The organism is Pantoea sp. LS15 (assembly GCF_012241585.1).
Lineage (GTDB): Bacteria > Pseudomonadota > Gammaproteobacteria > Enterobacterales > Enterobacteriaceae > Enterobacter.
Map to the genome: position 1 here is coordinate 495 of NZ_JAAVXA010000002.1, position 57,671 is coordinate 58,165.

The following is a 57,671-nucleotide window of genomic DNA, read 5'->3' on the forward strand; positions in this document are numbered from 1 at the left end:
GAAGAACCCCGTACCGTAAGGTACGGGGTTTTTTGCTTTGTCTTTTCTTCATCTGGCCTTTCTCTTAATCCCTTATCCTGCTAATGGAATGTGTGATCGCTGTCTCAATGTTATTTATAACAAAATTATAACATTTCATTTACGAGGTAATTGAGTTTGCTGACTCAATACGCCGCAGTTTATGGCAGGAGCATAATCACAATGACAGAAAGCATTGCATCAAACGGGACGCTGGCTGCCAGTGATACCCGAAGAAGGGTATGGGCAATTATCAGCGCCTCTTCAGGGAATCTGGTTGAATGGTTTGACTTTTATGTCTACTCATTCTGTTCACTCTACTTCGCACATATTTTCTTTCCCTCCGGCAACACCACGACGCAGCTTCTACAAACGGCAGGGGTTTTTGCTGCAGGATTCCTGATGCGACCGATCGGGGGCTGGTTGTTCGGCCGCATTGCGGATCGTCGCGGGCGTAAGGCCTCAATGCTTATCTCGGTTTGTATGATGTGCTTTGGCTCTCTGGTGATCGCCTGCCTGCCAGGATATGAATCCATTGGAACCTGGGCTCCCGCGCTACTTTTGCTGGCCCGTTTATTCCAGGGGTTATCGGTGGGGGGCGAATACGGCACCAGTGCGACCTACATGAGTGAGATTGCTCTGGAAGGTCGTAAAGGATTTTACGCCTCCTTCCAGTATGTCACGCTTATTGGTGGTCAACTTCTGGCCATTCTTGTGGTGGTTATTCTGCAGCAGATTCTGACGGACGAACAACTTCACGCCTGGGGATGGCGAATTCCTTTCGCAATGGGCGCAGTACTGGCAGTTGTCGCACTTTGGTTACGCCGGCAGTTGGATGAAACCTCTCAGAAAGAGGTCAGGACGCTGAAGGAAGCCGGGACCTTCAAAGGGTTATGGCGTAACCGCAAAGCTTTCCTGATGGTGCTGGGCTTTACTGCGGGTGGCTCTCTCAGTTTCTATACTTTCACCACCTATATGCAAAAGTACCTGGTGAATACCACCGGAATGCACGCCAACGTCGCCAGCGTCGTCATGACTGTAGCGCTCTTTGTCTTTATGCTCATACAGCCGATTGTCGGTGCGCTCTCGGACAAAATTGGCCGACGTACCTCGATGCTCATTTTTGGCGGATTGTCTGCGCTCTGTACCGTTCCGGTTTTGACTGCGCTTCAGCATGTTTCCTCGCCGTATGCAGCATTTGCGCTGGTTATGCTGGCGATGGTGATTGTTAGTTTCTATACCTCAATCAGTGGGATACTGAAAGCCGAAATGTTCCCGGCGCAGGTACGTGCTTTAGGAGTAGGGCTCTCTTATGCGGTAGCCAATGCGTTGTTTGGCGGATCTGCGGAGTATGTTGCGTTGTCTCTTAAATCATGGGGAAGTGAAACAACATTCTTCTGGTACGTCACTGCAATGGGGGCGCTGGCCTTTATTGTTTCCCTGATGCTTCATCGCAAAGGGAAAGGCATCCGGCTTTAATAGTGCGCTATCTGCCACACGGCATAGCCGGTCGTTGCGCCGGCAACATCCCAGGCGAAATCTTTCCAGCTCCAGCCGCTCCCTGCGGGGCGGCTATCCCACAATTCTTTAGATGCCCCCAGACCTACTGAGAACATTAACCCTATCGCCGCGCTACGATCCTGGCTATACCCTTGATGTTGAGCATATTCATTACCGGCTGCGGACAACATCGCGGAAGCGAGGAAATGTTGGGCTTTATCCTGACCGGACCAGCTATCGTTTGCCATATGGCTACAGCCACTCAGAAAGAGGACGCTCAGAAACAGAGGAATACGCATCAACGGGCCCCATAAAAAAGCCCTGCGAGTGGCAGGGCCTGGACATTACAGAATACGGCTGATAAGTCGGTCGATACGGATACGACGTAAACGGCGGATAAGCTTGCGGACTTTCACCGGATAATCGGCAATGCTCTGCAATTCGCGATAATGATTAACCACAGTGGTATGTGTGCGGATCAGCTCCAGCTCACGCTCACGTTTTGCGGCTAACTCATGTTGCGGGTCATGGATCAGGATAGCATTTTCCAGATCCAGTCGCCACGCGCGCGGGTTCAGGTTGTTACCGGTCAGCAGCATCCACTCATCGTCGACCCACATTCCTTTGAGATGGTAGGTGTTGTCTTCATCTTTCCACAGACGCACAACCAGCTGGTCAGTGTTTACGTAATACTGTAAACGACTCAGGAAACGACGCAGGTTAATCTCATAGAGGTAAGGTAGCGCACCGATAATTTTGAACGGCTGATCTTCAGGAATAAAGAAGTCGTTAGCCGTTTTATCCCCAACGATGATTTCCACTTTTTTACCATCGCGCAGCAGCTGAATGATATTACGCACCAGCACGGCAGGAAGGTTGAAGTACGGTGTACAGATGGTGAGTTTCTGCTCTGCACACGGCATCAGATGGAAGATCGTTTTATTTAGCAGGCTTGATTTACCGAGCCCTACCAGCGGGGTAACGGATAACTCTTCGTTGTTTGCATCCCCCTGGAAATGATAGACCGCATCGCGCAGCTCCTGGCGGAATGCACGAACATCATTTTTGATTTCCGGGCTTTTAGGGCGCTCTGGATCGTCAAGGCGATTTACACCACGGCCATGAACCAGATTTTTATCAACCCAGTTAAACATGATATCGGCCATCTGAGGATTACGAATCAGATGGTAGCGGTCGTAGCGATACTTATCGAGCTGATGGAGGTAAACATCATTCAGACTAGCACCACTGTAAAGTACGCTGTCATCAATGATGAAACCCTTGAAATGAAGGACGCCGAGCGCTTCGCGGGTATTAACAGGCACACCATAAACAGGAACATCGACGCCAGGATTCTCCTGCGCCATGCGGCAATACCAGTCAGCATTGGTGTTTGAAGCGGCAGCGCCAATACGACCACGCTGAGCGCGATGCCAGTCAACCAGCACGCGAACATCAAGTTCAGGACGTTGACGTTTGGCTTCATAGAGCGCGTTCAGGATCCCGCGCCCGCCTTCGTCTTGTTCCAGATACAGTGCCACAATGCAAATGCGTCGCGTGGCACTGGCAATCTTTTCCAGAAGCGTCTCCCGAAAATGAGCGGGAGCGTAAAAGAACTCTACATCATCAACTGACTGAGAAATCTTCGGTAGTTGAGCAAGGTGTTGTTGATGTTTATTACGCTTAAATTTTGACAACATCACAGTGCGTTTCTTCTCTGTTCATTGAAGGGTTGTCTGTACCATGCAAACAACATAAGCGGACAATGATACCACCAGTCCCGTCCAAAGTGGGTAACATTTCCAGTAGCTTACTCGTGTTTATCTGCTGATGTCAGGTTGAGGGACAAGGCAACAATACCTTCGTCCAGTTGAATATCAACATCAAATCCAAGTTTTCGCGCCAGGGTCACCATACCGCGATTGTTAGGCATAGTAATGCCATTCAGGCGTAACAATCCGTGATCTCGCGTATAACTGATGAGTTTTTCCAGCAGTCGTCTCCCCAGACCCAGGCCTTTTAGATCAGAGCGCACCAACACAGCAAACTCCGCATCAACATTATCCGGATCAGAAATAGCACGCGTTACGCCAAGGATCTCATCACCCTTATCGGAACGACGAATGGCGACAAAAGCCATTTCTCGATCGTAGTCGATCTGGGTCATATTGGCTAAATCATCGTGGGTAAATTCGTTGATTTCACTAAAATAGCGATAGTAAAGATCCTCTTTCGTGACCTGAGAGATAAAAGCCCGTAGCTGCGGCTCATCCTCTGGCAGAATTGGGCGGAACAATGCCTGTTCCCCATTTTTCATCTCTACCCACTCTTCCAGTTGCAGCGGGTAAGGACGGATCGCCAGACGGCTCTCTCTGTCACCTTCGAATGGCGCGATATCCAGCGTCACGTCCAGTGCCGTAAACTCATTACCGGAGGCGAGAAGGGGGTGGATATCCAGCCGCTGGATCTCAGCACAATCAACTATCAGGTTAGACACCTGCACCAGGAATTGACTTAATCCGGCAATATCAAGCGGACGTAACGCACTGCGGCCACGGATCTTTCTGCTTTTTATAGCCTGAATGATCAGATAACGCGCCAGGTTCATGTTCAGCGGAGGCAACGCAACCACTGCCTGTTCTGCCGGACGCCACTCAACGCCGCCTTCTCCCAGCATGATGAGCGGACCAAACACGGGATCGTGTTCAACCACCACCCGTAGCTCCTGAGCACCTGCGCGGTTAGCCATACTTTGCACCAGCAACCCGTGGATCCTTGCCTGCGGCCAGGCCATTTTGACCCGGTCGAAAATAGCATCTGCTGCTTGCTGAACCTCCGTTGCCGTACGCAGGTATAACATCACCCCCTGAATATCAGACTTATGCGGGATATCCGGTGAACGCAACTTAAGGGCAACCGGATAGCCAATTTGTTCGGCAATATGCACAGCTTCAGCACTGTCACTGGCAATCCAGGTGGGCAGGGTTTGCATTCCGTAACTACCGAGAATGGGCTGAACTTCATGCGTATCAAGCGTCGTCGCACCCTCTTCAATAGCCTGTTGCAAAAGACGGTGAACGTCGACGGTGTTCGCCGTCAAATTACCGGGCAACGCCGGGGTTTCGCGTAACTGTTTCTGGTTACGGCGATACTCGACCATATGCATAAATGCAGTGATGGTGCCTTCCGGAGTACGATAGGTTGGCAGACCAGCTTCACTAAACAAGCGGCGCGCCTCCTGAGAGGAAAACTCACCGCACCAGTTGGTCAGTAAAGTGACATATTTGCCACGTGGATGATTGCGCACGGTATCAATGAGTGCACGCGCACTTTCACTACCCGGAGCGGCCGCGCTGGGGGAGTGGATAATCATCAGTGCGTCGAAATCCTGGCTATCCAGCAAAATCGAGATGGCCTTGATATAGCGATCGCTGTTGGCGTCATCACGTAAGTCAAGCGGGTTGTCAGGCGTCACACTCGTCGGGAGAGCTTCTCTCAGACGATGCAGCGTCTCTTCACCCAGCGTTGCCAGCTTACCGAAGCGCCGCCACAGTTCATCCAGCGCGAGTGCAGCAGGGGCGGCACCGTTACTGACAATCATTAACTTCTCACCACGCAATGGGCGCATATGGCTTAGCGTCTCTACGGCGGAAAAAAGCTCGTGTGTATCCTGTACGCGCAGTAAACCCGCACGTTGAATTGCGGCGTCCCACGCAGGATCCATACCGGAATGCGACTGCAGAAGTCGCTGGGCTGCAGGGCTACGCCCACTTTTGATCACCAGGATCGGTTTATTGCGCGAGGCGCTTCGTGAAGCCGATACAAAACGACGGGCATCGCTGAGGTGCTCAAGGTAAAGCAGGATTGCGCTGGTTTTACTGTCGCGAGCCAGAAAATCAAGGAGCTCATCAACGTCAATATCCAGGCTGTCACCCAGGGCAATGAAGTAGGAAAACCCCATTTCACGTTGCTGAGCCCAGTCGAGGATGGTGTTCGATACCGCCGCAGATTGCGAGATAAACGCGAGTTTACCTTTACGGATTGGTACAGGGGAGAAGCTGGCATTCAGCCCCTGCCAGGGGGCGAGCAGACCAAGACTGTTTGGCCCAAGGATGCGCATTTGATAACGACTGGCGCATGCCAGCAGCTCTGGTTGTTGTTCAGGTGGAGACGAGAGAATTATGCAGGTTTTACACCCTTTTTTACCGAGTGATTCCAGCAGTTCCGGATTTCGTTTCGCATTGGTACACAATACGGCAAGATCGGGTACGAAAGGCAGGCTCTGCACATCCGGCCAGGCAAGTACTCCCTGAACTGCCTTGTAGGCAGGTGTCACGGGCATAACAGGGCCATTAAACCCTCCGGCTAGCAGGTTGCGCATCATCAGATAGCCTGCACGATCCGGTTTCATTGAGGCGCCGATAACGGCAATGGATTTAGGACGTAATAGCGCTTCTAACCCTCTCTGGCTCATGCAGGCCTCCTGTGAATGCAAGCGACCTGATGATTTTAAACGCTTTCTGTCTCTGTTGCTGTGATACTGCCCTTATGAACGGTTTTTCCCGCCAGATAGCGCTCGCGAAAGCGGAAGAAATGGTTGCCCAGGGCGCCTGCCGCTGCGGTATCGCCTGCTAAATCCAGAAGCGCAATGGCCACTTCGGCAGTGCAGTATTGCCCGTCGGCATGCGCTTCACGCAGGCGGTAGGCGGAGACCCGGGAAAGATCGACAGAAATCACCGGCAGTGCGTCAAGATAAGGGCTTTTACGAAACATTTTTCGTGCTTCGGTCCAGGTACCATCCAGCATAATAAACAGGGGCGGTTTACCGGATGGTGGAGCCGAAAGCACTTGACGATCGGCGCCTGCATAAGAGGCCGGGAAAACGACCATGGGCTGATAGTCCGGGTTTGTCACTGCGTCGAGCAGGGCCTGTGGTGGCTCCGTGCGCGACCACTGAAACGCAGTGGTATCAGGCAGAATATCGGCAATCAGGCGGCCCGTATTACTGGGTTTCATCGGCTCGGTATCGAACATAACCAGACAAAAACGGCTCTCCGCTGTACTCGGGGCCAGTGTCTCACACAGGCAAACCTTTAGCGGCAGCAGGCATCGCTGGCAACGACGGATTCGATTGCCACGGGCAAGAAAGGGACGCGTTGAGCGCGCAAGGCGTTCGGCACGTAATTGAAGAACAGCGTTATCAGTCATGGGCGAAATGCAGGGAAAACCCTATTTTCGCAGAGGCGGGAACGGGGCACAAGATGTGCCCCGTGAATGTTACAGCGACTCGTTTAACCAGCTTTCAAAAGGTGCTTTTGGAACCGCACCGTTGAGCATATCGATCACTTCACCCTTTTTGAAAATCATAATGGTCGGGATGCTGCGAATACGAAAACGTGCGCTCAGTTCGGGTTCAGCTTCGGTATTGACCTTAACGAACCGCATTTTCCCGTTACGCTCTTCTGCCACATCTTCGAAGATCGGTGCGAAGCTACGGCATGGGCCGCACCATGGCGCCCAGAAGTCGACTACTACAGGAAGGTCATCCTTGAGGAGTTTGTCCAGCGTAGCACCCGTTGCGTTAATGACATCGCCATCAAACAATTCATGGCCACAACGTCCGCATTTCGCACCATCTTCAATTCGATCATCCGGAATGCGATTGAGAGCCTGACAGTTGGCACATACGGTATTCATAACTAACCTCTGATAGAGCCGTGGGACAGCGGCAAACGCCGATAATGTTTCTAATATGTTACATATTATCAATGAGCCTGTTTGAAACAACAATGCGTTTTATTCAATGAGAACAATAGTCACAGGCTTTTGTACGAAATTATGGCTATGCGCTGGCACATCGGGTAATCTGCGCGCTTCGCGCAGCGCTGGTGGAGAAAAGCATGAACGACGAAATGAAAAACAAAAGCGGCAAGGTCAAAGTGATGTATGTCCGCAGTGATGATGACTCTGATAAACGCACCCAAAATCCGCGTACCGGAAAAGGTGGCGGGCGTCCGGCGTCTTCTCGTGCAGACGGTGGCCGTCGCCCCGCCCGCGATGACAGAAATAACCGCGGTGATGACCGCAAACGTGATGACCGTCCACGTGATGACTTCTCACGTGATAACTCATCCCCGTGGCGTACCGTTTCTCGCGCGCCTGGCGATGAGACGCCAGAAAAAGCCGATCACGGTGGTATCAGCGGTAAAAGCTTTATCGACCCGGAAGTGCTGCGTCGTCAGCGGGCTGAAGAGACTCGCGTGTATGGCGAGAATGCCTGCCAGGCTCTGTTCCAGAGCCGTCCTGAGTGCATCGTCCGCGCCTGGTTTATTCAGAGTGTGACCCCACGCTTTAAAGAAGCGCTGCGCTGGATGGCCGCAAACCGTAAAGCCTATCACGTGGTAGATGATGCCGAGCTGACCAAAGCGTCCGGTACCGAACACCACGGTGGTGTTTGCTTCCTGATCAAAAAACGTAACGGCACTACCGTTCAGCAATGGGTCAGCCAGGCAGAGGCTGATGACTGCGTGCTGGCGCTGGAAGATGTGGGCAACCCGCATAACCTGGGTGCGATGATGCGTAGCTGCGCGCACTTCGGCGTGAAAGGCGTGCTGTTGCAGGATGCTGCACTGCTGGAATCAGGTGCGGCGATCCGTACTGCAGAAGGTGGTGCTGAGCACGTTCAGCCGATCACCGGTGATAGCGTTCTGGATGCTATTGAGCAGTTCCGTAAAGCGGGCTATTCCATCGTGACCACCTCGAGCCATGCCGGTACGCCGCTGTTTAAAGCGACACTGCCGCGTAAAATGGTGCTGGTGCTGGGTCAGGAGCGCGATGGTCTGTCAGACGCGGCGCTCTCCAGTGCGGATCTGAGTGTCTCTATCGACGGGACAGGCAATGTGGAAAGTCTGAACGTATCCGTTGCGACTGGCGTATTGCTGGCCGAGTGGTGGCGCCAGAACAAGGCGTAAGACTGCATGCTTTTTGTATGCCCGGTGAACCGGGCATACAAACTCAAACTACTCGCTCTCTGCCGGTAATACAGGCATCCAGTCAATTGGCGTTTCGCCACGTTTTTCCAGCCATTCATTCGCCAGAACAAAATGATTACTGCCAAAGAAACCCCGATGGGCAGACAGCGGTGACGGGTGCGGCGCCTTCAACACGTGATGACGCTGCCGGTCGATAATCGCTCCTTTCTTCTGCGCGTGAGAACCCCAGAGCAAAAATACCACGCCTTCACGATGCTCGTTGATCAGGCTGATGACTTTGTCTGTAAACGTTTCCCAGCCCAGGCTTGCGTGTGAGTGCGCCTGACCTGCCCGTACTGTAAGCACCGTATTCAATAACAGCACGCCCTGGCGCGCCCAGCTTTCCAGGTAACCGTGAGTAGGGCGGGTAAACCCGGGCAGCGTTCCCTCAAGCTCTTTGTACATATTCAGCAGAGAAGGGGGGATAGCCACGCCCGGGCGTACAGAGAATGCCAGCCCGTGCGCCTGCCCTGGGCCATGGTAAGGATCCTGTCCGAGGATAACGACTTTGACATCGCTTAATTCGGTATAGCGAAATGCGTTGAAAACATCTTTCTGTGGCGGATAAATCGTCTGGCCAGATTGCCGCTCTGTCGCAACGGTGCTGAGAGTATTAATAAAATAGGGCTGCTGTTTTTCTTCGGCCAGCACGTCGTGCCATGTTAAAGGTGTCGTCATCTCGCTCTCCTGCGAATCTCATCTGCGCCTAGCTTACCCGTTAAATTCCTGGGTGCAAAATTACAGGCAGAAATTGACCGTAAGCCCCTCAATTTATTTTGAAATGATGCAGGTAATATTGAATTGGTAAGGTAATGAAATTGATCTAAAACAATAAATGCAGACCACACTCTTTGTGTGGTTGGTGTTTTTGTTGATTTAAATCAATAAATCACCGGGGTGCGAATGATATATATACACACAAGAAACATTGGTTTTACCAATTGGCCTGAAAAGGCCGGCATCAGTTAATGTAGCCTAAGGGAGGCAATACATGATTACAGGTATCCAGATTACTAAAGCTGCAAATGACGATCTGCTCAACTCTTTCTGGCTGCTGGACAGCGAGAAAAACGAAGCACGCTGTGTCGTCGCGAAAGCAGGTTTTGCTGAAGATGAAATCGTTCCGGTGAGCAAGCTGGGCGAAATTGAATACCGTGAAATCCCAATGGAAGTGAAACCGGAAGTGCGTGTGGAAGGTGGTCAGCACCTGAACGTTAACGTGCTGCGTCGTGAAACACTGATGGACGCGGTTGAGCATCCGGAGAAGTATCCTCAGTTGACCATCCGCGTTTCTGGTTATGCGGTACGTTTCAACTCTCTGACTCCAGAACAACAGCGCGACGTTATCGCTCGTACCTTTACTGAAAGCCTGTAATGGTTTCAGCCATGGGGGCAGAATAAAAAAAGCCGGGGATTTTCCCCGGCTTTTTATTACTCTTCAGTCTTCGTTTCCTGCGCGGCAGCGCTTGGCTTACGGCGCTTACCAATGTTTTTGGTATCGCGGTGACGTTGCTTCACGCGTGGCTTCTCTTTTTCTTTCTCTTTTCGCTCAGCACGTTTCGCGAGCGCTTTCTTGGACGGTTTACCCGTCATTTTTTCACTCGGCGCACGTGTTGTCGGGCGCAGGCCATCAATAACGCGCGCTTTCAATGGCTCATCCACATAGCGGCCAATTTTCTGCAGCAACAGGTAGTCATGTGCTTCGACCAGTGAAATAGCAATACCTTTACGGCCCGCGCGGCCGGTACGGCCAATTCGGTGCAGGTAGGTATCTCCGCTGCGCGGCATATCGAAGTTAATGACGTGGCTGACGTCCGGGATGTCGATCCCGCGTGCGGCAACGTCAGTCGCAACCAGCACGTTAACGCGGCCATCGGTCAGGCGCTTAATGCCTTCGGTACGTTTGATCTGTGCCATCTCGCCTTCAAGATAGCAGTTATTGATCCCGGCATTGCGCAGCATTTCAGCCAGCTCATGCACACGTTCGCGCTTACGCACAAAAACGATAGTGCGGGTGGCATCTTCCTGCTTCAGCAGGTGCTTGAGCAACTCAACCTTGTGCTCAAGGTTGTCTGCACGGTAATACCACTGATGGATCTTCTTGCGCTCGCGCGTGGACGGCGTGGCAGAGACTTCTACCGGATCTTCCAGCAGACGCTCTGCGAAATCTTTGATCGCATCCCCTTCGAGGGTAGCGGAGAACAGCATCGTCTGGTTACGCCAGCGCGTCTCACCCGCGATGTGTTCGATATCCTGGGCAAAGCCCATGTCCAGCATGCGATCGGCTTCGTCCAGAATCAGTGTTTCCACGGCGCGGCAGTCAAAGTTCTCTTCTTTAATATACTGCAGCAGACGGCCAGTCGTTGCGACGACGATGTCCTGGTTTTCGCTGAACACTTCGGCGTGGTTCATATACGCAACGCCGCCGGTGATGGTGGCGATATCCAGATGTGTATTCGCTGCGAGTTCGCGTGCGTGATCGGCAACCTGCATTGCCAGCTCGCGCGTAGGCGTCAGGATTAAAATACGCGGCGGGCCTGATTTTTTACGTGGAAAATCGAGCAGATGCTGCAACACAGGCAGCAAATAGGCTGCTGTCTTCCCCGTGCCGGTTGGCGCAGAACCGAGCACATCGCGGCCCTCAAGCGCAGGCGGAATGGCCGCTGCCTGAATGGCGGTCGGGCGTGTAAAGCCTTTGCTCTCAAGAGCATTGAGCAGGCTTTCATCGAGTTCAAGTTCGGAAAAAGTCGTTACAGTCATGTTCTACCTCTGTGTGGGGCGCTGATTATAGACGTTACGGCTGTAATCTTCATCTGTTTGTATGGATATCGCTTTTCGGTCACCTCGCTTTCCCCTATGCTACTCCAGTTTCACTTAGAAGGTTGCCCTGACATGTCTCAACTCAAAGCGCAGTTGCGCCGCGATGGTTTTACATTTAAACAATTTTTTGTCGCTCACGATCGCTGTGCCATGAAAGTCGGTACTGACGGTATCTTACTGGGAGCCTGGGCACCTGTCGCAGGTGTTAAGCGTATTCTTGATATCGGTACCGGCAGCGGGCTGGTGGCGTTGATGCTGGCGCAGCGTACGGAAGAGCATGTCACGATTGATGCGGTTGAACTGGATGCGCAGGCCGCAGAGCAGGCGCGTGAAAATGCGGCCGAATCACCCTGGGCTGAACGGATGAAAGTGGAATGTGCAGATGTGCTGACCTGGGCGCCTGAACAAACCGCGCGTTACGATCTGATCCTCAGCAACCCTCCCTACTACGAGCCCGGCGTTGAGTGCGGTTCACCGGAGCGTGAACAGGCCCGTTATACCGGCTCCCTCAACCATAAAGCGCTACTCACCAGTGCAGCAGAACTCATCTCCGAAGAAGGTTTTTTCTGTGTCGTTCTGCCTGAGAGTACGGGCAATACGTTCATCGGTATCGCCCAGGAGATTGGCTGGACGCTACGTCTGCGTACTGATATTTCGGATACGGAAGGTCGACTGCCGCACCGTGTACTGCTGGCGTTATCACCAAAAGAAGGTGAATGTTTTAATGACAGAATGGTGATCCGTGGGCCAGACCAGCGTTATTCCGAAGATTACACTGCTCTGACCCAGGCGTTTTATCTGTTTATGTAAACCTGCGGGGCGAGTATCGACGGGCCGGATTCAGCAAGCTGATCCGGGTAATCCAGGGTATAGTGCAGCCCGCGGCTCTCTTTACGCATCATCGCGCAGCGTACAATCAGTTCGGCTACCTGAACCAGATTGCGCAACTCCAGCAAATTATTAGATACGCGGAAATTGGCATAATACTCATCAATTTCCTGCTGGAGCATAGTGATCCGGCGCAATGCGCGCTCAAGTCGTTTGGTTGTGCGCACAATCCCTACGTAGTCCCACATAAACAGCCGTAGCTCATGCCAGTTGTGCTGGATCACGACCAATTCGTCCGGGTTATCAACGCGGCTTTCATCCCAGGCAGGCAGGTGCTCTGTCTCGCGGGCGTAAGGCATGCGTTTTGTGATATCTTCCGCCGCTGACCAGCCGTACACCAGACATTCAAGCAGTGAGTTAGAGGCCATACGGTTCGCACCGTGAAGTCCGGTATAGCTGACCTCACCGATAGCATACAGGCCATCTACATCCGTACGTCCATGATCGTCAACCATTACGCCACCACAGGTATAGTGGGCGGCAGGTACAATGGGCACCGGATCACGGGTTAAATCAATGCCCAGATTCAGCAGCTTTTCGTAAATCATCGGGAAGTGCTGGCGAATGAACTCTGCGGGCTTATGGCTGATATCGAGATACATACAGTCCACGCCAAGACGTTTCATTTCATGGTCGATGGCTCGGGCAACGATGTCACGTGGCGCGAGTTCACCTCTGGCATCAAAGTCCGGCATAAAGCGTGAGCCGTCAGGGCGTTTCAGATAAGCACCTTCTCCGCGCAGCGCTTCCGTGAGCAGGAAGTTGCGTGCCTGAGGGTGGAACAATGCGGTCGGGTGAAACTGGTTAAATTCGAGGTTCGCCACGCGACAACCGGCGCGCCAGGCCATGGCAATACCGTCTCCGGAGGCTATGTCCGGGTTGGTGGTGTACTGATACACCTTGGAGGCGCCGCCTGTAGCCAGTACGACAGCCTTCGCCTGACAAGTTTCAACTTTCTCTTTATTACGATTCCAGACCCAGGCACCCACGACACGACGTGTGCCGGGCAAACCAATTTTGTCGGAAATAATCAGGTCAACGGCATTACTCCGCTCAAGGACCCGAATATTAGGATGACTAAGAGCCTTACTGACCAGCGTAGTTTCAACCTCTTTACCTGTGGCATCCGCGGCGTGCAGGATGCGACGGTGGCTATGACCGCCTTCTCGAGTAAGGTGATAGCTCTCTTCGCCATTGGGCTGAACCTGGGTATCAAATAATACCCCCTGGTCGATGAGCCATTGAACGCAATGACGGGCATTACTGGCGACAAACTCTGCGGCATGCTTATCCACGATCCCGGCGCCGGCAATCAACGTATCTTCAACGTGTGATGCAATGCTGTCTGTCTCGTCAAACACAGCGGCAATACCGCCCTGGGCATAAAATGTGGAACCTTCACTTATCGGCCCTTTACTCAGAACAATAACGTTCTGATGCTCGGCCAGACGCAGCGCCAGAGAGAGACCGGCAGCACCGCTGCCGATGATCAGTACATCACAATGAAGTTCAGGTGTTGTGTTCATGATTTTTGTTTAATTTACTAAACAGTGTTTGGTCAGAATAGCACCTGAATGCGAGATATCGCACGTTTTTTTTAAAGACTGTTGCAATGACTAAACTCGTAAGGTGGCGTAAACAGGAGGTAAATGAATGAAATTATTTTGCGAAGCAGATCGTTAGTGTCAGATTTTGTGGTGAAATAAAGCCTGGGTTGCGTTACTCTTCTGGCGGGAAAAAAGATGTTTCTTGTCAGAAAGTGGTGCGTATCGTGAACAGACTTATAATGAGAGAAAATGAACAGTCTGCGGCGCGATGAACAAAAACAAAGGCGTTACGGAACTTATTGAAGATCAGACACTCTAATTCGGTGCTTGCTCAAAGTGCGGTATTTCTAGAGTGGCGTTTCGATAACGCGTGGAATTTAGGTTTGGGGAGACATTACCTCGGATGAGCGAGCAGTTAACGGACCAGGTCCTGGTTGAACGGGTCCAGAAGGGAGATCAGAAAGCCTTTAACTTACTGGTGGTGCGCTACCAGCATAAAGTGGCGAGCCTGGTTTCCCGTTATGTACCGTCAGGTGATGTGCCTGATGTAGTACAAGAGTCTTTTATCAAGGCCTATCGCGCGCTGGATTCTTTCCGGGGGGATAGTGCTTTTTATACCTGGCTGTACCGTATTGCAGTCAATACGGCAAAGAATTATCTGGTCGCTCAGGGACGTCGTCCACCTTCAAGTGATGTGGACGCAATCGACGCCGAAAACTTCGAAAGTGGCGGCGCATTGAAAGAAATTTCGAACCCTGAGAACTTAATGTTGTCAGAAGAACTGAGACAAATCGTTTTTCGCACGATCGAGTCGCTCCCGGAAGATTTACGCATGGCAATTACGTTACGGGAGCTGGATGGTCTGAGCTATGAAGAGATAGCCGCTATCATGGATTGTCCGGTCGGTACGGTACGTTCACGAATTTTCCGTGCGCGAGAAGCTATTGATAATAAAGTTCAACCGCTTATCAGGCGTTGACGATAGCGGGATACTGGAAAAGGTATTAGGCATGCAGAAAGAAAAACTTTCCGCTTTAATGGATGGTGAAACGCTGGATAGTGAGCTGCTCAACGAGCTGTCTCATTCTCCCGAAATGCAAGAGACCTGGGAGAGTTACCATCTCATCCGTGACACTCTTCGTGGTGACACCGGCGAGGTTCTCCATTTCGATATCTCAGCCCGCGTGATGGCGGCCATTGAGAATGAGCCTGTTCATCAGACCACTCCGCTGATTCCTGAAGCTCAACCAGCGCCTCACCAGTGGCAGAAAATGCCGTTCTGGCAGAAGGTGCGTCCATGGGCTAGCCAGCTCACCCAAATGGGGGTGGCTGCATGTGTATCGCTTGCAGTTATCGTTGGCGTCCAGCACTATAATACTCAGTCTGAAACTAATCAGCAGCCAGAAGCGCCAGTGTTTAACACACTGCCGATGATGGGCAAAGCCAGCCCGGTGAGTCTGGGTGTACCGGCTGATGCCTCCGCCAGCGGCGGTCAGCAACAGCAGGTTCAGGAGCAGCGCCGTCGCATTAATGCGATGTTGCAGGATTATGAGTTGCAGCGTCGTCTGCACTCTGAACAGCTTCAGTTTGAGCAGGCACAAACACAGCAAGCTGCTGTGCAGGTGCCCGGAAACCAAACTTTAGGAACGCAATCGCAGTAATGAAGCAACTTTGGTTCGCCATGTCTCTGATGGCGGGTAGCCTGTTCTTCTCTGCCAACGCCTCGGCTGATGTTTCATCCGGGGCGTTGTTGCAGCAAATGAATCAGGCTAGCCAGTCACTCAATTATGAGTTGGCATTTATCAGCATCAATAAGCAGGGCGTCGAGTCGTTACGCTATCGACATGCCCGTCTTGATAACCAGCCGCTCGCCCAGCTTTTACAGATGGATGGCCCGCGTCGGGAAGTTGTTCAGCGTGGTAACGAAATCAGTTATTTCGAACCTGGTCTGGAACCTTTCACGCTGAATGGCGACTATATCGTTGATTCTCTGCCGTCACTTATTTACACCGACTTTAAGCGGCTTGCCCCTTATTACGATTTTATTTCGGTAGGGCGTACGCGCATTGCGGACAGATTGTGCGAGGTGATCCGCGTTGTTGCCCGGGACGGAACACGCTACAGCTATATCGTCTGGATTGACGCAGAAACCAAACTTCCGATGCGTGTAGACCTGCTTGACCGTGACGGTGAAACGCTGGAACAGTTCCGCGTTATCTCCTTCAATGTGAACAATCAGGTTGGAAACAGCATGCAGAATCTGGCTAAAGCCAGTCTGCCGCCACTGCTTTCTGTTCCGGCGGGTGACTCCGTTAATTTCAACTGGGTACCTTCCTGGATCCCACAAGGGTTTAGTGAAGTCTCAAGCAGCCGTCGTCAGTTGCCAACCATTGAGACTCCCGTTGAATCGCGTCTTTATTCCGATGGATTATTCAGCTTCTCGGTGAATATCAACCGCGCAACGGCAAACAGTTCTGAACAAATGCTTCGTACCGGACGTCGTACTGTCAGCACCACGGTACGCGATAACGCAGAGATCACGATTGTGGGTGAGTTACCTCCGCAGACGGCAAAACGCATTTCTGACAGCATAAAATTCAGGGCCGCACAATGATTAAAGAGTGGGCTACGGTTGTATCGTGGCAGAACGGCATTGCGCTGGTGAGCTGTGATGTCAAAGCATCATGTAATAGTTGCGCGTCCAGAGCTGGCTGCGGCAGTCGCGTGCTGAATAAGCTCGGGCCACAAACGTCGCACACGATTTCTGTGCCAAGCGAACAGCCGTTGATGGCGGGACAGAAGGTGGAGTTGGGGATTGCGGAAGGCAGCCTGCTCAGTTCGGCCATGTTGGTTTATCTCTCCCCGCTGGTCGGACTGTTTATCATGGGCGGCATATTTCAGACGTTGTTTAGTACTGATGTGGCCGCCATGTGCGGCGCCGCTTTAGGTGGCGCAGGAGGATTCTGGCTTGCTAAAGGTTTCTCTCCGAAGCTTGCTGCCCGCGAAGAGTGGCAGCCTGTCATTCTCAGCGTTGGGCTGGCGCCAGACCAGCTTCGTGTTGAGACGCTCTCTTCTGAGGCCCGGTGATCCATCGGGCTTTATCATTATTTACGTCCTAAAACAGAAAACGTCCTTTCTTCACGCTATACCTGTCTCTAAGTGCATTTCCAGGTAGCGAGGATGTAGTGTAGAATGCTGCGTTTTCGCACTGAAAAACGTCAGGCTAAGAACAGCGGCCTCCAGGAATTCGTAAGGCATAATTATTTAACTATATGAAGAACATACGTAACTTTTCGATCATTGCTCACATTGACCACGGTAAGTCGACGCTGTCTGACCGTATTATCCAGATTTGCGGTGGCCTGTCTGATCGTGAAATGGAAGCCCAGGTTCTGGACTCCATGGACCTGGAACGCGAACGCGGTATCACCATTAAAGCGCAGAGCGTCACGCTGGATTACAAAGCGGCTGATGGTGAAACCTATCAGTTAAACTTTATCGACACCCCAGGCCACGTTGACTTCTCCTATGAAGTATCACGCTCGCTGGCAGCCTGTGAAGGCGCGCTGCTGGTGGTGGATGCCGGGCAGGGCGTAGAAGCCCAGACCCTGGCAAACTGCTACACCGCGATGGAAATGGATCTCGAAGTTGTGCCGGTTCTGAATAAGATCGACCTGCCAGCCGCTGATCCTGAGCGCGTAGCGGAAGAGATTGAAGATATTGTCGGTATCGACGCGACTGATGCAGTACGCTGCTCCGCTAAAACGGGCGTGGGCGTGACCGATGTTCTGGAACGTCTGGTTCGTGATATCCCGGCCCCTGAAGGTGACCCGGATGGCCCACTGCAGGCGCTGATCATCGACTCCTGGTTTGATAACTACCTTGGCGTTGTCTCCCTGGTGCGTATTAAAAACGGCACCATGCGTAAAGGCGACAAAATCAAGGTAATGAGTACCGGGCAAGTTTACAACGCGGATCGTCTGGGCATCTTCACGCCAAAACAGGTTGACCGTACCGAGCTGAAGTGCGGCGAGGTAGGCTGGTTGGTCTGTGCAATCAAAGATATCCTCGGCGCGCCAGTGGGCGATACCCTGACGGGGGCACGTAACCCGGCAGATAAAGCACTGCCAGGTTTTAAAAAGGTGAAACCGCAGGTTTACGCGGGTCTGTTCCCGGTCAGCTCTGACGACTACGAAAACTTCCGCGATGCACTCGGTAAGCTTAGCCTGAACGACGCCTCACTGTTCTATGAGCCAGAGAGCTCTACGGCGCTGGGCTTCGGCTTCCGCTGCGGCTTCCTCGGCCTGCTGCACATGGAGATCATTCAGGAGCGTCTGGAGCGTGAATACGATCTGGATCTGATCACCACTGCACCGACCGTAGTCTATGAAGTTGAAACCACCTCGAAAGAAGTGATCTACGTCGACAGCCCGTCCAAGCTTCCACCGCTGAACAACATTCACGAACTGCGCGAGCCGATTGCTGAGTGTCACATGCTGCTGCCGCAGGAGTTCCTGGGTAACGTCATTACGCTGTGTATCGAGAAGCGTGGTGTGCAGACCAACATGGTTTACCACGGTAACCAGGTGGCGCTGACCTATGAAATCCCGATGGCGGAAGTGGTACTCGACTTCTTCGATCGTCTGAAGTCTACCTCTCGTGGCTATGCGTCACTGGATTACAACTTCAAACGCTTCCAGGCCTCCAACATGGTACGTGTGGACGTGCTGATCAACGGCGAGCGCGTGGATGCGCTGGCACTGATCACCCACAACGACAATGCACCATATCGTGGTCGTGAACTGGTTGAGAAGATGAAAGACCTGATCCCGCGTCAGCAGTTTGATATCGCGATTCAGGCAGCCATTGGCAACCACATTATTGCCCGTTCTACCGTAAAACAGCTGCGTAAAAACGTACTGGCTAAGTGCTATGGCGGTGACGTCAGCCGTAAGAAAAAGCTGCTGCAGAAGCAGAAAGAAGGTAAGAAGCGTATGAAGCAGGTCGGTAACGTCGAGCTGCCGCAGGAAGCATTCCTTGCCATCCTTCATGTTGGTAAAGACAGCAAATAACCCTAAGGAGTTGGCATGGCGAACATGTTTGCCCTGATCCTGGTCATTGCTACCCTGGTGACAGGTCTGTTGTGGTGTCTGGATAAGTTTATCTTCGCCCCAAAACGCCGTGAACGCCAGGCTGCCGCTCAGGCAGCCACAGGCGATCAGCTGGATGCGAAAACGCTGAAGAAAGTCGGCCCGAAACCGGGCTGGCTGGAAACAGGAGCCTCGGTATTCCCGGTGCTGGCGATTGTGCTGGTGGTACGTTCGTTTATTTACGAACCGTTCCAGATCCCGTCAGGTTCAATGATGCCAACGCTGCTGATTGGTGATTTTATTCTGGTTGAGAAGTTTGCCTACGGCATCAAAGATCCTATCTATCAGAAAACACTGATCGAAACGGGTCATCCAAAACGTGGCGACATCGTGGTGTTTAAATATCCGGAAGATCCGCGCCTGGACTACATCAAGCGTGCGGTAGGTCTGCCGGGTGATAAGGTCACTTATGATCCGGTTGCGAAGGAAGTCACCGTTCAGCCGGGCTGCAGCTCCGGTACGGCGTGTGAGAACGCGCTGCCAATCACCTACTCAAACGTTGAGCCAAGTGATTTTGTCCAGACCTTTGCCCGTCGTAACGGCGGCGAGGCGACCAGCGGGTTCTTCCAGGTACCGAAAGGTGAAACCAAAGAGAACGGTATTCGTCTGGTTGAGCGTAAAGAGACGCTGGGTGATGTGACACACCGTATCCTGACCGTGCCGATTGCGCAGGATCAGCTGGGTATGTATTACAAGCAACCGGGTCAGCAGCTGGCAAGCTGGATTGTGCCTCCGGGACACTACTTCATGATGGGTGATAACCGCGATAATTCTGCGGACAGCCGTTACTGGGGCTTTGTACCTGAAGCGAATCTGGTGGGTAAAGCGACCGCAATCTGGATGAGTTTTGAGAAGCAGGAAGGTGAATGGCCGACCGGCGTACGCCTGAATCGTATTGGCGGAATCCATTAATTCTCATTAAATGAACGCGTAGCCGCTTTAATTAGCGGCTACGTGAATTATTTCAGCGATAAATCTCTTCGAACTAACGACATCCCCTGTCGTTGTGTATAGAATATTCCCCCGAAGTTTAAGGTTGGCCCTGCAAAGGTGCCACGGCACACGAAACCGCGTTGGTTTTCTCAGGTCGGTTTCGTGTGCTGCATTTTTGACGCATTCATTTATTGGTATCGCATGAACCCCATCGTAATTAATCGGCTTCAACGGAAGCTGGGCTACACTTTTCATCATCAGGAGTTGTTGCAACAGGCATTAACCCATCGCAGTGCCAGCAGCAAACATAATGAGCGCCTCGAATTTTTAGGTGACTCTATTTTAAGTTTCGTGATTGCGAATGCGCTTTATCATCGTTTCCCGCGTGTGGATGAAGGTGATATGAGCCGCATGCGTGCCACGCTGGTTCGGGGTAATACCCTTGCGGAAATCGCGCGCGAATTTGAACTGGGCGAATGTCTGCGTCTTGGGCCAGGTGAATTGAAAAGCGGCGGTTTCCGTCGTGAATCGATTCTTGCCGATACGGTCGAAGCATTAATTGGTGGCGTGTTCCTGGACAGCGATATCCAGACCGTAGAAAAGCTGATCCTGAACTGGTATCAGACCCGTCTGGACGAAATCAGTCCGGGCGATAAACAAAAAGATCCGAAAACGCGTTTGCAGGAATATTTGCAGGGGCGTCATTTACCGCTGCCATCCTATCTGGTGGTGCAGGTACGTGGTGAAGCGCACGATCAGGAATTTACCATCCATTGCCAGGTCAGTGGCCTGAGTGAACCGGTGGTGGGCACAGGTTCTAGCCGTCGTAAGGCTGAACAGGCTGCCGCCGAACAGGCGTTGAAAATGCTGGAGCTGGAATGAGCGAAGAAAAAACCTATTGCGGATTTATTGCCATCGTCGGACGTCCGAATGTCGGCAAATCCACCCTGCTGAATAATCTGCTCGGGCAGAAGATTTCTATCACCTCGCGTAAGGCGCAGACCACGCGTCACCGCATCGTCGGCATTCATACTGAAGGCGCGTATCAGGCGATTTACGTCGATACGCCAGGCCTGCACATGGAAGAGAAGCGCGCCATTAACCGCCTGATGAACAAGGCGGCAAGCAGCTCTATTGGCGACGTTGAGCTGGTCATTTTCGTTGTTGAAGGCACCCGCTGGACGCCGGACGACGAAATGGTGCTGAACAAACTGCGTGACGGTAAAACGCCGGTCATCCTCGCGGTCAACAAAGTGGACAACGTACAGGAAAAGGCTGACCTGCTGCCGCATCTGCAGTGGCTCGGTAGCCAGATGAATTTCCTCGACATCGTGCCGTTGTCTGCCGAGACCGGTCTGAACGTGGATACCATCGCGGGCATCGTGCGTAAGCATCTGCCGGAAGCGATCCATCACTTCCCGGAAGAGTACGTTACCGATCGCTCCCAGCGCTTTATGGCTTCTGAGATCATCCGTGAAAAGCTGATGCGTTTCCTCGGTGCTGAGCTGCCATACTCCGTGACGGTAGAAATCGAACGTTTCCAGAGCAACGAGCGCGGCGGTTATGATATCAATGGCCTGATCCTCGTTGAGCGTGAAGGGCAGAAGAAGATGGTCATTGGCAATAAAGGTGCCAAGATCAAAACCATCGGCATTGAAGCCCGCAAAGACATGCAGGAGATGTTCGAAGCCCCGGTTCACCTGGAACTGTGGGTGAAAGTGAAATCTGGCTGGGCCGATGACGAGCGTGCTCTGCGCAGCCTCGGTTACGGCGAAGACCAATAACTCAAGACGACGAGTATGATGGATGGATGGCAGCGTGCCTTTGTCCTGCATAGTCGTCCCTGGAGCGAAACCAGCCTCATGCTGGACGTCTTCACGGAAGAGTCGGGCCGCGTGCGCCTTGTTGCGAAAGGCGCACGTTCCAAACGTTCTAACCTGAAAGGTGCCTTACAGCCTTTCACTCCCTTGCTGGTTCGTTTTGGTGGGCGAGGGGAGGTCAAAACCCTGCGCAGTGCCGAAGCCGTCTCTCTGGCACTTCCCCTTTCAGGTATCACGCTGTACAGCGGTTTGTATATCAACGAACTCATCTCGCGCGTTCTTGAACATGAGACTCGCTTCTCTGAACTTTTCTTCGATTATCTGCACTGTATTCAGGCGCTGGCGGGTACCACCGGTACCCCCGAACCTGCGCTGCGTCGTTTCGAACTGGCGCTGCTGGGACATCTGGGATATGGCGTCGATTTTCTGCATTGTGCGGGGAGCGGAGACGAGGTCGAGGACACGATGACCTACCGTTATCGGGAAGAAAAAGGTTTTATTGCCAGCATCGTAATCGATAACAGCACGTTTACCGGTCGTCATCTCCGGGCGCTGTATGAGCGCGAGTTTCCTGATCAGGACACACTGCGCGCTGCAAAACGCTTTACCCGTATTGCCCTCAAGCCGTATCTTGGCGGCAAGCCCTTAAAGAGCCGCGAATTATTCAGGCAGTTTATGCCGAAACGTTAGAGACAGAACCAAAAGAAAACCGAGGATTGTCATGGCTGAATTACTGTTAGGCGTCAACATTGATCATATCGCCACACTGCGTAATGCGCGCGGCACGGCTTATCCTGACCCGGTTCAGGCGGCATTTATCGCCGAGCAGGCTGGCGCCGACGGCATTACCGTTCATCTGCGTGAGGACCGTCGCCATATCACAGATCGCGACGTACGTATTCTGCGTCAGACGCTGGATACCCGTATGAATCTGGAGATGGCCGTCACGGAAGAGATGCTGGCGATTGCCTGCGAGACTAAACCCCATTTCTGCTGCCTGGTACCGGAAAAGCGTCAGGAAGTGACGACCGAAGGCGGTCTGGATGTTGCAGGGCAGCTCGACAAAATGCGCGATGCCTGCAAACGTCTGGCCGATGCCGACATCCTGGTTTCTCTGTTTATCGACGCCGATTTCACCCAGATCAAAGCGGCAGCCGATGTGGGGGCTCCGTATATCGAAATTCATACCGGTTGTTATGCTGATGCTGAAAGCGACGCAGAGCAGGCCAAAGAGCTGGAGCGTATCGCCAAAGCTGCTAAGTATGCCTCAAACCTGGGCCTGAAGGTTAATGCCGGGCATGGCCTCACCTACCACAACGTAAAAGCCATCGCCGCCCTGCCGGAAATGCATGAGCTGAATATCGGCCATGCGATTATTGGCCGTGCAGTGATGAGTGGTCTGAAAGAGGCGGTATCAGAGATGAAACGCCTGATGCTGGAAGCGCGCAAGTAATGGCCATTCTGGGCTTAGGCACGGATATCGTTGAAATAGCCCGTATTGAAGCGGTGATCGCCCGTAGCGGCGATCGCCTGGCAAGGCGTGTGCTAAGCGATAACGAATGGGCCATCTGGGAAGCGCATCAGCAACCGGTGCGTTTTCTGGCCAAGCGCTTTGCGGTAAAAGAGGCGGCAGCCAAAGCCTTCGGGACTGGTATTCGAAATGGTCTGGCATTTAACCAGTTTGAAGTGTTTAACGACGAACTGGGTAAACCACGTCTGCGTTTATGGGGTGAGGCGCTAAAGCTGGCGGAGAGGCTGGGCGTGAACCATATGCACGTGACGATCGCGGATGAACGCCACTATGCAAGCGCAACGGTGATCATCGAAAGTTAAAGTTTGTCCGCATGATGCATCAGGACAAACTTATCCCATAGCTGCTCTTCGCTCTCGACGTGTGCCGGATCTTTCAGGATGGTATTGGGGATCGGGCACACTTTCTGACAGGTCGGCGTCTCATAGTGGCCGATGCATTCGGTGCAGCGGTCGCTGTTAATCTCATAAATGCTGTCACCCATCGAAATCGCCTGGTTCGGGCATTCGGGTTCGCACATATCGCAATTAATGCATTTTTTGGTAATTAACAGCGCCATCAGGAAATTCTCAGAAACAACACAAACTGGGCGGGCATTATACGCGTCAAACCAGTTTCTTTACCAGTTCTTCGCTGTGACGAATGCGCTCGGGCGCGTGCTCCAGATCCTGCTGCACCAGTGCCATGAACAGTAGATCGGTCAGCATCATTTGCGCACTGGTGGACGAGATAGCCGCACTGCGCGTAGCCTGCTCTTCAGCAATGGTATATAAACAGCGCGTTGCCCGCTGTTGCAGGGCATTCGGGGTAAAACCGGTGATTGCCAGTATTTTACCACCGACACGCAGGGCTTCGTCGGTCGCCATGTTGATTTCACGACGCTCACCGGAATAGGAGATCGCCAGCAGCAGATCGTCAGGATCCATCGCCTGTACGGTCGCCAGCAGGGCATGCATATCCTGCTCTACGATGGCGTTAAGCCCAATTTTTGTCAGCTTCCAGCCAAAGTTACGCGCCACAAGTCCGGACGCACCGATGCCGGTCAAAATGATACGCCGCGCCGCATGCAGCATCGCCACACTTTCCAGCAGCTTTTCTTCGGAATTCACGTCCAGGGTGGCATGCATGGCTGCGACGTTTTCTTTAATCAGCTTTTCCCCCACCAGACGCATCGGGTCATCACCACGGATTTGGTTATGTACGGGCATCGACTGCGGATTGGGGTTACTCACCAGCGCTTCGCTAATCGCCAGTTTGAGGGCGGGAAAGCCCTTAAAGCCAATCTTCTGGGCAAATTTCACCACGCTTGATTGACTCACACCGGCTTCACTCGCCAGTTGCTGCGAGCTGAGATGGCGGGCGTGATCGGGCTGAGAAAGCAGAAAATCCGCCAGCTTTTTGTCGCTTTGAGCAAAGCCTGCATACCGCTGGCGAATACGAATTAAACAGTTCATAGGTTCTCCTGGCGAAAATGTGATTATCTGCGCAAATACGAATTTTGCTCGCCTGAATGAATTTTATATTCCATTATAGTGTGATTATTATGAATTAAAAATTCCTGAGGTACAAAACATGAATCTTGGCTCACTTGTTTCAGAAACGCGTAACCCGCAAACCATGGATCTGGATGCACTTTCCACCCTTGAGCTGGTTAACCGTTTTAATCAACAGGATACGCTGGTCGCGCAGGCAGTGAAAGAGACATTACCTGAGGTGGCGAAAGCTGTCGATGCCGCGGCGGAAGCACTGAAGGCGGGTGGTCGTATTATTTATATGGGGGCCGGAACCAGCGGGCGTCTTGGCGTGCTGGATGCGTCCGAATGCCCACCGACGTTTGGTGTTCCACACGGTCTGGTGGTCGGGTTGATTGCCGGTGGTCCAGGTGCGCTGCTGAAAGCCGTTGAAGGGGCGGAAGATAACAAACAGCTGGGTGAGGAGGACCTGAAGGCTCTGAATCTGACAGCGAAGGATCTGGTGGTCGGGCTGGCGGCATCCGGACGCACGCCGTACGTCATTGGTGGGCTGGAATACGCCAACGAGACCGGCTGCACAACGGTAGCCATCTCCTGTAATCCAGGCTCTCCGATTGCACAGGTCGCTGCCATTGCTATTTCCCCGGTTGTAGGGCCGGAAGCGCTGACCGGCTCCACGCGCCTGAAATCCGGGACCGCACAAAAGCTGGTGCTCAATATGATCTCCACCGGTGCAATGGTGAAGTTCGGCAAGGTTTACCAGAACCTGATGGTGGATATGCAGGCGACCAACATCAAGTTAGTGGACAGAGCCTGTCGCATGGTGATGGAAGCGACGGGTGCAAGCCGTGAAGAGGCGGAAGCTGTACTCAAACAAACCGATCACGATGTTAAACCGGCCATTCTGATGATCTTAAGTGGGCTGGACGCTGCGGCCGCGAGAGCCAAACTCACTGCGCATAATGGGTTCTTACGGGCGGCATTAGAAAACTAACAGAGGCGTGTATGGATAAAACAGCAGCGCTCGCCAGCAATATCCTGCAGGGAATTGGTGGGGAAGAAAATATTCAGCGTCTGGAAAACTGCATGACGCGTGTGCGGGTTGAAGTGCATAACGATGACCAGCTTGATGTGCCGCGTCTGAAGCAACTTTCCGGCGTCAGCGGCTACGTGAAACAGGGGCAACAGCACCAGTTGATCGTCGGGCCGGGGAAAGCGGCACAGGTGGTCGATGCCATGCGCGCACTTATGGGCAGCGGAGCAAGCGTGTCGATTGACGATGCTGAACGTACCAAAGCGCAGGCGAAGGCCAAATACAAAGCCCCGATGAGCGATGTGCTGCGCCAGCTGGCAAACGTCTTTATTCCGTTGATCCCAGCGTTCATTGCTTCTGGTTTGATCACCGGGATCATTAACATCCTCAAGCGCCCGGATATTGTTGGGGATTTTGCCACTCAGTATCCGAACCTGCTGGGTATTCTCGGGATATTCGGCAGTGCAGTGTTTGCCATCATGAACATTCTGGTCGGGGTGAACACGGCTAAGGTGTTTGGTGGCTCGCTGGCCATGGGCGGGGTGATGGCGGGGATTTTATCCAGCCCACAACTGGCACAGATAACCCTGTTTGGCGAGGCGCTTCAGCCGGGGCGTGGCGGGGTGATTGCTGTACTGCTGGTGGTGATCCTGATGTGCTGGGTCGAGAAAAAATTGCGTGCTCTTTTGCCCGGATCAATTGAGCTTATCCTTAATCCACTGCTGACTACACTTATCGCCGGCAGTGTGGCGATTGTTGCACTGCAACCACTGGGCGGCTGGATCTCAGAAGCGATTGCCCATGGCGCGTCTTTGGCGATCGATCGCGGCGGCCTGTTAGTGGGGGCGGTGTTGTCTGGCACTTTCCTGCCATTAGTGCTGACGGGCCTGCATCAGGGGCTGGTGCCGATCCATGTCGAGCTGGTACAGACGCACGGTTACAACGCGCTTCTGCCTATCCTCTCTATGGCTGGTGTGGGTCAGGTTGGTGCGGCCATCGCCGTGCTGATGAAAACCCGTAATATGCGCCTGAAAAAAGTGATTAAAGGCGCACTTCCGGTCGGTTTGCTTGGCATTGGGGAACCGCTGATTTTTGGCGTCACACTGCCGCTGGGTAAACCGTTCCTCGCTGCCTGTCTGGGTGGTGCGGTAGGTGGAGCACTCATCAGCTATTGGAAAGTCGCCACTGTTATCACTTTTGGACTGTCCGGTTTACCGCTGGCGTTGACCATCGTGACCGGAAAAGTGATGCTCTATCTGTTAGGCTATTTAGTAGCAGTGATAGCCGGGTTCCTGTTTACCTGGCTGTTAGGATTCAACGATCCAGAGGAGTAAGGTTTGGCAAATTACGAGCGTCGCGTTGTCTTTTTCGACCTGGATGGAACGCTGCATCAGCAGGATATGTTTGGTACGTTTATGCGCTACCTGTTGCGGCGTCAGCCTCTGAATGCACTGCTCGTATTACCGCTCTTACCCGTGATTGGCATCGCGTTGCTGGTGAAAGGCCGGGCAGCGCGATGGCCGATGAGTCTGCTGTTGTGGGGATGCACGTTTGGCCACAGTGAATCGCGACTCAAACAGCTCGAACAGGATTTTGCACACTGGTTTCGCGGTCATGTTGCCGCGTATCCTGTCGTTCAGGCGCGTCTCACCAGCTATCTCGATGCGAACGATGCCGATATCTGGCTGATTACCGGTTCACCGCAGACGCTGGTTGAGCAGGTCTATTTTGATACCCCATGGCTACCTCGGGTGAATCTAATCGCCACACAGATTGCTCGTGGTTATGGCGGTTGGGTGCTCACCCTGCGTTGTCTGGGACATGAAAAAGTGGTGCAACTGGAGAAACGCATTGGTACACCGCTGCGTCTTTACAGCGGCTACAGTGACAGCAAACAGGACAATCCGCTGCTCTATTTTTGTCAGCATCGCTGGCGTGTCACGCCGGTGGGGGAACTTCAGCAACTCGAATAGTCTTCTCTCTGGAGGGTGTGTATAATGCCGCCCGCTTTAAGACCGGAGTATCAACCCTTGTCCAATCCTGAACACAATCATGAATACTGGATGCGCCACGCGCTAACGCTGGCTCAACGTGCCTGGGAAGAGGGCGAGGTCCCCGTGGGGGCCGTGCTGGTTTACAACAACCAGGTGATTGGAGAAGGCTGGAATCGCCCGATTGGCCGTCACGATCCCACTGCTCACGCCGAAATCATGGCGCTTCGACAAGGTGGGCTGGTGTTGCAAAACTATCGCCTGCTCGACACCACGCTGTACGTGACGCTTGAGCCGTGCGTGATGTGTTCTGGTGCGATGGTACACAGCCGTATTGGCACGCTTGTCTTCGGCGCACGGGATGAAAAAACCGGCGCGGCTGGCTCACTGATGGATGTTCTGGGACACCCAGGGATGAACCATCAGGTCAAGACTATCGGTGGGGTGCTTGCACCAGAGTGTTCGGGGCTACTAAGTGATTTCTTTCGAATGCGCCGGCAGCAGAAAAAGCAACAAAAGGCAGAATTGAAGTTGTCGGACTATTAAGTTCATCCGGTGCCACAACCGGGTAACTTTGAGCCAGTTGTTTTGCCTCTGCCGCTTCTTTCTCTTTCTCCAGCAGGTATCCTACCAGGCTTATCTGATACTTACGGATATTTTCCACGTAGGCGTAAGCCTCATGTCCACGTGCGTAGCCATATGTCAGCTTGTTGTACCAGGGTTTCTGGCTCAGCAGTGGCAATCGCTGTTTAACGTCTGACCAGCTGTCCGGGTTACCTTTCGTTTTCGCCGTCAGTGCTCGTGCATCAAGCATATGCGCATAACCCATGTTGTAGGCGGCCAGCGCGAACCAGATCCGCTCTTCTTCCGGTACTGTTTCCGGTACCTTAGCCATCATATCCTGCAGATAACGCGCACCACCGCTGATGCTCTGTTCGGCATCGGTACGGTCATTCACCCCCAGGCTCAGGGCGGTATTTTTGGTTAGCATCATTAAACCGCGTACGCCCGTGGGCGACGTGGCCTGGGTATCCCAGTGAGATTCCTGATAGGAGATAGCCGCCAGCAGTTTCCAGTCAATTTCCTGGGCGTATTTTTCGAACAACGGCTGCAGGTCTGGCAGGACACTGTCTACCGCGCGCAGGAAGCTACGGGTGTCGACATAGTCAAAGTCGTCACCGTGGCCAAGATACTTCTCCTCCAGACGCGCCAGGGTACCGTCTTCATTGATGGTGTTGAAGAAATCGAGCATCGCCGCAGAAAGGGTCTGATCGTCATCAAGCTGGCTAAACCAGGTAACGGGTTGTTCGTCGGTGACGTCCAGCGCCACGGCGATCTCAGGGTGAACGCGCTGGAAAAGACTGATCGCGACTGAATCAGCGATGGTATAGGGCAGTTTCTGATCTTTAACCTGTTCCAGTAGTTCCGTTGTGCCGAGTTTAGGATCGACTGTCCAGCTCAGGTCCGGGTATTTCTTCTCCTTGAGCTCACGCAGATCGTCAATCACCACATGGCCGGGGGCAATCGTCAGTTGTTGATCGTTAATGGTAGCAAGCGTGCGCGGGCGAACGCTTCCGACACGGTAGACCAGTTGCTGCGAAACGGAGTAGTAGGTCGGGCCTGGCTGATAGTTCTTGCTGCGCTCGCTGTTATACACCAGCCCGGCCGCGAGCATATCGGCATCGTCGTTATCGAGGTCATCAAACAGCTGGTTGATATTCTGGCGGACGGTAATTTTAAGCTTCACGCCAAGATAATCGGCGAACTGTTGGGCCAGTTCGTAATCCAGACCAATAACTTTGCCATTGATGTCGCTGTAGATCAGCGGAGAGTTTAGGGTACTGACGCGCAGTTCCCCCCGCTCCTTTATGGCGGCGATACGGTTTTCGGCTTTGCCGAACCAGGGGATGGAAGGCCAGAGGGCCACTGCCAGCAGCAACGTCACAATGCCGATGAGCAGATAATTAATCTTTAATTTTTTCAATTAGTTAATTCTCTGCGACGCCGGTTGCCTCAGTTTGCTGTAGCCATGTTAATAATAAGGTTTGCCATTGAATGAGCGGCATTTTGCGTAAACTTGCGCCACTTGGCAACCCATTAGAGAGACAGGTCACATCTATTGTTAAATGTCTGCGCAGATTTTATTTCGACGCAAACGGTTTCGTCGGCGCTCAGGATTCTCTATAATGACGCCCGTTTTCCCCCCTTGCGCACACTGTAAGCGCCCCGGCGCTTCGAAGACGAGAGACTTATGATGGAAATTCTGCGTGGTTCGCCTGCACTGTCTGCCTTCCGTATTAACAAACTGCTGGCACGTTTTCAGGCGGCCGACCTTCCGGTAAGCAATATTTACGCTGAGTATGTCCATTTTGCTGACCTGAATGCCCCTCTGAATGCTGAGGAGCGCGTACAGCTGGAACGCCTGCTGAAGTATGGCCCAAGTCTGAGCAGCCATACGCCAACCGGCAAACTGATCCTTGCGACGCCGCGTCCGGGCACCATCTCCCCCTGGTCTTCCAAAGCCACCGACATCGCCCACAACTGTGGCCTGAGCCAGATTAACCGTCTGGAACGCGGCGTGGCGTACTATGTGGAAGCTTCCACCCTGAGCGAAGAACAGTGGCAGGCGGTTGCAGCTGAGCTTCATGACCGCATGATGGAGAGTGTTTTCGCCTCTCTCGATGACGCGCAGAAGCTATTCTCCCACCATCAGCCTGCGCCGGTACAGAGCGTGGATTTGCTGGGGCAGGGGCGCCAGGCGCTGATTGACGCGAACCTGCGTCTTGGCCTGGCACTGGCAGAAGACGAAATTGATTATCTGCAGGATGCGTTTGTTAAGCTGAACCGCAATCCGAATGACATCGAACTCTATATGTTCGCGCAGGCCAACTCTGAACACTGTCGTCACAAGATTTTCAACGCCGACTGGATTATTGACGGCGAACAGCAGCCGAAGTCGCTGTTCAAAATGATTAAAAACACCATGGAGAAAACTCCAGACCACGTGCTGTCTGCTTATAAAGACAATGCCGCGGTTATGGAAGGTTCCGAGGTGGGCCGCTTCTTCGCCGATCGCGAAGCAGGGCGCTATGATTTCCATCAGGAACCTGCGCACATCCTGATGAAAGTTGAAACCCATAACCACCCGACGGCGATCTCCCCGTGGCCGGGTGCGGCGACCGGTTCCGGCGGTGAAATCCGTGATGAAGGTGCAACGGGCCGCGGTGCAAAACCAAAAGCCGGTCTGGTCGGTTTCTCCGTTTCCAACCTGCGCATCCCGGGCTTTGAACAGCCGTGGGAAGAAGATTTCGGTAAGCCAGAGCGCATTGTAACAGCGCTGGATATCATGACCGAAGGCCCACTGGGCGGCGCGGCGTTTAACAACGAATTTGGTCGTCCGGCGCTGAACGGTTACTTCCGTACTTATGAAGAGAAAGTGGACAGCCACAACGGCGAAGAGCTGCGCGGCTACCACAAACCGATCATGCTGGCGGGTGGGATCGGCAACATTCGCGCCGATCACGTGCAGAAAGGCGAGATCGTCGTGGGCGCGAAGCTGATCGTGCTGGGTGGCCCGGCAATGAACATCGGCCTGGGCGGCGGGGCAGCTTCTTCTATGACCTCTGGTCAGTCCGATGCGGATCTCGACTTTGCTTCCGTGCAGCGCGACAACCCGGAAATGGAGCGTCGTTGCCAGGAAGTGATCGACCGTTGCTGGCAGCTGGGTGAAGCTAACCCAATTCTGTTTATTCACGATGTGGGCGCGGGCGGTTTGTCTAACGCCATGCCGGAGTTGGTGAGCGACGGCGGCCGCGGGGGCCGTTTCAACCTGCGCGACATCCTGAGTGATGAGCCGGGTATGAGCCCGCTGGAAATCTGGTGTAACGAATCTCAGGAACGTTATGTTCTGGCCGTTGCTGCGGATCAACTACCGCTGTTTGACGAGCTGTGCCGCCGCGAGCGCGCGCCATATGCCGTTATTGGTGAAGCGACCGAAGAACTGCACCTCTCCTTAAGCGACACCCACTTTGACAACCAGCCGATCGATCTGCCGCTGGACGTTCTGCTCGGTAAAACGCCGAAGATGACCCGCGATGTTGAAACCCGTAAAGCGGCAGGAAAAGCGCTGGATCGTCAGGGCATTACCGTTGCGGAAGCGGTCAACCGTGTGCTGCACCTGCCGGCTGTGGCAGAGAAAACTTTCCTCGTGACCATTGGCGACCGTACCGTGACCGGTATGGTATCGCGCGATCAGATGGTCGGCCCGTGGCAGATCCCGGTCGCTAACTGCGCCGTGACCACCGCGAGCCTCGATAGCTACTACGGCGAAGCAATGGCACTGGGCGAACGTACCCCGGTGGCGCTGCTGGACTTCGCGGCATCTGCTCGTCTGGCTGTCGGTGAAGCGCTGACTAACATCGCTGCAACCCAGATTGGCGATATCAAGCGTATCAAACTTTCTGCGAACTGGATGGCCGCTGCTGGCCACCCGGGTGAAGACGCAGGCTTGTATGAAGCGGTCAAAGCGGTGGGTGAAGAGCTGTGCCCTGCGCTGGGTCTGACCATTCCGGTGGGTAAAGACTCTATGTCGATGAAGACCCGCTGGCAGGAAGGCAATGAGCAGCGCGAGATCACCTCTCCGCTGTCGCTGATTATCTCCGCCTTTGCTCGCGTGGAAGACGTTCGTCATACCGTTACACCGCAGCTCGTGACCGAAGACAACGCCCTGTTGCTGATTGACCTGGGTAAAGGCAACAACGCGCTGGGTGCGACCGCGCTGGCGCAGGTTTACCGTCAGTTGGGCGATAAGCCAGCTGACGTGCGCGATGTGGCGCAGCTAAAAGGCTTCTACGATGCCATCCAGGCGCTGGTTGCGCAGCGTAAGCTGCTGGCTTACCACGATCGCTCCGATGGCGGTCTGCTGGTGACGCTGGCAGAAATGGCCTTCACCGGCCACTGTGGTGTGGAAGCGAATATTGCCTCTCTGAGCGAAGACCATCTGGCGGCGCTGTTTAACGAAGAGCTGGGTGCGGTCATTCAGGTACGTGCGGCAGATCGCGACGCGGTTGAAGCGATTCTGGCGAAGCACGGTCTGGCAGATTGTGTGCACTATCTGGGTAAAGCCGTTCAGGGCGACCGCTTCGTCATTGAAGCTGACGGTCATGCCGTGTTCAGCGAAAGCCGCACGACGCTGCGTATGTGGTGGGCAGAAACCACCTGGCAGATGCAGCGTCTGCGCGACAACCCGGAATGTGCCGATCAGGAGCATAATGCAAAGGCAAATGACAACGATCCTGGCCTGAACGTGAAGCTCTCCTTCGACATTAACGAAGATATTGCTGCACCGTACATTGCGACTGGCGCGCGTCCGAAAGTGGCCGTGCTGCGTGAGCAGGGCGTTAACTCCCACGTTGAGATGGCCGCTGCCTTCCACCGCGCGGGCTTTGATGCCATCGACGTTCACATGAGCGACCTGCTGGCTGGCCGTACCGGTCTGGAAGATTTCCAGGCGCTGGTGGCGTGCGGTGGCTTCTCCTACGGTGACGTGCTGGGCGCGGGTGAAGGTTGGGCGAAGTCCATTCTGTTCAACAATCGCGTGCGTGACGAATTCGAAACCTTCTTCCATCGTCCGCAAACGCTGGCGCTGGGCGTGTGCAACGGTTGCCAGATGATGTCCAACCTGCGTGAGCTGATCCCGGGCAGTGAAGCCTGGCCGCGCTTTGTGCGTAACCAGTCTGACCGTTTCGAAGCGCGCTTTAGCCTGGTGGAAGTGACTCAGAGTCCTTCTCTGCTGCTGCAGGGCATGGTCGGTTCGCAGATGCCAATCGCAGTCTCTCACGGTGAAGGTCAGGTTGAAGTGCGTGACGCTGCACATTTGGCTCAGCTTGAGAGCAAAGGGCTGGTGGCGCTGCGCTTTGTCGATAACTTCGGTAAGGTCACTCAAACCTACCCGGCCAACCCGAACGGTTCGGCAAACGGTATCACTGCTGTTACCAGCGAAAGCGGTCGTGCAACCATCATGATGCCGCACCCGGAGCGTGTATTCCGTACCGTGAGCAACTCCTGGCACCCGGAAAACTGGGGCGAGGACAGCCCGTGGATGCGTATTTTCCGCAACGCGCGTAAACAGTTGGGTTAAGCAATAAAATGAATGCAGGCCCGGTGAGCGGAAACGCCACCGGGCTTTTTTATACCTGTCGCAAAACCGCGACAACGCAGTAAAAGGGGTGTCTCCAAAAGGAGACATTTAACTTATTGATTTGTATATGACACGACAGTTTCCCGTTAAGGTGTTGCTTAATAGCGACACTTAGCCTGGAAATCATTCAGCAGACAATTAACACCGTAAATGAGTAAAAGTTATATATATCAATGTGTTAATTTTTAGTTTTGTATTCTGGCACGGCTGTTGCATAATATTAACCAGTGGCTCATTCACCCTCTTATGTCAGCCCCTTCGGGACGTGCTACATAAACTTCGAATGACGCACAAAAAGGTGCCTGCCGTCCAACTACTGATTATAGCGATGCTTTATCAGGCCCGGGCGAAACGTCGAGTTAGGCACCGCCTCATTCCATAACAAAGCCGGGTTTTTACCCGGCTTTGTTGTATCTGAAGGGCAGACTCAGTTACGCTCTGCGTAAACCCCCACTAAGAGAGTAATGCGTTGAAACGCTGGCCCGTTTTTCCCCGCTCCCTGCGACAGCTTGTCATGATGGCCTTCCTGCTGATCCTGCTGCCATTACTTATCCTTGCCTGGCAGGCGTGGCAAAGTCTCAATGCCTTGAGTGCTCAGGCGGCGTTGACTAACCGCACGACGCTCATCGACGCCAGGCGCAGTGAAGCGATGACCAATGCCGCGCTGGAGATGGAGCGTAGCTATCGCCAGTACTGTGTGCTCGACGATCGTACGCTGGAAAAGGTGTATCAGAATCAGCGTAAACGCTATAGCGAGATGCTGGATGCCCACGCAGGGATGTTGCCGGATGACAAGCTGTATAAAGCGTTACGTCAGGATCTGAACGACCTTGCTCAGCTACAGTGTAAAAATAGCGGCCCGGATACGACTGCCGCCGCGCGCCTGGAAGCCTTTGCCAGCGCCAACACCGAGATGGTTCAGTCAACGCGTACCGTAATTTTCTCGCGCGGGCAGCAACTGCAGCAAGAGATTGCCGAACGTGGACAGTTCTTCGGCTGGCAGGCGCTGGTGCTGTTCCTGGTGAGTCTCGGGCTGGTTCTGCTCTTTACCCGCATGATCATCGGCCCGGTGAAGGACATTCAGCGTATGATCAACCGTCTGGGAGAGGGAAAATCGCTCGGTGATACGGTCGCCTTTAAAGGACCGCGTGAGTTGCGCTCCGTAGGGCAGCGTATTATGTGGCTGTCTGAACGTTTGGCATGGCTCGAATCTCAGCGTCATCAGTTTCTGCGCCATATTTCCCATGAGCTTAAAACGCCGCTGGCCAGCATGCGTGAGGGCACGGAGCTGCTGGCGGACGAAGTGGCCGGGCCGCTGACAACGGAACAGAAAGAGATTGTCGAGATCCTTGATGCCAGCAGTCGCAATCTGCAAAAGCTGATTGAGCAACTGCTGGATTACAACCGCAAGCTGGCTGATGGTGCGGTTGTACTGGAAAACGTCGAGATTGAGCCGCTGGTGGATATGGTGATCTCCGCTCATAGCTTGCCAGCAAGAGCTAAAATGATGCATACCGGTGTAGAACTGAATGCACCAGCGTGCCTGGCTGAACCCATGCTGTTAATGAGCGTTCTGGATAATCTTTACTCCAATGCGGTGCACTATGGTACTGAATCCGGTAACATTTATATCCGGAGTTATACGAATGGTTCACGGGTGTTTATTGACGTCGCTAATACCGGCACCCCGATCCCCGATGACGAAAAAGCCATGATATTCGAGCCCTTTTTCCAGGGGAGTCATCAGCGTAAAGGTGCGGTTAAAGGAAGTGGTCTGGGCTTGAGCATCGCCCGGGACTGCATACGACGCATGCAGGGTGAGCTAAACATTGTCACGGACCAACGTTCGGATGTTTGCTTCCGTATCGAATTGCCCCTGAGCCGGAAAAATCAATAACATGAATCTATGTCTGGTGAGTATGTCACACGTCTTTTTCCGCGCCGTACGCGCGGTGTTTTCCCGCAACACGCTTCGCCTGAGCCTGCCTTGTTTATTTCTGGCTGGGTGTGTTTCCCATGCACCGCAAAGTGCGATTAGCGATAAACAAGAAGATAAATGGCCAGATAACCAACTGGCAGATTTTCTTTCAACCCGCTGTGACGACATCTGGAACCTGTCAGGTCATGACGTTGAAAGCAACCCACTGTTCTGGCTACGTGGAATAGATTGCGCCCAGCGTCTGGCACCGGTAGACGCTCGTTCGAAAGCAGCGATGCTGGATGACGACACCTGGCAGGACGCTTTCAAGCGCGGGATTTTACTGGCAGATGCGAAAATTACCCCCGTTGAACGCCGCGCCAACGTGACCCGGCTGGACACGTTTGTGATCAACCTTCCGGTCCAGGTTCGCCCGGTATACCAGCTCTGGCGTGATGGGCAGACATTACAACTTCAACTGTCTGAAGAGCGCTCCCGCTATAGCAAGTTGCAGCAGTCCACTGACAGCGAGCTTGATACGCTACGCCAACAGCAGCAACATTTGCGTACGCAACTGGATACCACGACACGTAAGCTGGAGAACCTGACCGATATCGAAAGACAGCTTTCGTCGCGTAAATATCAGCCGGGGAGTTCATCTGCTGCACCGGACAGCGATACGCCGAAACAAGAGGATGTGAAGCCATGACCAGCCGAAAACCTGCTCATCTCTTACTGGTGGATGACGATCCGGGGCTGTTAAAGCTGCTGGGAATGCGTCTGGCGAGTGAAGGCTACAGCGTGGTAACCGCTGAGAGCGGGCAGGAAGGGTTGAGAATTCTCAGCCGCGAGAAGATTGATCTGGTGATTAGCGACCTGCGGATGGACGAAATGGACGGCCTGCAGCTGTTCGCGGAGATCCAGAAGCAGCAGCCGGGTATGCCTGTGATTATTCTCACGGCGCACGGGTCGATCCCGGATGCGGTTGCCGCGACACAACAGGGGGTGTTCAGCTTCCTGACCAAGCCGGTAGACAAAGATGCGCTTTATAAGGCTATCGACAGCGCGCTGGAACATGCTGCCCCATCGAATGATGAAGCGTGGCGGGAGTCTATCGTCACCCGCAGCCCCATTATGCTGCGTCTGCTCGAACAGGCCCGTATGGTGGCGCAATCTGACGTCAGCGTGCTCATTAACGGCCAAAGCGGTACCGGGAAAGAGATCCTCGCGCAGGCGATTCACAATGCCAGCCCGCGCAGCAAAAACGCTTTTATTGCGATTAACTGCGGCGCACTCCCGGAACAATTGCTCGAATCTGAACTGTTTGGTCATGCCCGCGGTGCTTTCACTGGCGCGGTAAGCAGCCGGGAAGGGTTATTCCAGGCAGCGGAAGGCGGCACGCTTTTCCTGGATGAGATTGGCGACATGCCTGCGCCGCTGCAGGTTAAATTACTGCGCGTGTTGCAGGAGCGAAAAGTTCGCCCGCTGGGCAGCAACCGCGATATTGATATTAACGTGCGTATTATTTCGGCGACACACCGCGATTTACCGAAGGTGATGGCCCGCAACGAGTTTCGCGAAGATCTCTACTACCGTCTGAACGTGGTGAACCTGAAGATCCCAGCGCTGGCCGAACGTGCGGAAGACATTCCGTTGCTGGCGAACCATCTTTTACGCCAGGCGGCCGATCGCCATAAACCATTCGTTCGTGCGTTTTCCACCGATGCGATGAAACGGCTGATGGCCGCAAGCTGGCCGGGCAACGTGCGTCAACTGGTGAACGTGATTGAGCAGTGCGTCGCGCTGACCTCATCACCGGTTATCAGCGACGCGCTGGTAGAGCAGGCCCTGGAAGGGGAAAACACGGCATTGCCGACGTTTGCCGAAGCGCGGAATCAGTTCGAACTGAACTATTTGCGTAAGCTGCTGCAAATTACCAAAGGCAACGTGACCCACGCGGCGCGAATGGCGGGACGTAACCGTACCGAATTCTACAAGTTACTGTCGCGGCACGAGCTGGAAGCGAACGATTTTAAAGAGTAGTACCGCAAAATTCGCTTGAATATGATACTGTGAGCAACCGATTACGAAGCAGCTTACAGGCAAGAGTTTAAGGACCCACCATGAAAAAGATCGATGCGATTATTAAACCTTTCAAACTGGATGATGTACGTGAAGCGCTGGCGGAAGTTGGCATCACCGGGATGACCGTGACGGAAGTGAAAGGTTTTGGTCGTCAAAAGGGCCACACCGAGCTTTACCGTGGCGCAGAGTACATGGTGGACTTTCTGCCGAAAGTGAAAATTGAAATCGTGGTGAGCGACGACATCGTGGATACCTGTGTGGATACCATCATTCGCACGGCGCAGACAGGCAAAATCGGCGACGGCAAAATCTTCGTCTTTGACGTGGCGCGCGTGATCCGTATCCGTACCGGCGAAGAAGACGACGCGGCGATTTGATGGTATTCCTTCGCTGCCATTCCCTGGCGGCGAAGGTGCTTTTAATCGTGCTCTGTTTCCGGCAAGGTGAGTGGGGAAGGGGTAAAACATCTTCTCAAACCAACGAATGTCACGATCAGTACCACGCAGCCTAGCGTCCACCCGCTCATCTGAGAGAAAAAGTGGGCATAGGCAGCAATCGCCGTATCGTTAATCTGTGGCTCTGTCGTTTGTTGCGCCACGCGTCCTGCCAGCCAGTTGGCGACTGCGCCTGTCGCCAGCATATAAATCCCCGTTAACAAACCTGTGATGCCCGGCAGATTCAGACGGGTGATTTGCGCCATCGCTACCGGGTCGATAAACAGTTCGGCGAAACCCATTAGCGCCAGTCCGGCGATCATCATCCCCATTGAGACCTGTCCGTTTAACCCGCCATGACGCGCATTCAGCGCCAGTAACATAAAACCAGCGCTCATTAACAACAGACCTAATGCGAACTTCAGCCATACGCGTAGCGCTGAGCGTATTTTCCCTTCCGGACGCGCTAGCCAGGAAAGGGCAACACCTGCCGCCATCACTGCAATGGCATTAACAGACTGAAACAGTGCCGTTGGCACCTCAATATTAAGCAACTGTCGGTTAACAAAGCGGTCGATAAACAGGCTGATAGTACTGCCACCCTGCTGTGCCAGCACCCAGAACAGCGTCCCTGTCATCATCAGTATCGCAATTTGCCACAGTGCGCGGCGATGCTCAGGAAATCTCATCATAATGCGCGCCATCATTATCACAGCAAACGCGCACACGGCGACCAGTAGATAACCAGAGCCATTATTCTCCAGTAACAGGGTAAAAAAGATGGGCGCGATGCACAGCATTATCAGCAGCCAGCCCCAGACCGGGAGGAGATACTTTTTGCTGCGTAATGCCTGTTTATTGACGCCGCGCGTATGGTGGAAGTGGTGATGCCCGCTGAGGAAAATCAGCAAACCTGCAAACATGCCGATCCCGGCCAGCGCAAAGCCAATATGCCAGCCGTACCATTGCGCCGCTAGTCCGCAGGCAATCGGCGCAGCAATGGAGCCAATGTTCCCTGCGGCATATAACAGCGAAAATCCGCCATCACGACGTGGATCGTCATGGGCATAAAGTTCTCCCAACAGACAACTGATATTGGATTTAAACAGACCGTAACCACATATGATTATCGCCAGTGCAGCGTACAGACTGCGGGTTGAGTCAGATTCGATACCTAACACCACGTGGCCGAACGTCATCAGCAATGCACCGGTAATAATGGCTGTGCGGTTGCCAAGCAGGCGGTCAGCCAGCCAGCCGCCGAGAATAGGGGTGACGTAGACCAAAGATGCGTAAGCGCTAAAGAGTGTGATGGCGTGGCTATCGTCGAAACCAAGCTGATGGGTGAGGTAGAGGATAAGCAGAGCACGCATGCCGTAAAAGCTGAAATATTCCCAGATTTGAATCGCCACGATGTAATAAATCGCGCGCGGTTGTGAGGGTGTTTTCATGTTATCTCCTTGCGGCGTGAAAAAGGGAAGTGGCAAGCCACTTCCCTTTAGTCTTTATTTATCGTTTTTCAGTACCTTAACGGTATAACGACCATCCGCCTGGCGATATGCACCATGGATGTCGGTTTCAAATCCTGGATAGTGAGCACCTATTTCGCACAGCATTTGCAGGAATTCCAACACTGGACGGCTCTCTTCAGTGATCATCTCACCAGGCATAACCAGCGGTACTCCTGGAGGATATGGCAGGATCATATTGGCGTTGACACGGCCTACCATCTCACTGAGATAGACCTCTTCCGTCTCACCATGCAGCTCTTTCTGGAACGCGGCATACGGTGTGATCACCATTTTTGGCAGCACTTCAAATGCGCGGAACATCAGATCCGGCAGATTATGATGCTCAACGAGTTTATGAATGTTCTGTGCAAGCTCCTGAATGCGCATGCTTTCGTAGAACTCAGGATTCTCACGATAGAGCGATGGCAGCATGTTTTTCACGCGCAGATTGAGATCGAAAGCGCGTTTGAAATCGGTGAGTGCGCGGAGCAGACTCAGGGCTTTCGTTTTATCAATACCGATACTGAACAGGAACAGCAGGTTATACGGACCCGTTTTCTCAACCACGATGCCTTGTTCATCAAGGTATTTCGCGATGATACTGGCAGGAATACCGAAGTCGTCCATGGTGCCATCTTTCTTCATCCCCGGTGTCAAAATGGTGACTTTAATCGGGTCGAGATACATATGCTCGTTATCAATGTTCTTGAAACCGTGCCATGCACTATCGGAACGCAGAGGCCAGCATTCAGGCTCATCAATGTGTTCCGGTTGCCACACATCAAAGAACCAGCCTTCAGATTCGCCTTTCAGACGTTTAATCTCTTTGCGGAATTTCACTGCGCGCTGAATAGAACCGTCGATCAGACGCTTACCTGCATTACCTTTCATCATCGCCGCAGCGGTTTCAGTGGATGCCACGATTCCATAGTGCGGAGAGGTCGTCGTGTGCATCATGTAAGCTTCGTTGAAGGTCTCTTCGTTTACGTCGCCTTTTACATGAATCATCGAAGCCTGAGAAAACGCCGCCAGCAGTTTGTGCGTGGACTGAGTTTCGTAAATCACTTTACCTTCCACACGACCGCCGCTCATCCCACTTTTACCCGCGTAAATGGGGGAGAAATTGGTATAAGGCACCCAGGCCGAGTCAAAGTGGATGGATTTTACATCCAGCGTTTTCTTGATGTAGTCGGTGTTGTAGAGCAGACCATCATAAGTGGAATTGGTTATAACGGCGTGCACTGGCCAGGTCGCGTTTGGCGTCTCTTTTACGCGTTTGGCAATGGTTGCATGCTGGAGTTCGCTCTGCGGGATCCCGCCGAGAATACCGTATGCGTTACGGGTTGGTCGGAAATAGATCGGTGTAATATCGCTCATCATCATCAGATGCGTCAGCGATTTATGACAGTTTCGATCGATCAGAACAGTGCTGCCAGCAGGTGCTGAGTACATGCCGACAATTTTGTTCGCTGTGGATGTACCGTTGGTCACCATGTAGCTGCGCTCAGCGTTGAATACACGAGCGATATACTCTTCTGCCTCTTTGTGTGGGCCGCTATGGTCAAGCAGTGAACCGAGTTCGGATACGGAAATCGAGATGTCAGATTTCATGGTGTTAGGGCCAAAGAAGTCGTAGAAAAGACTCCCTACCGGGCTTTTCTGGAACGCGGTGCCGCCCATGTGGCCAGGTGTACAGAACGTATATTTCCCTTCGCGAACATATTTGAACAGCGCTTTGGTCAGCGGCGGCAAAATCGTGTCGATATATTCATCTGTGTTCTGTTTGATTTTGGCGGCGATATCGTCAGCGGCACCGAGAGCATACTCAAAGAAACGTACTTTCATACGCAGATCGTTGAGGCTAACGTCGAGCGTGGAGTATGAATTAGCGAATGCATACAGCGGCATATATTCGTTCATTTTGCTGATGTCTTCGCACAGCTCGAGATTGTATTTATCCCAGTCAAAAATAACGCCGCACAGACGCGCATTGTTCTCAATGAGTTTCAGTAAGTCTTCGCGGTCATTTGGGTAAACAATACGGAAATCCAGACGCTCAAGTGCGCGGTGGAGCTCACGGATAGGTTCTTCTTTAAAGTAAACGCCCATGTGATTCATGATAGCGATAACATTCATAGTCTTATCTCCAGGTGTAGAAAACCCCTCCCGTCACGGTGTGACAGGTGTCAGGAAGGGCTATAAGAAAGGGGGATTAAAGTGCGTCGGCGGTGGTGCTTTCTGCTTCGTTGTTATGCTGACGCTGGTACATTTTGCGACCATAGAACATCAGAATGACGAGGCTGACGATAAAGGTGCCAGACAGTTCGAAGGAGTTGGCCCCCATCAGTGCGATGAAGCAGAACGCGCAGCCCAGAATGGAGCAGACCAGGCTTGCCAGGTTGCGAACGTTAACGCCTTCGAAGCGAATCAGGTCAACGCAGGAGTAGAAATACGGCAGCATGGTCAGCAGTACTGCGATACCCGTCAGTTCGCCGAACAGGTCTGAGGCTTTACCGCCGCTTGAGTTCATCACGGTGATGAGAACCATCAGTACGGTCATTTTCAGCGCTGCCAGCAGCAGGCCTTTTTTCGGGATGCCGTTGCTATCAACTTCGCCATAAATTTTCGGGAAGTTACCATCGTTAGCGGCACGAACCCCGGCCTGGCCTACCAGCATCATCCAGGAGCCCAGTGAAGTCAGGCAGGCGAAGGCGGTGAAGGCAGAAACTATCGGTGCAGCCCAGTTACCCATGATGGTTGAGGCACTGATAGCGAATGGTGCGCCAGAAGCGGCCATTTCAGAGGCCGGATACATACCCGAAATCACCTGTGTTGCCGCGATATAGACAATACCGGCCAGAGCGGTACCCAACATGGTTGCTAGTGGCACTGTGCGTTTAGGGTTTTTCACCATCCCGGTGCTTACCGCAGCGGATTCAACCCCAACGAATGCCCACAGGCAGAGCAGGATACTTTTGATCACCGCATGAGGGTCGGTAGTAGCAGAGGTGTTCCAGTTTGCCTGATAGATGGCAACATCAAACCAGTGCCATCCCGCAATCGCAGTCACTACGACCGGGATCAGCACCAGTACCAGACCGATAGTCGTCAGGCGGCTCACCCAGGTCCCGCCAAGCATATTCACAAAAGTAAACAGCCAGACAATTGCAATACAGGCAATACCTGCCGGAACAGGATTATTTAATGCCGGGAAGAAAGTGGAAAGATAAGAAACAGCGGTAATACCAATTGCCAGATTACCAATCCAGTTTGCGTGGTAATAAAGCACACCGGTCTGGAAACCGAAAGCGGGAGATAATTCACCGGCATAAGCAATTGGGCCACCTTGTTGAGGATTTTTGGTTGCCAGGCGGGCGTAGACATATGCCAGAGACATTGCCCCAATAATGGAAATGACCCATCCCCAAATTGCAATGCCACCGATGCTGGCAAGGTTTGCGGGTAATAAAGCAATACCGCTTCCCATCATATTACCGGCGACGACACCGGTGCAGGCAAACAGGCCTATCTTTTTGGCTGAACTCATGTTCGTTTCTCCTGAATTTTATTTTGGAGGTGCGGACCGTTGTTTAAGGTACAAAGTGATCCGACCGACTGACCGCAAGGTTACGGATGCGAACAGGAGAAGTCCTAAAGATAAAGTGAAATAAAAGACAACTTCAAAAAAATGATACCCTGAGATTTTTTCGTTAACATATCAGGATAAAAATTTTATATCAGGAAAAGATAAATAATGATATCTGACAGGGGATTGATGAGGTTTTTATTGCGGTGGGGATTGTTGCCAGGAGATAACAATCAAAACCTCTTGGCAACATTTTTACTACTTGCTGAATAAATTCATTAACGCATTCAGAGGGCGCTTTCTACTCTTGTGCAAGAAACGTTTTTAAATAAGGGGCCGCTTTTTTAATGGAAGTCTGGAAAACGCCATTCTCAATCCAGTAGAGAGTGTTTTCACCAGGCCTTAAGTTAAATGCTGTAATATAAGCATCAGCCGCCAGACGATTATCACCCTTCATCTCATAGATCTTTCCCAGTAACACATAATTTAGCCAGGACATTTCGAGTTCAATACTTTTGTTAATGTTCCTGTATGCATTGTCAATATCACCTTTACTTAATCCATTGATAGTCTGTATTTGATACCACGTTGCTGATTCCTCAATGCCGGGAAGTTGCGCGATTTTACTCAGCTCATTATTCAGCGCGGTAAGTTGAGGTTCATTGAACTGTTGCTGTGAATGTCGTAGTACATCCACCAGTACTTTTTCCAGCAGCGCATTGATAAAGTCAGGTGCGTCTTTTGCGACGACGCTGAGTAACTCGCTGGCTTTATTTAATGACACGACATCACCTTCCATAATCAACTGGTCAGCCTGGTAGTACTGCGCCAACGACAGGCTTTGCGAATTGCGGAACTGGGCAAGTTGTGCCTGCATACGAGGTGGCCAGGGCTGCGTCAACACGGCGGAGAGACTATGGAGGAGATCTTCCTGTACTGATAATAGTGTGTTGTCGGTAATAAAATAGCGCTTGTCCAGCATGACAGAACTGTCTGCATTATCGACCAGCAATACAGACATAAAACATTGCTGTGCCCGGTAATGACGTTGATTAACGAATTTGATGGTGAGTGTTTTCCCTGAACTACTGGGTTCTGTCACGTTGTAGTTGGTTTTGTCATGCACCATAAAGGTGGAATATGTGTTCAGTGACGAGGTAATCAGGTTTCCCAGGCCGATGGCGTAGGACTGTTGAGAAGACCATTTATTGCAAGAGATACCGCGTTCAAAACGTACATCTATATCGCGTGGATTGAGTAGCAGACGTGTTTTGGTCACCGGTGGGTGAGAATTGATAAGCGACATTATAACCAGCGCAATCAACGCGCCAAGTGACAACAGAAAGAGTAGCCAGGTCCAGAAGGAGGCGACACGATTTCGCCGGTCGACTTTTTTCCGCGCCTGTCTGAATAATGAGGGAGCGGACGCTGTTACCGGTTCAGGCAGCGTGTTGACCTGCCCGGCAGGTGTCGTTTCTGGTGAGGTTATGAGAGTGGATGGCCCACTGTCGGCGCTTTCTTCAGTCATCCAGACCACCGGCGCGGTGAGCTTGTAGCCCCTCTTTGGCACAGTGGTGATGTATTCTGGACTCTGTTCATCACCGTCTTTCAGCCATTTACGGAGTTCTGAAATGCTCTGGGTAACCACATGACTGGTGACAATATTGCGCATCCAGATGTTATCAATGATTTCATCCCGGCTCAGGACTTCATCAGGATGACTGGCGAAATACACCAAAAGATCAATTAAGCGTGGTTCAAGCGTCAGTTGGCGACCTTGCCGACTAATTTGATTTATGGACGGCGTAACTCGCCACTCGCCAACGCGTACAACAGGTTGTTGCATAAAAAAGCGTCCCCAAGCGGAAAAGGGAAAAGAAAAATCATAACATGAATGACAAACTCATTATTGATAAGCCACAAGACTCAATGTTGAAGATGAAAGAAAAAAAGGATGCCGCTAAATACAGCATCCTGAGAGGAATTGGTCGGTTTACAGCACTTTATGAGGCCCGAAACACTCGTAATGAATGTTTTCAGATTTGATCCCCAGCGTAACTAGCTGTCTGGCGGCAAACTGCATAAAAGCGACTGGGCCGCAGAGCCAGAATTGCATCTCTGGATTGCTGAACAGGCTCTCGTGTTTACTCAAATCCATCAAGCCCTCGCTGTCGAATCGTGCATTCTGACGGTCATCTTCATCAGGCTGGCGATACCAGGTATGCGCGGTAAAGCGTGGCAGGGTCGCCCCCAGCGTTTTTACTTCATCCGAAAAGGCATGCACATCACCGTTCTCGGCGGCGTGGAACCAGTTTACCTGTGCGGTGTGGTTTGCTTTCGCCAGTGTATCGAGCATCGCCAGCATTGGCGTTTGGCCGACACCCGCAGAGATCAGTGTGACCGGGGTATGCGTTTCAACGGCCATAAAGAAATCACCAGCAGGTGCGGCCAGATGTACCACGTCACCCACGCTGGCTTCGTTGTGCAACCAGTTTGAAACCTGACCGCCTTCTTCACGTTTCACTGCGATACGGTAACGTTTACCGTCAGGTTTGCGGGTCAGGGAGTACTGGCGAATTTCCTGATGCGGGAAACCTTCAGGTTTCAGCCAGACGCCAAGGTACTGTCCTGGCTGATAATCCGCTACCGGCTGACCATCAACCGGCTCAAATTCAAAGCTGGTAATAAGCTGGCTGCGCGGCGTTTTCTCAACGATACGGAACGCGCGCGTACCTTCCCAGCCACCGTTCTTACTGGCGTTTTCGCTGTAGATTTGCGCTTCACGGTTGATGAATACGTTTGCCAGCACGCCGTAGGCTTTACCCCACGCGTCCAGTACCTCCTGACCCGGACTGAACATTTCGTCCAGGGTCGCTAACAGATGGCCGCCAACGATGTTGTACTGCTCCGGTTTGATCTGGAAGCTGGTATGTTTCTGCGCGATTTTTTCCACCGCAGGCAGCAGCGCTGCCAGGTTTTCAATATTGCTGGCATAAGCCGCGATAGCATTGAACAGGGCTTCGCGCTGATCGCCGTTACGCTGGTTGCTCATGTTGAAAATCTCTTTGAGCTCCGGGTTGTGCGTGAACATACGATCGTAGAAATGGGCAGTGAGTTTAGGGCCGGTTTCTACCAGCAGGGGAATAGTGGCTTTTACAGTAGCGATGGTTTGAGCGTCGAGCATGAGCGCGTCCTTTTGATGATACTTTAATGATGTATTTTAAATGCATCTTATAAAAAATACCCCTGCGTTGTAAATGGTTCTTTGCAACATGAAAAATATGCATCACAAACCTGAAAAGAAATCGGTTGAAAATGTTGAGAGCTTTATTCCTCAAACCCTTGCGTGGCGTGAAGGAAAACGTTTGCGTAAAATCGTTTGTCAAGACCTGTTATCACAGAACTATTCAGTTATACTGTTGCCCGTCGTCCAACAGGACTGCCTTTTCAGGCCAAAATTTACTTGTTAGCTGAGTCAGGAGATGCGGATGTTAAAGCGTGAAATGAACATTGCCGATTATGATGCCGAACTGTGGCAGGCTATGGAGCAGGAAAAAGTACGTCAGGAAGAGCACATCGAACTGATCGCCTCCGAAAACTACACCAGCCCGCGCGTAATGCAGGCACAGGGCTCTCAGCTGACCAACAAATATGCTGAAGGTTATCCGGGTAAGCGTTACTACGGTGGTTGCGAGTACGTTGATATCGTTGAGCAACTGGCTATTGACCGTGCGAAAGAACTCTTTGGCGCTGACTACGCTAACGTGCAGCCGCACTCTGGCTCTCAGGCTAACTTCGCGGTCTACACCGCGCTGCTGCAACCGGGTGATACCGTTCTGGGTATGAACCTGGCGCAGGGCGGCCACCTGACTCACGGCTCCCCGGTTAACTTCTCCGGCAAACTGTACAACATCATTCCTTACGGTATTGATGAGTCCGGTAAAATTGACTACGAAGACATGGCGAAGCAGGCGCAGACCCATAAACCGAAAATGATCATCGGCGGTTTCTCTGCTTACTCCGGAATCGTTGACTGGGCAAAAATGCGTGAAATCGCAGACAGCATCGGTGCTTACCTGTTCGTAGACATGGCGCACGTTGCGGGTCTGATTGCCGCAGGCGTTTACCCGAACCCGGTTCCTCACGCTCACGTTGTGACCACCACCACCCACAAAACTCTGGCGGGTCCTCGCGGTGGCCTGATCCTGGCGAAAGGCGGTGATGAAGAGTTGTACAAAAAACTGAACTCTGCTGTGTTCCCAAGCGCGCAGGGCGGCCCTCTGATGCACGTTATCGCGGCGAAAGCGGTGGCGCTGAAAGAAGCGATGGAGCCAGAGTTCAAGGTTTACCAGCAGCAGGTTGCCAAAAACGCCAAAGCGATGGTGGAAGTGTTCCTGAACCGTGGCTACAAAGTGGTCTCCGGTGGTACTGAAAACCACCTGTTCCTGCTGGATCTGGTTGATAAAAACCTGACCGGTAAAGAAGCTGACGCTGCCCTGGGCCGCGCCAACATCACCGTGAACAAAAACAGCGTACCAAACGATCCGAAGAGCCCGTTTGTGACCTCCGGTATCCGTATCGGTTCACCAGCAGTGACTCGCCGTGGCTTTAAAGAAGCGGAAGTAAAAGAGCTGGCTGGCTGGATGTGTGACGTTCTGGACAATATCAATGACGAAGCGGTTATCGAGCGCGTTAAAGGTAAAGTTCTGGATATCTGCGCACGCTTCCCGGTATACGCATAATTCCTCTGCTTTGCAGAAATAAAAAAGGCCGCGCTTGCGGCCTTTTTTTATGGCTCAACGTCGGTCAAGGGAAATGGCACCAGGCCCGACTATCGCCAGCAGAATAAAGGCACCAGCAATACTGACATTCTTGTAGAAGTTAATCATATTCGGTATGACCGCATCACCGGTCATATCCCAGTAGTGATGGCCTATTACCGCGGTTCCCAGCGTGTAGAACACAAACAGGACGGCGAGAGGACGGGTGAAAAAACCCAGCACGATCAGAATAGCGGCGGGTACTTCCATCACCACCGCAATAATGGCCGCCAGCATGGGCATCGGTGTACCCAGCGAGGTCATATATTGCACGGTGCCGCTAAACCCTGTGAGTTTCGGATAGCCAAAGATAATAAACAGCACGACAAGTGCGATGCGGCCAATCAACAGCAACAGGTGACGCGACTGACCGAAATCGAAATAACGAAGTGAGTTCATGGCAGAAATACCTCTGCAAGTGGAGTAATTTAAACGTAATACACATTTTCATTCCCTGCCATAAGCCAGACGACTGCACATTATGTTAATTTTTCGTTAATTTATAGCGGGCTATCGACTTGCTTAATTTTTATATTCTCGCCAGACTATGGCCTCGATTTCGGGAGGGATTCATGGTCTTGCATTCCACGCGCTGGCTGGCGCTCAGTTATTTCACCTATTTCTTTAGCTACGGTATTTTTCTGCCTTTCTGGGGCGTCTGGCTTAAGGGTATTGGCCTGACCCCCGAGACCATCGGTATCCTGCTAGGTGCCGGGCTGGTGGCACGTTTCCTGGGTAGCCTGCTGATTGCCCCGCGCGTTAGCGATCCCTCCTTATTGATCAAGGCGTTGCGCATTCTTGCTCTGTTGACGCTGGTCTTTGTCGCCTGCTTCTGGGTCAGCCACCAGTTTGCCTGGCTGATGGTGGTGATGGTCGGCTTCAACCTGTTCTTTTCACCGCTGGTACCGCTGACGGATGCCCTGGCGAACACCTGGCAAAAGCAGATCACCATGGACTATGGCCGCGTGCGCCTGTGGGGCTCAATTGCCTTTGTGATTGGCTCTGCGCTGGTGGGTAAACTGGTCAGTCTCTATGATTACCGCGCGATCCTGGCTCTGTTGAGTATCGGGATTGCCTCGATGTTGTTGGGCATGCTGCTGCGACCGTCGGTGATGCCGCAAGGGGAGAGCCGCCATCAGGAGAGCGCAGGCTGGCCTGCCTGGCGGAGCCTGGTTGCACAAAGCTGGCGTTTTCTGGCGTGCGTGTGTCTGCTCCAGGGGGCGCATGCGGCGTATTATGGTTTCAGTGCCATCTACTGGCAGGGGGCGGGATATTCTGCATCAGCCGTTGGCTATCTGTGGTCGCTTGGGGTAGTGGCCGAAGTCGTTATTTTCGCTCTGAGCAAAAAGCTGTTCCGTCGCTTTGGCGCGCGCGACCTGCTGCTGCTTTCCGCCCTGTGCGGTGTAGTGCGGTGGGGCATCATGGGCTGGACGACAGAACTCCCGTGGCTGATTGTGGCGCAAATTCTCCACTGCGGTACCTTCACCGTGTGCCATCTGGCGGCGATGCGCTATATCTCGGCGCGCGAGGGTGGGGACGTGATTCGTCTGCAGGCGGTTTATTCCGCAGTTGCGATGGGCGGCAGTATTGCGATCATGACGGTTTTCGCCGGTTTTCTGTACCAGCATCTGGGGCATGGCGTCTTCTGGGTAATGGCGCTGGTTGCTTTACCCGCGATAATCGTTCGTCCTAAAGTGACCGCTCGCGCCTGACTATGATTCCAGCATGGCGCGAATATGTTCTTGCTGCTGTGTGTTCAGTGCTTCAACGGCATGGATCAACGGCGGCGAGAATAACGGCAGAGCGGTAGGATAGGGGGTGATAACCAGCGCGGCTTCGCGCGGTGCCCCCTCTTTCTGGAAAGTCTGCAACGCCAGATAGCGAATATTGAGCGGCAGCAGTGTCAACTCACGAAGTTGCTCCTCAATCAAATCTTCACAGGCTTTATCTTCCCCCGTCAGCAGAATGACCTGTTTTTCGTGCAGATCGGTTTCCTGCATTAGCCAGGCACCGAAAATCACCGCGACCAGGCTCATCTCCTCATCGGAAAAACGTAGCCCAAATTCCGCCTCCAGTTCAAACAGCGCCTCTTTGGTGGTGCGTAAAAGTCGGGGGTAGAGACGATGGATCTCCTCCGGCAGGCTGTTGTCGATGCCGATCTCAAACAGTGAGCGGTCCAGTGCCTGAGCAAGATGGATATAAAGCTGATCGGTCAGGCCTTGCTCATCGCTGAAATTCATTCCGGTTTGTGAACGAAAACGGGCAATCATACGCACAATGGCGCGGCGTAAACGCTGATCCTGCTGGTGTTTATCAAGCACGGGATCGGGCGTACGAAGCATCATAAACAACAGTGCCAGAAACAGTTGTTCATCCCCGTGAGCACCTTGTGGGACGCGTCGTTTCCAGTGACGCACGATCTCCTGCGCCGTAAAATACTCCCCTCTCGACTGGGTCCAGCTACGCTGAACGTGGGAAAACTGCGGCGTGTTCCCCAACTGGTGCTGGATTAGGCAATATTGCAAATAGAGCTGTAAAAACTGAACATCGCGACATTCAAACTGGCGCTGTAGTTTCCGTGAGCAGAAGTTGATCAGCGCCCGCAGGTTAGCATCGTCATAAAGTGGGCGAGCAATGCCATGCTGTTTAAGTGCGGTTTTTAATGCAGGGGTAAACTGGTGCGAGACAAACTGTGGACACAGCCGCAGAGCCCTGCGCAGCCAGTGCAGCAGGCATAAACGCTTATTCAGGGCTGTACCTTCAATCCGGTAGCTGCCGTCATGGTGCGTGACGATATCAAGCCGGTGATAGCGCTGGATTTCATCGCGCGTCTCGGCTATATCTTGCCGTGCCATGGCGTCGTCCACGCCATTGGCAGCGATTATGCTCTGTGCGGTGACGACAGCATCGGGCAGGTAAAGCATCAAAAGCACCTGGCAGCGGCGCTGCGAACTGGAAAGCACAGATGGAATTTCAAGCGTCGTCATCATCTGTCGGGTATCCAGTGTGAATGTTTGATAAGAATAGCTAAATGATGGACGCTGAAAAGCGCGCCGGCAGCCCTTTCATTCAGGATTGCAGGAGAACATCACAGAATTTTTGACGTGAGGAATTGATGCAAACAGTTAAACAATGCGCGATGGCGCTATTTTTTGCGGTTATCACCTTCACCGCCAGCGCACACCCTCACAGTTTTATCGACCTGAAAACCGAGCTGGTCACCGACGGCACTCAGCTAAGTGGACTGAAAATGCGCTGGACGATGGATGAAATCACCTCGGCTGACCTGCTGTATGATGCAGGAAACGCAAAGCCCGGCGATGAAATCTGGAAAAAGCTGGCGGCGGAAGTGATGGCTAACGTGCTTGGTCAGCACTATTTCACTGAATTCTGGCATAACGGGCAAAAGGTCAAATTTCTGAACCGTCCCACGGAGTACGGTATGACGCGCGAGGGGCATCAGGCAGTGCTGACGTTTGTGCTTCCGCTGGCACATCCGCAGCCGCTGGCAGGGCAAAAATACACGTTTTCGACCTTTGACCCTACCTACTATGTCGACATGAGTTATGCCGGAGATAGCGATGTGCAGCTTCCGGCATCATTACAAAAAACCTGCAAGATTTCCGTTCATACCCCAAAGCCCAGCGAAGAAACACTTAACTTTGCGGTTTCTCTCGATAAAGAAGATGCGCCGCCTGAAGACATGGAGTTGGGTAAACAGTTCGCGCAGGAGGTGACATTGCAATGTCAGTGATCTCTTCACAGATTCGAAAACAGCGGCGCTGGCTGCATCTCTGGCCCCTGGCGATTTTTGCGCTGTTAGCGGTTTGCGGTACGTTATGGCTATGGCAGGTATGGCCTCAGGTAATGATGAAAAGCATTATCTGGCAGCGTGAGCTTAACCAGCAGATGAGTGGTTTGCTGAAGGCGGTGGCGGAGAATCCGACGAAGGCAGGCGGCTCGCTGCTGGCGTTCAGCTTTATCTACGGCGTATTACATGCGCTGGGGCCAGGGCATGGCAAAATCGTGATCACTACCTGGCTTGCCACTCATCCGTCGAAGCTTAAATCGAGCATTGCGCTGACGCTGGCCTCTTCATTGCTTCAGGGCGGCGTGGCGATTGCGCTGGTTGTGGTGGTGCTTTCGCTGTTACAGCTTCCGGCCCGTCAGTTACATCTGAGCAGTTTCTGGCTTGAGAAAGGAAGTTATGCACTGGTAGGTGTGTTGGGGCTGATTCTTTGCTGGCGCGCGCTGAAAAAATTGCGCGTGTTACTGCAAAAGCCGAAATTCAAAGCCTTTACTCCCCATCATATCCATAACGAACACTGTGGCTGTGGGCATCAACACCTGCCGACACAGGCGCAGTTGCAGAGTGGGGATGACTGGCGAGCGCGTCTGATGATCGTCCTCTCTATGGGCATGCGTCCGTGCTCGGGGGCGATCATGGTGCTGCTGTTCAGTAAAGTGATTGGCGTGTTTGGCTGGGGCATGCTCTCTGCACTGGCCATGGCGGCGGGAACATCTTTGACCATTTCGTCGCTGGCTCTGCTGGTTCACAGTTTCCGTCAACTGGCGGTAAAACTCAGTGGTGATAGCGCGCCGGTGCTGTGGCGGCAAGTCGGCTGGACAACGCTCGCGCTGGCAGGCGGGGTGATTTTGCTGGTGGCTGCGGTAACGATGTGGATGAGCGCGGTGCCGGTGGGAAGGGGATTGCGGCCTTTTTAGTTGTTATTCCCCCTCCCACAGGGAGAGGGAATTTTCGGTATTAACGCTTCAGCGCGTCACTCAGTTCATCACGCATGTTGGCCAGCATGGCTTTAACAACGCGTGGGTTACCCGCAACGATGTTGCCGGTAGACATATAGTTGTGGCCGCCGGTGAAATCACACACCAGTGCGCCTGCTTCACGCGCGATCAGCTCGCCCGCAGCAAAGTCCCACGGCTTCAGTGCCAGTTCGAAGTAACCGTCAACACGGCCGGTCGCAACATAAGCCAGATCCAGCGCAGCAGAACCGGTGCGACGGAAGTCCGCGCATTCGGTGAACAGTTTGCCCAGAATATTCATATAGGTGGTTGCGTGCTGTTTGGCTTTGAACGGGAAGCCGGTCGCCAGAATGGTACCGTCCAGATCACGTGCATTGCTGCAGCGCAGACGGTAGCCGTTCAGCTGTGCGCCCTGACCGCGCGTTGCGGTGAACAGTTCGTTACGCATTGGATCGTATACAACAGCGACTTCAGTACGGCCTTTAATGCGTACTGCGATAGACACAGAGAAGTGTGGCAGGCGTTTGACGAAGTTGGTGGTGCCATCCAGTGGATCGATAACCCATTGAACATCCTGATCGGTACCTTCATGTTCACCGCTTTCTTCGGTGATGATGGTGTGCTGTGGGTAAGATTTGCGGATCGTTTCGATAATAATCGCTTCTGCGGCTTTATCGACGTTAGTCACGAAATCATTGCTGCCTTTCTGGCTGGTTTCTACGGAGTCTGGCGTTTCGTAGTGTTTGGCAATTACATTACCCGCCTTGCGCGCTGCGCGCACGGCGATGGTCAGCATCGGATGCATCGGTCTCTCTCACTGGATGTTAAAGAACAGGAAAATCGGCGCAGAGTATAGCAGCGAGATCGGAATCTGTCTCCCGTTTATGATAATATGCCGGAATATTCTTCAGACGCTGAATTCAGACATTAAACACTATGCTGCAAAACATTCGAATTGTGCTGGTTGAAACATCGCATACCGGCAATATGGGCTCTGTTGCTCGCGCTATGAAAACTATGGGCTTAACGAACCTGTGGCTGGTTAACCCGCTGGTGAAACCTGACTCACAGGCCATTGCCCTGGCTGCCGGAGCCAGTGATGTCATCGGCAATGCCCAGATTGTTGACACTCTCGATGAAGCCCTGGCGGGATGTAGCCTGGTGGTGGGCACCAGCGCACGCTCCCGTACACTGCCGTGGCCAATGCTTGATCCGCGCGAATGCGGCCTGAAAAGTGTGGCAGAAGCTGAACAGGCGCCCGTTGCGCTGGTCTTTGGTCGCGAGCGCGTTGGCCTGACCAACGACGAACTGCAAAAATGCCATTACCATGTCGCGATTGCCGCGAACCCGGAGTACAGCTCCCTGAACCTGGCGATGGCGGTACAGGTTATCGCCTACGAAGTACGTATGGCCTGGCTGGCAACGCAGGAAAATGAGCGTACTGAGACTCAGGAAGAGGGCGCCTATCCGCTGGTGGATGATCTGGAACGCTTTTATGGTCATCTTGAGCAGACGCTGCTCTCAACCGGCTTTATTCGCGAGGGCCATCCAGGCCAGGTGATGAATAAGCTGCGCCGTCTGTTCACCCGCGCGCGTCCGGAAAGCCAGGAGTTGAACATCCTGCGCGGGATTCTGGCGTCGATTGAGCAGAAGAATAAAGAGTAGTGTCGGTTTGTTTTCTCCCTCTCCCCGTGGGAGAGGGCCGGGGTGAGGGCATCAGGCCGCACCCAGGTAAAACGGCACGGAAGGTTAAATACCTGACTAAAACAGTCAAGTAAATAGTTGACCATTTTAGTCAGGAATGTCAGACTTGGCCCTGCTATGCAATACCCCATTTTACTATAAAAAACCCCGGGCAGGGGCGAGTTTGAGGTTAAGTAAGACATGAGACTGACATCTAAAGGGCGTTATGCCGTGACCGCGATGCTGGACGTTGCGCTCAACTCCGAAGCGGGCCCGGTTCCGTTGGCTGATATTTCTGAACGACAAGGGATCTCCCTCTCTTATCTGGAACAGCTGTTCTCCAGACTGCGTAAAAATGGACTGGTTTCCAGCGTTCGTGGCCCAGGCGGCGGTTATCTGCTGGGTAAAGACGCGGGCAGTATTGCAGTTGGTGAAGTGATTAGCGCAGTTGACGAATCCGTTGACGCGACCCGTTGCCAGGGTAAAGGCGGCTGCCAGGGCGGCGATAAGTGCCTGACCCACGCGCTGTGGCGCGATCTGAGCGACCGTCTGACCGGCTTCCTGAACAACATCACCCTCGGTGAGCTGGTGAATAACCAGGAAGTTCTGGATGTCTCTGGTCGTCAGCACAGCCATGATTCACAACGCAGCACCCGCGCGCAGGACGCTATCGACGTTAAGTTACGCGCGTAATAAAAAGATAAGTATTTCAGAATCAGGCCGGGGCGAGGACTCGCCCCGTGTACTCGGTCGTACATCCAGCCGGTTGCCTGATTCCTTGCATTGAAGCGATGTACGGAGTTTAAAGAGCAATGAAATTACCGATTTATCTCGATTACTCCGCAACCACGCCGGTGGACCCGCGTGTTGCCGAGAAAATGATGCAGTGTCTGACCCTGGACGGAAACTTTGGTAACCCAGCTTCCCGTTCACACCGTTTTGGCTGGCATGCTGAAGAGGCGGTGGATATCGCCCGTAATCAGATTGCTGACCTGGTGGGTGCCGACCCGCGTGAGATTGTTTTCACCTCCGGTGCGACCGAATCCGACAACCTGGCGATCAAAGGTGCAGCCAACTTTTATCAGAAAAAAGGCAAGCACATCATCACCAGCAAAACCGAACACAAAGCCGTGCTGGATACCTGCCGCCAGCTGGAGCGTGAAGGGTACGAAGTCACCTACCTGGCGCCACAGAGCAACGGTATCATCGACCTGAAAGAGCTCGAAGCGGCCATGCGTGATGACACCATTCTGGTTTCCATCATGCACGTAAACAACGAAATTGGCGTAGTGCAAGATATCGCGACCATCGGCGAAATGTGCCGTGCGCGCGGCATCATCTACCACGTTGATGCGACCCAGAGCGTGGGTAAACTGCCTATCGATCTGAGCCAACTGAAAGTTGACCTGATGTCCTTCTCCGGCCACAAAATCTATGGCCCGAAAGGCATTGGCGCACTGTACGTTCGCCGTAAACCACGTATCCGCATCGAAGCGCAGATGCACGGTGGTGGTCATGAGCGCGGTATGCGTTCTGGTACACTGCCTGTTCACCAGATCGTGGGCATGGGCGAAGCGTACCGCATTGCAAAAGAAGAGATGGAAACCGAGATGGCACGCCTGCGCACGCTGCGTAACCGTCTGTGGGACGGCGTGAAAGATATGGAAGAAGTGTATCTGAACGGCGATCTCGAGCAGGGCGCACCTAACATCCTCAACGTCAGCTTCAACTATGTTGAAGGTGAATCGCTGATTATGGCGCTGAAAGACCTGGCGGTTTCTTCCGGTTCTGCCTGTACCTCTGCAAGCCTGGAGCCATCCTACGTGCTGCGTGCGCTGGGTATGACTGACGAGCTGGCACACAGCTCTATCCGTTTCTCTTTAGGTCGTTTCACTACCGAAGAAGAGATTGACTACACCATCAAGCTGGTTCGCAACTCCATCGGCCGTCTGCGTGACCTTTCTCCACTGTGGGAAATGTTCAAGCAGGGCGTGGATCTGAACAGCATTGAATGGTCACATCACTAATCGGTATATAAGGAGAATTCAATCATGGCATACAGCGAAAAAGTTATTGATCATTACGAGAACCCGCGCAACGTTGGCTCTTTTGACAACAGCGACGAAAGCGTTGGTAGCGGTATGGTTGGCGCGCCAGCATGTGGCGACGTGATGAAGTTGCAGATTAAAGTCAACAATGAAGGTATCATTGAAGACGCGCGCTTCAAGACCTACGGCTGCGGTTCTGCTATTGCCTCCAGCTCCCTGGTCACCGAATGGGTGAAGGGTAAGTCTCTGGACGAAGCACAGGCAATTAAGAACACGGATATTGCTGAAGAACTCGAACTGCCACCAGTGAAAATTCACTGTTCTATCCTGGCAGAAGACGCGATCAAAGCCGCCATTGCGGATTACAAAAGCAAACGTGAAGCAAAATAATTGAGGTTTGAGTATGTCGATTACCCTTAGCGACAGCGCTGCCGCGCGAGTAAGCTCTTTTCTGGCGAACCGTGGTAAAGGCTTTGGCCTGCGACTGGGCGTACGTACCTCCGGCTGTTCTGGTATGGCTTACGTACTGGAGTTTGTTGATGAACCGGCGTCCGATGACACCGTGTTTGAAGACAAGGGCGTGAAGGTGGTGGTCGATGGTAAAAGCCTGCAATTCCTCAACGGCACTCAACTGGACTTTGTAAAAGAAGGCCTGAACGAAGGGTTCAAATTCACGAACCCGAACGTCAAAGACGAGTGTGGTTGCGGCGAAAGCTTCCACGTTTAACCGCGCGTCATCCGAAACCCCACCGTGGCGTTACTCGCTACGCGTGGGGTTTGTTCTAACAGGCTACCCCTGAGATTGTTATGGATTACTTCACTCTCTTCGGACTACCCGCTCAATATCCGATTGATCTCCAGGCGTTGACGATCCGTTTTCAGGATTTGC

The 57,671-nt window shown here is 52.9% G+C and carries 54 protein-coding genes (1 of these 54 only partly in view); 35 read left to right on the top strand and 19 right to left on the bottom strand.

The window, feature by feature from the left end; all coding sequences use genetic code 11:
• Positions 1-201 precede the first annotated feature (201 nt).
• Entirely contained in the window at positions 202-1,497 is a 1,296-nt protein-coding gene (locus tag HED65_RS03475) for an MFS transporter (RefSeq protein ID WP_114977471.1), read from the top strand.
• Here the strand turns inward: HED65_RS03475 and HED65_RS03480 are convergent.
• From HED65_RS03480 to trxC, 5 genes are all read right to left on the bottom strand, one after another.
• A complete protein-coding gene (locus tag HED65_RS03480; RefSeq protein ID WP_114977472.1) occupies positions 1,494-1,817 on the bottom strand; it encodes a YfiM family lipoprotein in 324 nt (107 codons plus the stop codon). The two genes, HED65_RS03475 and HED65_RS03480, sit on opposite strands and share 4 nt — an antisense overlap.
• A gap of 45 nt (positions 1,818-1,862) precedes the next feature.
• On the bottom strand, positions 1,863-3,218 hold the full coding sequence (pssA, locus tag HED65_RS03485; RefSeq protein ID WP_028016047.1) for a CDP-diacylglycerol--serine O-phosphatidyltransferase: 1,356 nt from the start codon (positions 3,216-3,218) through the stop codon (positions 1,863-1,865).
• Positions 3,219-3,328: 110 nt separating this feature from the next.
• Positions 3,329-5,992, bottom strand: coding sequence for a bifunctional acetate--CoA ligase family protein/GNAT family N-acetyltransferase (locus tag HED65_RS03490; protein WP_114977473.1), 2,664 nt, complete (start codon positions 5,990-5,992; stop codon positions 3,329-3,331).
• 35 nt (positions 5,993-6,027) lie between these two features.
• On the bottom strand, positions 6,028-6,726 hold the full coding sequence (tapT, locus tag HED65_RS03495) for a tRNA-uridine aminocarboxypropyltransferase (protein ID WP_114977474.1): 699 nt from the start codon (positions 6,724-6,726) through the stop codon (positions 6,028-6,030).
• Between the two features lie 69 nt (positions 6,727-6,795).
• A complete protein-coding gene (trxC, locus tag HED65_RS03500) occupies positions 6,796-7,215 on the bottom strand; it encodes a thioredoxin TrxC (RefSeq protein WP_028016050.1) in 420 nt (139 codons plus the stop codon).
• A gap of 203 nt (positions 7,216-7,418) precedes the next feature.
• Between trxC and HED65_RS03505 the strand changes: the two genes are divergently transcribed.
• A complete protein-coding gene (locus tag HED65_RS03505; RefSeq protein WP_114977475.1) occupies positions 7,419-8,489 on the top strand; it encodes a tRNA/rRNA methyltransferase in 1,071 nt (356 codons plus the stop codon).
• Between the two features lie 48 nt (positions 8,490-8,537).
• Here HED65_RS03505 and ung read toward each other — a convergent pair whose 3' ends face one another.
• Positions 8,538-9,227, bottom strand: coding sequence for a uracil-DNA glycosylase (gene ung / locus HED65_RS03510; RefSeq protein WP_028016052.1), 690 nt, complete (start codon positions 9,225-9,227; stop codon positions 8,538-8,540).
• A 313-nt stretch (positions 9,228-9,540) separates the two neighbouring features.
• Here ung and grcA point away from each other — a divergent pair, with 313 nt between their 5' ends.
• Positions 9,541-9,924, top strand: coding sequence for an autonomous glycyl radical cofactor GrcA (grcA, locus tag HED65_RS03515; protein WP_008502190.1), 384 nt, complete (start codon positions 9,541-9,543; stop codon positions 9,922-9,924).
• A 56-nt stretch (positions 9,925-9,980) separates the two neighbouring features.
• Here grcA and srmB read toward each other — a convergent pair whose 3' ends face one another.
• Complete coding sequence (srmB, locus tag HED65_RS03520; RefSeq protein ID WP_041908660.1) at positions 9,981-11,309, bottom strand: ATP-dependent RNA helicase SrmB; 1,329 nt, start codon at positions 11,307-11,309, stop codon at positions 9,981-9,983.
• Positions 11,310-11,441: 132 nt separating this feature from the next.
• On the opposite strand from srmB, the gene trmN reads away from it, so the two are divergent.
• Entirely contained in the window at positions 11,442-12,179 is a 738-nt protein-coding gene (gene trmN / locus HED65_RS03525) for a tRNA(1)(Val) (adenine(37)-N(6))-methyltransferase TrmN (protein ID WP_114977476.1), read from the top strand.
• On the opposite strand, the gene nadB is transcribed toward trmN, so the two are convergent.
• A complete protein-coding gene (gene nadB, locus HED65_RS03530) occupies positions 12,164-13,783 on the bottom strand; it encodes an L-aspartate oxidase (RefSeq protein WP_114977477.1) in 1,620 nt (539 codons plus the stop codon). The two genes, trmN and nadB, sit on opposite strands and share 16 nt — an antisense overlap.
• A gap of 344 nt (positions 13,784-14,127) precedes the next feature.
• On the opposite strand from nadB, the gene rseD reads away from it, so the two are divergent.
• The 12 genes from rseD (at position 14,128) to acpS (ending at position 23,540) form a co-directional block, all read left to right on the top strand.
• The gene (gene rseD / locus HED65_RS22905) at positions 14,128-14,211 is read left to right on the top strand and encodes a rpoE leader peptide RseD (RefSeq protein WP_223605340.1); all 84 of its coding nucleotides are present in this window, start codon (positions 14,128-14,130) and stop codon (positions 14,209-14,211) included.
• Positions 14,208-14,783, top strand: coding sequence for an RNA polymerase sigma factor RpoE (gene rpoE / locus HED65_RS03540; RefSeq protein WP_006176728.1), 576 nt, complete (start codon positions 14,208-14,210; stop codon positions 14,781-14,783). The genes rseD and rpoE overlap by 4 nt, the downstream gene beginning before the upstream one ends.
• A gap of 31 nt (positions 14,784-14,814) precedes the next feature.
• On the top strand, positions 14,815-15,465 hold the full coding sequence (gene rseA, locus HED65_RS03545) for an anti-sigma-E factor RseA (RefSeq protein WP_014832926.1): 651 nt from the start codon (positions 14,815-14,817) through the stop codon (positions 15,463-15,465).
• Positions 15,465-16,418, top strand: coding sequence for a sigma-E factor regulatory protein RseB (gene rseB, locus HED65_RS03550; RefSeq protein WP_049005955.1), 954 nt, complete (start codon positions 15,465-15,467; stop codon positions 16,416-16,418). Before rseA ends, rseB begins: the two co-directional genes overlap by 1 nt.
• A complete protein-coding gene (gene rseC / locus HED65_RS03555; protein WP_114977479.1) occupies positions 16,415-16,891 on the top strand; it encodes a SoxR-reducing system protein RseC in 477 nt (158 codons plus the stop codon). Before rseB ends, rseC begins: the two co-directional genes overlap by 4 nt.
• A 185-nt stretch (positions 16,892-17,076) precedes the next feature.
• Positions 17,077-18,876: a translation elongation factor 4 gene (gene lepA, locus HED65_RS03560; protein WP_028016058.1), complete on the top strand. Its 1,800-nt coding sequence runs from the start codon at positions 17,077-17,079 to the stop codon at positions 18,874-18,876.
• Between the two features lie 15 nt (positions 18,877-18,891).
• Positions 18,892-19,866 (top strand): signal peptidase I, encoded by a 975-nt coding sequence (gene lepB, locus HED65_RS03565; RefSeq protein ID WP_028016059.1) that lies wholly within the window; start codon positions 18,892-18,894, stop codon positions 19,864-19,866.
• 222 nt (positions 19,867-20,088) lie between these two features.
• Positions 20,089-20,769, top strand: coding sequence for a ribonuclease III (rnc, locus tag HED65_RS03570; RefSeq protein WP_003860711.1), 681 nt, complete (start codon positions 20,089-20,091; stop codon positions 20,767-20,769).
• Positions 20,766-21,671 carry a GTPase Era gene (gene era, locus HED65_RS03575; protein WP_049005958.1) on the top strand — a complete coding sequence of 302 codons (906 nt, stop codon included), beginning with the start codon at positions 20,766-20,768 and terminating at the stop codon, positions 21,669-21,671. The genes rnc and era overlap by 4 nt, the downstream gene beginning before the upstream one ends.
• An 18-nt stretch (positions 21,672-21,689) precedes the next feature.
• Complete coding sequence (gene recO / locus HED65_RS03580) at positions 21,690-22,397, top strand: DNA repair protein RecO (RefSeq protein ID WP_108090941.1); 708 nt, start codon at positions 21,690-21,692, stop codon at positions 22,395-22,397.
• A 31-nt stretch (positions 22,398-22,428) separates the two neighbouring features.
• Positions 22,429-23,160, top strand: a complete 732-nt coding sequence (gene pdxJ, locus HED65_RS03585) for a pyridoxine 5'-phosphate synthase (protein ID WP_114977481.1) — start codon at positions 22,429-22,431, stop codon at positions 23,158-23,160.
• The gene (gene acpS / locus HED65_RS03590) at positions 23,160-23,540 is read left to right on the top strand and encodes a holo-ACP synthase (protein WP_114977482.1); all 381 of its coding nucleotides are present in this window, start codon (positions 23,160-23,162) and stop codon (positions 23,538-23,540) included. Before pdxJ ends, acpS begins: the two co-directional genes overlap by 1 nt.
• On the opposite strand, the gene HED65_RS03595 is transcribed toward acpS, so the two are convergent.
• Together HED65_RS03595 and HED65_RS03600 are read right to left on the bottom strand one after the other, a co-directional pair.
• Entirely contained in the window at positions 23,537-23,797 is a 261-nt protein-coding gene (locus tag HED65_RS03595; RefSeq protein ID WP_008502177.1) for a YfhL family 4Fe-4S dicluster ferredoxin, read from the bottom strand. The two genes, acpS and HED65_RS03595, sit on opposite strands and share 4 nt — an antisense overlap.
• Positions 23,798-23,843: 46 nt before the next feature.
• Positions 23,844-24,692: a MurR/RpiR family transcriptional regulator gene (locus tag HED65_RS03600; RefSeq protein WP_114977483.1), complete on the bottom strand. Its 849-nt coding sequence runs from the start codon at positions 24,690-24,692 to the stop codon at positions 23,844-23,846.
• Between the two features lie 118 nt (positions 24,693-24,810).
• Between HED65_RS03600 and murQ the strand changes: the two genes are divergently transcribed.
• Genes murQ through tadA form a run of 4 tightly spaced genes read left to right on the top strand, consistent with a single transcriptional unit; the run spans position 24,811 to position 28,280 of the window.
• The gene (gene murQ, locus HED65_RS03605) at positions 24,811-25,704 is read left to right on the top strand and encodes an N-acetylmuramic acid 6-phosphate etherase (RefSeq protein ID WP_114977484.1); all 894 of its coding nucleotides are present in this window, start codon (positions 24,811-24,813) and stop codon (positions 25,702-25,704) included.
• Between the two features lie 11 nt (positions 25,705-25,715).
• On the top strand, positions 25,716-27,077 hold the full coding sequence (locus tag HED65_RS03610) for a PTS transporter subunit EIIC (protein ID WP_114977485.1): 1,362 nt from the start codon (positions 25,716-25,718) through the stop codon (positions 27,075-27,077).
• Between the two features lie 3 nt (positions 27,078-27,080).
• Complete coding sequence (gene yfhb, locus HED65_RS03615) at positions 27,081-27,716, top strand: phosphatidylglycerophosphatase C (RefSeq protein ID WP_114977486.1); 636 nt, start codon at positions 27,081-27,083, stop codon at positions 27,714-27,716.
• A 24-nt stretch (positions 27,717-27,740) separates the two neighbouring features.
• The gene (gene tadA / locus HED65_RS03620; RefSeq protein ID WP_114977487.1) at positions 27,741-28,280 is read left to right on the top strand and encodes a tRNA adenosine(34) deaminase TadA; all 540 of its coding nucleotides are present in this window, start codon (positions 27,741-27,743) and stop codon (positions 28,278-28,280) included.
• Here the strand turns inward: tadA and mltF are convergent.
• The gene (mltF, locus tag HED65_RS03625; RefSeq protein WP_114977488.1) at positions 28,168-29,718 is read right to left on the bottom strand and encodes a membrane-bound lytic murein transglycosylase MltF; all 1,551 of its coding nucleotides are present in this window, start codon (positions 29,716-29,718) and stop codon (positions 28,168-28,170) included. The genes tadA and mltF overlap by 113 nt on opposite strands.
• Before the next feature lie 267 nt (positions 29,719-29,985).
• Between mltF and purL the strand changes: the two genes are divergently transcribed.
• From purL to glnB, 5 genes are all read left to right on the top strand, one after another.
• Positions 29,986-33,873, top strand: coding sequence for a phosphoribosylformylglycinamidine synthase (purL, locus tag HED65_RS03630; protein ID WP_114977490.1), 3,888 nt, complete (start codon positions 29,986-29,988; stop codon positions 33,871-33,873).
• A gap of 529 nt (positions 33,874-34,402) precedes the next feature.
• On the top strand, positions 34,403-35,830 hold the full coding sequence (gene qseE / locus HED65_RS03635; protein WP_114977491.1) for a two component system sensor histidine kinase QseE/GlrK: 1,428 nt from the start codon (positions 34,403-34,405) through the stop codon (positions 35,828-35,830).
• Between the two features lies 1 nt (position 35,831).
• Positions 35,832-36,560, top strand: coding sequence for a two-component system QseEF-associated lipoprotein QseG (gene qseG, locus HED65_RS03640; RefSeq protein WP_114977492.1), 729 nt, complete (start codon positions 35,832-35,834; stop codon positions 36,558-36,560).
• A complete protein-coding gene (gene glrR, locus HED65_RS03645; RefSeq protein WP_114977493.1) occupies positions 36,557-37,894 on the top strand; it encodes a two-component system response regulator GlrR in 1,338 nt (445 codons plus the stop codon). Before qseG ends, glrR begins: the two co-directional genes overlap by 4 nt.
• A gap of 80 nt (positions 37,895-37,974) precedes the next feature.
• Positions 37,975-38,313 (top strand): nitrogen regulatory protein P-II, encoded by a 339-nt coding sequence (gene glnB / locus HED65_RS03650; protein ID WP_003860685.1) that lies wholly within the window; start codon positions 37,975-37,977, stop codon positions 38,311-38,313.
• Between the two features lie 41 nt (positions 38,314-38,354).
• Here glnB and dtpD read toward each other — a convergent pair whose 3' ends face one another.
• The 5 genes from dtpD to hmpA all read right to left on the bottom strand — a co-directional run bounded on the left by dtpD (position 38,355) and on the right by hmpA (position 46,651).
• Entirely contained in the window at positions 38,355-39,821 is a 1,467-nt protein-coding gene (gene dtpD / locus HED65_RS03655) for a dipeptide permease DtpD (protein ID WP_114977494.1), read from the bottom strand.
• A gap of 54 nt (positions 39,822-39,875) precedes the next feature.
• Positions 39,876-42,017, bottom strand: a complete 2,142-nt coding sequence (gene cadA / locus HED65_RS03660; RefSeq protein WP_049005975.1) for a lysine decarboxylase CadA — start codon at positions 42,015-42,017, stop codon at positions 39,876-39,878.
• A gap of 76 nt (positions 42,018-42,093) precedes the next feature.
• Positions 42,094-43,428 carry a cadaverine/lysine antiporter gene (gene cadB / locus HED65_RS03665; protein WP_114977495.1) on the bottom strand — a complete coding sequence of 445 codons (1,335 nt, stop codon included), beginning with the start codon at positions 43,426-43,428 and terminating at the stop codon, positions 42,094-42,096.
• Positions 43,429-43,768: 340 nt separating this feature from the next.
• Complete coding sequence (gene cadC, locus HED65_RS03670) at positions 43,769-45,313, bottom strand: lysine decarboxylation/transport transcriptional activator CadC (RefSeq protein ID WP_114977496.1); 1,545 nt, start codon at positions 45,311-45,313, stop codon at positions 43,769-43,771.
• Between the two features lie 147 nt (positions 45,314-45,460).
• Positions 45,461-46,651: an NO-inducible flavohemoprotein gene (gene hmpA, locus HED65_RS03675; RefSeq protein ID WP_114977497.1), complete on the bottom strand. Its 1,191-nt coding sequence runs from the start codon at positions 46,649-46,651 to the stop codon at positions 45,461-45,463.
• A gap of 304 nt (positions 46,652-46,955) precedes the next feature.
• On the opposite strand from hmpA, the gene glyA reads away from it, so the two are divergent.
• Positions 46,956-48,209: a serine hydroxymethyltransferase gene (glyA, locus tag HED65_RS03680; RefSeq protein ID WP_028016077.1), complete on the top strand. Its 1,254-nt coding sequence runs from the start codon at positions 46,956-46,958 to the stop codon at positions 48,207-48,209.
• 54 nt (positions 48,210-48,263) lie between these two features.
• Here the strand turns inward: glyA and HED65_RS03685 are convergent, their stop codons facing one another.
• Positions 48,264-48,686 carry a DoxX family protein gene (locus tag HED65_RS03685; RefSeq protein ID WP_114977498.1) on the bottom strand — a complete coding sequence of 141 codons (423 nt, stop codon included), beginning with the start codon at positions 48,684-48,686 and terminating at the stop codon, positions 48,264-48,266.
• A gap of 173 nt (positions 48,687-48,859) precedes the next feature.
• On the opposite strand from HED65_RS03685, the gene HED65_RS03690 reads away from it, so the two are divergent.
• Positions 48,860-49,999 (top strand): 3-phenylpropionate MFS transporter, encoded by a 1,140-nt coding sequence (locus tag HED65_RS03690; protein WP_114977499.1) that lies wholly within the window; start codon positions 48,860-48,862, stop codon positions 49,997-49,999.
• On the opposite strand, the gene csiE is transcribed toward HED65_RS03690, so the two are convergent.
• On the bottom strand, positions 50,000-51,277 hold the full coding sequence (csiE, locus tag HED65_RS03695; RefSeq protein WP_108090915.1) for a stationary phase inducible protein CsiE: 1,278 nt from the start codon (positions 51,275-51,277) through the stop codon (positions 50,000-50,002).
• Positions 51,278-51,402: 125 nt separating this feature from the next.
• On the opposite strand from csiE, the gene HED65_RS03700 reads away from it, so the two are divergent.
• Both HED65_RS03700 and HED65_RS03705 read left to right on the top strand, forming a co-directional pair.
• The gene (locus tag HED65_RS03700) at positions 51,403-52,041 is read left to right on the top strand and encodes a DUF1007 family protein (protein ID WP_114977500.1); all 639 of its coding nucleotides are present in this window, start codon (positions 51,403-51,405) and stop codon (positions 52,039-52,041) included.
• Complete coding sequence (locus HED65_RS03705) at positions 52,032-53,012, top strand: nickel/cobalt transporter (protein ID WP_114977501.1); 981 nt, start codon at positions 52,032-52,034, stop codon at positions 53,010-53,012. The genes HED65_RS03700 and HED65_RS03705 overlap by 10 nt, the downstream gene beginning before the upstream one ends.
• Positions 53,013-53,052: 40 nt before the next feature.
• Here the strand turns inward: HED65_RS03705 and suhB are convergent, their stop codons facing one another.
• Positions 53,053-53,856: an inositol-1-monophosphatase gene (gene suhB, locus HED65_RS03710; RefSeq protein ID WP_013098296.1), complete on the bottom strand. Its 804-nt coding sequence runs from the start codon at positions 53,854-53,856 to the stop codon at positions 53,053-53,055.
• Between the two features lie 131 nt (positions 53,857-53,987).
• Here suhB and trmJ point away from each other — a divergent pair, with 131 nt between their 5' ends.
• The 6 genes from trmJ to hscB all read left to right on the top strand — a co-directional run.
• Entirely contained in the window at positions 53,988-54,716 is a 729-nt protein-coding gene (trmJ, locus tag HED65_RS03715) for a tRNA (cytosine(32)/uridine(32)-2'-O)-methyltransferase TrmJ (RefSeq protein WP_114977502.1), read from the top strand.
• Positions 54,717-54,935: 219 nt separating this feature from the next.
• Entirely contained in the window at positions 54,936-55,427 is a 492-nt protein-coding gene (iscR, locus tag HED65_RS03720; protein WP_008502158.1) for a Fe-S cluster assembly transcriptional regulator IscR, read from the top strand.
• Positions 55,428-55,546: 119 nt separating this feature from the next.
• Entirely contained in the window at positions 55,547-56,761 is a 1,215-nt protein-coding gene (gene iscS, locus HED65_RS03725) for a cysteine desulfurase (protein WP_008502157.1), read from the top strand.
• 24 nt (positions 56,762-56,785) lie between these two features.
• The gene (gene iscU / locus HED65_RS03730) at positions 56,786-57,172 is read left to right on the top strand and encodes a Fe-S cluster assembly scaffold IscU (protein WP_003860661.1); all 387 of its coding nucleotides are present in this window, start codon (positions 56,786-56,788) and stop codon (positions 57,170-57,172) included.
• A gap of 13 nt (positions 57,173-57,185) precedes the next feature.
• Positions 57,186-57,509: an iron-sulfur cluster assembly protein IscA gene (iscA, locus tag HED65_RS03735; RefSeq protein ID WP_003860659.1), complete on the top strand. Its 324-nt coding sequence runs from the start codon at positions 57,186-57,188 to the stop codon at positions 57,507-57,509.
• Positions 57,510-57,589: 80 nt separating this feature from the next.
• Positions 57,590-57,671: the beginning of a co-chaperone HscB gene (gene hscB, locus HED65_RS03740; RefSeq protein WP_114977503.1), read on the top strand. 434 nt of this gene lie beyond the right edge of the window; 82 of the gene's 516 nt are visible here — the first part of the coding sequence; its start codon is at positions 57,590-57,592; its stop codon lies off the right edge, out of view.

Excerpts from the sequence above, each read along its gene's own strand:
- HED65_RS03475 (WP_114977471.1), top strand. The coding sequence starts at position 202 with ATGACAGAAAGCATTGCATCAAACGGGACGCTGGCTGCCAGTGATACC.
- HED65_RS03480 (WP_114977472.1), bottom strand. The coding sequence starts at position 1,817 with ATGCGTATTCCTCTGTTTCTGAGCGTCCTCTTTCTGAGTGGCTGTAGC.
- pssA (WP_028016047.1), bottom strand. The coding sequence starts at position 3,218 with ATGTTGTCAAAATTTAAGCGTAATAAACATCAACAACACCTTGCTCAA.
- HED65_RS03490 (WP_114977473.1), bottom strand. The coding sequence starts at position 5,992 with ATGAGCCAGAGAGGGTTAGAAGCGCTATTACGTCCTAAATCCATTGCC.
- tapT (WP_114977474.1), bottom strand. The coding sequence starts at position 6,726 with ATGACTGATAACGCTGTTCTTCAATTACGTGCCGAACGCCTTGCGCGC.
- trxC (WP_028016050.1), bottom strand. The coding sequence starts at position 7,215 with ATGAATACCGTATGTGCCAACTGTCAGGCTCTCAATCGCATTCCGGAT.
- HED65_RS03505 (WP_114977475.1), top strand. The coding sequence starts at position 7,419 with ATGAACGACGAAATGAAAAACAAAAGCGGCAAGGTCAAAGTGATGTAT.
- ung (WP_028016052.1), bottom strand. The coding sequence starts at position 9,227 with ATGACGACACCTTTAACATGGCACGACGTGCTGGCCGAAGAAAAACAG.
- grcA (WP_008502190.1), top strand. The coding sequence starts at position 9,541 with ATGATTACAGGTATCCAGATTACTAAAGCTGCAAATGACGATCTGCTC.
- srmB (WP_041908660.1), bottom strand. The coding sequence starts at position 11,309 with ATGACTGTAACGACTTTTTCCGAACTTGAACTCGATGAAAGCCTGCTC.
- trmN (WP_114977476.1), top strand. The coding sequence starts at position 11,442 with ATGTCTCAACTCAAAGCGCAGTTGCGCCGCGATGGTTTTACATTTAAA.
- nadB (WP_114977477.1), bottom strand. The coding sequence starts at position 13,783 with ATGAACACAACACCTGAACTTCATTGTGATGTACTGATCATCGGCAGC.
- rpoE (WP_006176728.1), top strand. The coding sequence starts at position 14,208 with ATGAGCGAGCAGTTAACGGACCAGGTCCTGGTTGAACGGGTCCAGAAG.
- rseA (WP_014832926.1), top strand. The coding sequence starts at position 14,815 with ATGCAGAAAGAAAAACTTTCCGCTTTAATGGATGGTGAAACGCTGGAT.
- rseB (WP_049005955.1), top strand. The coding sequence starts at position 15,465 with ATGAAGCAACTTTGGTTCGCCATGTCTCTGATGGCGGGTAGCCTGTTC.
- rseC (WP_114977479.1), top strand. The coding sequence starts at position 16,415 with ATGATTAAAGAGTGGGCTACGGTTGTATCGTGGCAGAACGGCATTGCG.
- lepA (WP_028016058.1), top strand. The coding sequence starts at position 17,077 with ATGAAGAACATACGTAACTTTTCGATCATTGCTCACATTGACCACGGT.
- lepB (WP_028016059.1), top strand. The coding sequence starts at position 18,892 with ATGGCGAACATGTTTGCCCTGATCCTGGTCATTGCTACCCTGGTGACA.
- rnc (WP_003860711.1), top strand. The coding sequence starts at position 20,089 with ATGAACCCCATCGTAATTAATCGGCTTCAACGGAAGCTGGGCTACACT.
- era (WP_049005958.1), top strand. The coding sequence starts at position 20,766 with ATGAGCGAAGAAAAAACCTATTGCGGATTTATTGCCATCGTCGGACGT.
- recO (WP_108090941.1), top strand. The coding sequence starts at position 21,690 with ATGGATGGATGGCAGCGTGCCTTTGTCCTGCATAGTCGTCCCTGGAGC.
- pdxJ (WP_114977481.1), top strand. The coding sequence starts at position 22,429 with ATGGCTGAATTACTGTTAGGCGTCAACATTGATCATATCGCCACACTG.
- acpS (WP_114977482.1), top strand. The coding sequence starts at position 23,160 with ATGGCCATTCTGGGCTTAGGCACGGATATCGTTGAAATAGCCCGTATT.
- HED65_RS03595 (WP_008502177.1), bottom strand. The coding sequence starts at position 23,797 with ATGGCGCTGTTAATTACCAAAAAATGCATTAATTGCGATATGTGCGAA.
- HED65_RS03600 (WP_114977483.1), bottom strand. The coding sequence starts at position 24,692 with ATGAACTGTTTAATTCGTATTCGCCAGCGGTATGCAGGCTTTGCTCAA.
- murQ (WP_114977484.1), top strand. The coding sequence starts at position 24,811 with ATGAATCTTGGCTCACTTGTTTCAGAAACGCGTAACCCGCAAACCATG.
- HED65_RS03610 (WP_114977485.1), top strand. The coding sequence starts at position 25,716 with ATGGATAAAACAGCAGCGCTCGCCAGCAATATCCTGCAGGGAATTGGT.
- tadA (WP_114977487.1), top strand. The coding sequence starts at position 27,741 with ATGCCGCCCGCTTTAAGACCGGAGTATCAACCCTTGTCCAATCCTGAA.
- purL (WP_114977490.1), top strand. The coding sequence starts at position 29,986 with ATGATGGAAATTCTGCGTGGTTCGCCTGCACTGTCTGCCTTCCGTATT.
- qseG (WP_114977492.1), top strand. The coding sequence starts at position 35,832 with ATGAATCTATGTCTGGTGAGTATGTCACACGTCTTTTTCCGCGCCGTA.
- glrR (WP_114977493.1), top strand. The coding sequence starts at position 36,557 with ATGACCAGCCGAAAACCTGCTCATCTCTTACTGGTGGATGACGATCCG.
- glnB (WP_003860685.1), top strand. The coding sequence starts at position 37,975 with ATGAAAAAGATCGATGCGATTATTAAACCTTTCAAACTGGATGATGTA.
- dtpD (WP_114977494.1), bottom strand. The coding sequence starts at position 39,821 with ATGAAAACACCCTCACAACCGCGCGCGATTTATTACATCGTGGCGATT.
- cadA (WP_049005975.1), bottom strand. The coding sequence starts at position 42,017 with ATGAATGTTATCGCTATCATGAATCACATGGGCGTTTACTTTAAAGAA.
- cadB (WP_114977495.1), bottom strand. The coding sequence starts at position 43,428 with ATGAGTTCAGCCAAAAAGATAGGCCTGTTTGCCTGCACCGGTGTCGTC.
- cadC (WP_114977496.1), bottom strand. The coding sequence starts at position 45,313 with ATGCAACAACCTGTTGTACGCGTTGGCGAGTGGCGAGTTACGCCGTCC.
- hmpA (WP_114977497.1), bottom strand. The coding sequence starts at position 46,651 with ATGCTCGACGCTCAAACCATCGCTACTGTAAAAGCCACTATTCCCCTG.
- glyA (WP_028016077.1), top strand. The coding sequence starts at position 46,956 with ATGTTAAAGCGTGAAATGAACATTGCCGATTATGATGCCGAACTGTGG.
- HED65_RS03685 (WP_114977498.1), bottom strand. The coding sequence starts at position 48,686 with ATGAACTCACTTCGTTATTTCGATTTCGGTCAGTCGCGTCACCTGTTG.
- HED65_RS03690 (WP_114977499.1), top strand. The coding sequence starts at position 48,860 with ATGGTCTTGCATTCCACGCGCTGGCTGGCGCTCAGTTATTTCACCTAT.
- csiE (WP_108090915.1), bottom strand. The coding sequence starts at position 51,277 with ATGATGACGACGCTTGAAATTCCATCTGTGCTTTCCAGTTCGCAGCGC.
- HED65_RS03700 (WP_114977500.1), top strand. The coding sequence starts at position 51,403 with ATGCAAACAGTTAAACAATGCGCGATGGCGCTATTTTTTGCGGTTATC.
- HED65_RS03705 (WP_114977501.1), top strand. The coding sequence starts at position 52,032 with ATGTCAGTGATCTCTTCACAGATTCGAAAACAGCGGCGCTGGCTGCAT.
- suhB (WP_013098296.1), bottom strand. The coding sequence starts at position 53,856 with ATGCATCCGATGCTGACCATCGCCGTGCGCGCAGCGCGCAAGGCGGGT.
- trmJ (WP_114977502.1), top strand. The coding sequence starts at position 53,988 with ATGCTGCAAAACATTCGAATTGTGCTGGTTGAAACATCGCATACCGGC.
- iscR (WP_008502158.1), top strand. The coding sequence starts at position 54,936 with ATGAGACTGACATCTAAAGGGCGTTATGCCGTGACCGCGATGCTGGAC.
- iscS (WP_008502157.1), top strand. The coding sequence starts at position 55,547 with ATGAAATTACCGATTTATCTCGATTACTCCGCAACCACGCCGGTGGAC.
- iscU (WP_003860661.1), top strand. The coding sequence starts at position 56,786 with ATGGCATACAGCGAAAAAGTTATTGATCATTACGAGAACCCGCGCAAC.
- iscA (WP_003860659.1), top strand. The coding sequence starts at position 57,186 with ATGTCGATTACCCTTAGCGACAGCGCTGCCGCGCGAGTAAGCTCTTTT.